This window comes from Tessaracoccus yangjingae, from assembly GCF_055326235.1.
This window is the reverse complement of sequence record NZ_JBUZNN010000008.1, coordinates 133,858-175,753: the sequence shown is the minus strand read 5'-3', so window position 1 is coordinate 175,753 and position 41,896 is coordinate 133,858. Positions and strand designations below refer to the sequence as shown.

Sequence of the window (41,896 nt, the reverse complement as noted above, 5' to 3'; positions counted from 1 at the left end):
TGGGGGTGTTCCGCGATGCGCTGCAGGACGGTGATCGCGGCTGCACGCAGCTCCGGGGGCGCGGTCTCGGTGAGCAGGATCTCGTGGATCCCCTTGAACACCCGCTCATCTGCGCTGTTGTTGCCGGTGCCTGATCTGAGTGCGGCATCCAGGGCGTCCGGGGCCGTGGGCAGGGATGTGATCGTTGATTGGTCTTGTCCGGTGAGCAACCAGAACTGCTGGTCACCGGTGCGCCGGCTCCACAGCCAGCCGTCACGGTCGATGTAGTCATCGAAGTAGGTGACGCCCGAGTCGACTGGCATCGGCTGCTGAGATGAGCCCTGGCCAGCGACGCTGTGTTGCTCCTCCACCCTGACCACGTGCAGGAACGCGTCGGGCTCTCCCACGGGCGCAGCGGCGGCCGCGACGGCCACCGGCCCCAGCATCGCTACGGCCGAAACGTATCGAGGTGACGGCAGGTTGCGGGGTGTGGCCAGCGTCGGTGAACTACTGCCAGTCACCCCAGCCACTGGCGGGTCGGCAACGGAGTGGCCATTGAGGGTCACCAGCGCCTGGAACGCAAGCCCCAGCACAGCCAGGCCCGCTACCGCGGCAGCGACCGCCGCCGGCCAGCGGCGGCTGCGGCGGATCGGCACCACACTGGCACGTGCCTGCACCTCGTGGAACACCGATTCCCGGCGCTGGGCATCGAACTCGGCATCGATGGCCTCATCGGTGGGCCGAATGGACTCAATGTCGCGCATGTCAGTCATACCTTTCCCCGGACAGGTCGCAGCACGGGTGCCGCGGCTGTGGATGGTTCCATCAGGTCGGTGAGCCGGTGGCGGGCCCGTGAGAGCCTCTTCGTGAATGCCGGCGTTGAACATCCCGCCACCGCGGCGGCACTGGTGTGGTCCAAACCGTCCCAGCCGACCAGGAGGAGGGCTTCGCGCTCCTCGTCGCTGAGGCGACGCAGAGCATCGAGGAGGAGCTGCCGGTTCACCACCAGGCTGGCCATCGACTCGTGGCGTCTGTCACGAGAACCCGCAAACAGTGCGTCGGCGAGCCGGTCGCGGCGCTGCCGCGCACGATGCTGGTCCACGAGCGCTCGCTTCGCCGTGACAATCAGCCAACCCATCGGATCGGCGTCAAGAGAGGCCAAGTGGCGCCACGCCTGGACGTAGACCTCAGCCAACACCGACTCGGCCACATCCGGATCGGCATGCCGCCGCAGATAGGCATAGACACGACGCGAGGTGCCGTCATACAACCGCCGGAAAACCTCGTCCCCTGGAGCATTCACATCCCGTATACGTTCCTCACCCAACCGACATGACTGTGCACACCAAAAATACTCAGCCGACGTTTCACGCGCCGACGGCAGCTGGGGGAAGAGGCTTCGGTGCGGGTCAAGCAGGCGACGTCACAGCATGAACTGAAGACCCGGACGCTCGTCGCCGCACTGGGAACAGTGGAATCGGCCAGTCACCGGAGCCTGAGACGCGTTCAATCCGGCAGGATCGACCGCGCTGGCCGCGGTGGATGCGTGTGTTGTTCACGGTCGTAGGTTGGTACTCATGACGAGGGTCGTGTTCATGTGTGGGCCAGCCGGTTCGGGGAAGTCGACGGTGGCCCGGTCGCTCGAGGACACCGGCATGATTCGCCTATCGTTCGACCAAGAGGCGTGGAACCGGGGTCTACGGCACATGCCCCTGACCCAGGCGGAGCACGCGGTCATCGACGCCCACTTGCGTGAGCAACTGATCGAACTCGTCGGCCAAGGAGGCGACGTCGTCCTGGACTTCTCCTTCTGGTCGCGCCGAATGCGCGACGACTGGCGAGCTCTGCTGAGGCCACTCGGGGTAACCCCAGAAACGATCTACCTGGCCACCGATCGCATCACGTGCCTCGCCCGCGTCGCAGACCGCCGCCGCGAGCACGGCGACGACTTCACCATCGCCCCAGACGTGGCGGCTGCGTACTTCGATCACTTTGAAGCCCCCTCAGAGGAAGAGGGTCCGCTGCTCACCATCAACCCGGCGAGCTAGGGCCGACGTTAGCCCTAGGCTTAACGCGTGCCCGATTCCTTGAGCGTTCGCGAGCTACGGTCCGACGATCGGTCCCTGCTCTTGGCTGCGACATTAGGCAACCTCAACTGGCAGGCGGCAAAATTCACCGAGCAGGAGATTCTCGAACGGAGCGAATTTCGCCACTACATCGACGTGCAGTTCGACCGGGGGGACTTTGGTTGGGTTGTCGAGGACGACGGGGTTCCTGTGGGGGTGGCATGGGCCGTATTCCTCCCCCGCGACGATGCCGGCTACGGGTTCATCGACGAGCAGACTCCGGAAATCAGTGTGTGGGTGAGCGCAGGTCACCGTCGCATGGGGATCGGCCGAAGCCTGCTACAACGCCTTCGAGCGACAGCCTCGTCTCGGCACATCGCCACGCTCAGCCTGTCGGTCGAACCCGACAACTACGCCCGACAGTTGTACCTCTCGGAAGGCTACCTCCCGGTGGCAGGGCGCGAGGACGACGGCGTCATGGCCTGCCCAACGCTTCCTGCAACCGGAGCCTGAGACGCGTTCGATCCGGCAGGATCGAACGCGCTCGCCGCGACCCGTCAGCGGGCCAAGCCGAGCAGCCGATCCAGGTCGGCGTGGCCCTCCAACGCGTCCGCGACCGTCTCGATCATCGACTCCCGCCGCGCGGCGAAACCGGGGGCCCGCGTCGGCGTCCACAACACCCCCGCCGCGGCCGCGACCTCAGCCAGCCAGGCGCGCCGGAACCCGTCGGACTCCAGCGACCCGTGCCACATCGTGCCCCACACGGCACCCGAGCGCACGCCCTCAAGGAAGGGCTCGTGCCCGTCGTCGACCCGCACGCGGCCGTGGTGGATGACGTAGCCCTCGACGTCGTGCCCTCGCCAGCTGCCCGACGGCCGGCCCAGCACCTTGTCCGGATGGAACACCGTGTCGCCGGGCAGCAGCCCCAGGCCGGGAACCGCGCCGGGGTGGCCGGTCTCGACGGGGTCCGTGATGGTACGCGTCAGCATCTGGAATCCCCCGCAGATCCCCAGCACCGGCCGCCCGTCCCCGGCCCGGGCGGCGATCGCCGCCGCGATCCCGGTGTCCCGCAGCCACGCCAGGTCCGTCAACGTGGACCGCGACCCCGGCAGCACCGCCAGGTCCGCCGCGGCCACCACGCCGGGATCCGTCGTCACCACGACGTCGACCCCCGGCTCCTGCGCCAGCGCGTCCACGTCGGTGGCGTTGGAGATGCGCGGCAGACGGACGACGGCGACCCGCAGCGTCGCGCTCGCGGCAGAAGCCGCGGCCCGGGCATCGCCGCGCCACCGGCCCACCTCGAGCGCGTCCTCGCCGTCGAGCCACACGCCGGGCAGCCATGGGAGGATGCCGAACGACGGCAGCCCGCAGCGCCGGGTCAGCTCGGTGAGTCCGGGGTCGAGGATGGCCTGGTCGCCGCGGAACTTGTTGATCAGGTATCCGGTCAGCAGGGCGCGGTCCTCGGCGTCGAGGAGGCCCCAGGTGCCGTAGATGGAGGCCAGCACCCCGCCCCGGTCGATGTCGCCGACGAGCACCACCGGCAGGTCGAAGGCCCTGGCCAGGCCCATGTTGGTGTAGTCGCCGTCGCGGAGGTTGATCTCGGCCGGGGAGCCGGCGCCTTCGCAGATCACCAGTTCGTGGGCGGCGGCCAGCTCGCGGTAGGCCTGGTGGGCGGCCTCGGCCAGCAGCCGCCGGCCGGTGGCGTACTCCCCCGCCTCGAGGGCCCCGGCCGGCTCCCCGCGGAGGACGACGAAGGAGCGACGGTCGCTGCCGGGCTTGAGCAGCACGGGGTTCATCGCCGACGTCGGCGTCTTGCCCGCCGCGATCGCCTGCAGGTACTGCGCCCGGCCGATCTCGGCGCCGTCGGCGCACACCATGGAGTTGTTGCTCATGTTCTGCGCCTTGAACGGCACCACATCGATCCCGCGACGGCGGGCGGCGCGGCAGAGGCCGGTCACCACCAGCGACTTGCCCGCGTCCGACGACGTCCCGGCGATGAGGATTCCGGTCATCGCTGCCGCCTTGCTGCCGCGAGGGCGGCGAGGCCCGTCGCCATCGCCGTCACCACGCCCACCAGGCGGGCGGCCTTGCGCACCTCGGCGGCGCGTGGGCGCGGGCCGTCGCCGAGGAGGCCACGCTCCTCGACCCGGGAGAAGTACACGTTGCGGCCGCCGAGCTGAACGCCGAGAGCGCCGGCCCAGGCCGCCTCGCACCAGCCGCCGTTGGGCGAGGGGTGGTTGCGGGCGTCGCGGCGCAGCACCCGCCACGCCTCCGCCGTCGACCCGCCGACGACGGGCGCGGCCACGCACGCCAGCGCGCCGGTGATGCGGGCCGGGACGTAGTCGAGGGCGTCGTCGAGCCGCGCCGAGGCCGCCCCGAAGCGGGCGTAGCGCTGGTTGCGGTGGCCCACCATGGCGTCGAGCGTGTTGACCGCCCGGTGGGCGAGGAGGCCGGGGATCCCGGCGACGGCACCCCAGAACAGCGACGCGACCACGGCGTCGGCCGTGTTCTCCGCCATGGACTCGACGGTGGCGCGGGCTAGCTCGGGCTCGTCGAGGCCGGCGGGGTCGCGGCCGCAGAGGCTGCCGAGGCGGCCGCGGGCTGCGTCGAGGTCGCCGTCGTCGAGCCGGTCGGCCATCAGCCTGCCCTCCCGGGCGAGGCTGCGGGCGCCGAGGACGGCCCAGGTGGCGAGCGCGGTCGCGGCGATGTGGGCGACGGGGTGCCGGCGCGTGGCTCGCTCTATGGCGACCCCGCCGGCGAGGACGGGCGCCACCGTCGCGGCGGTGAACGCGGCACCGTGTGCGTGTCCGTCGGCGTAGAGGGACCGCTCGACTCGCCCCGCGTAGGTCCCGAACCACGCGACGGGGTGGTGCCGGGCCGGATCCCCGAGCACGGCGTCGGCCGCCACCCCGAGGACGATGCCGAGCGCGCGCGTGATCACGGCGCCGACGCTAGCAGTAGCCAGATGCCCGTCGGTCGGGCGCCTCGACAAAGGCGCCCACTTCTGCCGCTACTCCAGGAACTCCAGGAAGGCGTCCATCGCGCGCGGGCCGTAGACCGTCGCCGGGCCCCCACGCATGAGGATGGCCACCCCGAGCGCCTCGGCCACCTCGTCGGCGGTGGCCCCCGCGCGGGCCGCACCTCGGGCGTGGCTCGCAATGCAGCCGTCGCACTTGTCCACCACACCGATCGCGAGCGCGATGAGTTCCTTGGTCTTGGTGTCGAGCGCGCCGGGCCCGAGGACCGCCTTGTGCATCGCCGAGTAGCCGGCGTAGACCTCCGGGATGCGGGCGCGAAGTTCCTTCGCGGGCCCCTGGAGATCCTGCAGCACCTTCTTGCCGTGTTCGTGGGTGGTCATGTCTCTCCTGACTGCCGTAGTGCATGGACGACCTTGGGCAATTATCTGCCGCCGGGGGGATCGACGCCGGCGACGGGCGACTTTCGCCCGAGGTCAGCAAGAATGGGGCCATGACAACGCTCGCCCCCTTGATCCCCCTGACCGGCGGAACCACCATCCCCGCGATCGGCGCAGGCACCTGGCCTCTGGACGACGACGAGGTCCGCGCCATGTGCCTGACTGCCTTCGAGATCGGCTACCGGCTCGTCGACACCGCGGAGAACTACCGCAACGAGGCCGGCGTCGGACGGGCGGTGCGAGAGTCGGGGCTGGCGCGGGAGGACGTGTTCGTCACCACCAAGTTCAACAAGAGGTGGCACGGCGACGCCGTCGCAGGCGTGGAGGGTAGCCTCGGCCGGCTCGGCCTCGAGTACGCCGACCTTGTCCTCATCCACTGGCCCAACCCAGACCAAGACCTCTACGTCCGCGCCTGGGAGGGGCTGATCCTGGCCCGCGAGCGCGGGCTGACAAGGGCGATCGGCACGTCGAACTTCAAGCCGGAGCATCTGCAGCGGCTGATCGACGCGACGGGGGTCGCGCCGGAGGTCAACCAGATCCAGTGCAACCCGTTCACCGAGCGCACGGCCGAGCGGGCGTTCCATGACAGGCACGGGATCGTGACGGAGTCGTGGGCCCCGCTGGCAGCGGGCACCGGGCTGATCGGGCATCCGGCGGTATGGGAGGTCGCCGACGCGCACGACGCGACCCCCGCCCAGGCCGTCCTCGCGTGGCACATCCAGCAGGGGCTGCTGCCGATCCCCAAGTCGTCGAACAGGGAGCGGCTGGCCGAGAACTTCGCGGCGCTCCATCTGCGCCTGACCGACGACGAGGTGCGGACCCTGACCGCGCTGAGGAGCTCGGACTACCACCTCATGGACTCCGACCACTTCGGGCACTGATCCGCGAGGCTGCCGGAGAGAGGCCTCTACGCGTCAGTAGGCCGGCCGTCGGCCCCGGGGTGGCGCCTGCGGTAAGTCTTGACGCCTGCCCTATAGAGCAGGCGACTGAACCCAAGACAGGCGACGGCGAGACGCCTGCGCTAGAGGGCAGGCGTCCAGACACAACGCAGGCGTCCGAACATAGGGCAGGCGTCTGCACAGAAGACAGGTGGCGACGCACAACGCAGGCGAGGGGAGAGCGGGCCAGCGGCGGCGTCAGATACGGGTGAGGAGGTCCTGGACCGCCGCCCTGGCCTCCATCGCGTTCTGGCCGCTGATCTCGCGGAACGCCTCGGTGATCTCCTCGGTGAGGTCGAAGTCGCGACGGATCAGCCAACTCTGCTGCAGCCCGTCCCACACGGCGACGAACTGGCGCGCCATCCGCACCGGGTCCCGGTCCGGATGCGCCAGGCCCACCTCCTGCCTGGACTTCATGAGGTCCACCATCTCCGCCATCACGCGCTCGTAGTGGCGCTCGAAGAACGCATGGGCGGGGTGAGCCGGATCCTGCGCGGCCGACGCGAGCGCCACCTGCAGTTGGAGGCGCTTGTCCTCGCCGGGTGACCTGTGGGCGAGGTTGTCGATGATGTCGCGGAACTCCTCCGGAGGGGCCAGCGGGACCTCTCCCTCACGCACCTCGCCTGCGTGGATGAATCCCTCGAAGTACTCGATGGCCGCCACCAGCAGGTGGTCACGCGTCGGGAAGTGGTAGAGCATGGTGCGCTCGAGCATCCCCGCCCTGGCCGCGACCGCCGCCGTCGTCAGCTGCGGGTGCCCCACCTCCATCACCACCTCGTAGGCGGCCTTGGCGATGGCGGCGCGCTTCTCCGCGGACTTCGCATACGGTCCGCGCTTGGATTGGGTCGACGCCATCGCCACCTCCCTCAAATCTTTCCCTACCCCAAACCTTGAGCCGTTCACCCCACTCATGTCAAGCCTTGACCAAACTTGAACTATGCTGTTCACTACGAATTGAGAACGTCGACGTCGACCCGAAGGATCCCCATGACCACCAGCCCCGCCTACCGCGACCCTGCCCTCCCCGTCGAGGAGCGCGTCGAGGACCTCCTCGGCCGCCTGACCCTCGAGGAGAAGGCCGGGCAGCTGACGCAGTACTTCTACTTCGGCACGCTCGAGGCGGCGGAGCCCACGGACGAGGACACGTCGTCGCTCCCGATGGAGCAGCGCCAGTTCGTCGACTTCCCCAAGCTGGTGGACAAGGAGATCGACGCCGGGCGCGTGGGCTCGCTGCTGTTCGTCCGCAACGCGGCGCTGGCCAACCACCTGCAGCGCAAGGCCATCGCCGGCAACCGCCACGGCATCCCGGTGCTCTTCGGCTTCGACGTCATCCACGGGCTGCGGACCACCTTCCCCGTGCCGATCGCGGTCGCGGCCAGCTGGGACCCCGAGGTGGCCGAGAAGGGCCAGAGGGTCGCGGCCCGCGAGGCCCGCGCCGCCGGCATCCACTGGACGTTCGCGCCCATGGTGGACATCGCCCGCGATCCCCGCTGGGGCCGCATCATCGAGGGCGCCGGTGAGGACCCCTGCCTCGGCGGGGCCATCGCCGCCGCGCAGGTGCGCGGGTTCCAGGGCGACGGCGGCGCCGAGTCCGTCATCGCCGGACCTAAGCACTTCGCCGGGTACGGCGCGGCCCGCGGCGGGCGCGACTACGAGGATTCCGACATCTCCGATGCGGAGCTGCACAACATCTACTTCCCGCCGTTCAAGGCGGCCATCGACGCCGGCGCCAGGAACATCATGAGCGCCTACATGGACCTCAACGGCGTGCCGGCCAGCGGCAACCGCTGGCTGCTCACCGACATGCTGCGCGATGAGCTGGGCTTCGACGGCTTCGTCGTCTCCGACGCCAACGCCGTACGGTCGCTGGAGACCCAGCACTTCGCCAAGGACCTCACCGACGCCGGCGCCCGCGCCGTCTACGCCGGCCTCGACATGGAGATGGCCATGTACGACGCCGCCTACACCCGCCTGCCGCAGGCGGTGGCCGACGGGCTGGTCGACGAGGCCACCATCGACCTGGCAGTGCGCCGTGTCCTTACCGCCAAGTTCGCGGCGGGCCTGTTCGAGCAGCCCTTCGTCGACGAGGCCACCAGCGCCGCCATCCTCGGCGACCCCACCCACCGCGACGCCGCCCAGTCGGCCGCCGAGCGCACAGCCGTCCTGCTCAAGAACGACGGCGCCCTCCCGCTGGCCGCCCCCGCCTCCATCGCGGTCCTCGGCGACCTCGCCGACTCCCAGCGCGACATCCTCGGCCCCTGGATCTTCGACTTCGACGAGTCCGAGTCGGTCACCATCCTCGACGGCATCCGCCGCCGCGCCGGCGAGGCGACCCGTGTCGAGTACGCGCCCGCCACCGCCGTCGCCACCCGGGTGTTCCCTTCGATGTTCGACGCCCACGAGGCGGGCGAGCTGCCCAGCACCCCCGAGGGCTTCGACGAGGACGCCGAGCTGGAGCGCGCCGTCGCCTTGGCCGCGGAGTCGGAGGTGGCCGTCGTGGTGGTGGGCCAGCCGCAGAACATGATCGGCGAGAAGGCCTCGGTCTCCACGCTCGACCTCCCCGGCCGCCAGCTCGAACTGCTCCAGCGCGTCCACGCCACAGGCACGCCGATGGTGGTGCTCGTGATGTCCGGCCGCCCGCTGGACCTCCGCTGGGCCGATGCCAACGCCGACGCCATCGTCGAGGTCTGGTACCCCGGCGTGCGCGGCGGTGACGCGGTGGCTCGGGTGCTGTTCGGCGACGTCTCCCCCGCCGGCCGCCTCCCCTTCACCTGGCCGCGACACGTGGGCCAGGTGCCGATGGTGCACTCGCACTACCGCACCTTCCAGCCCGAGGAGGCGGACAAGCGCTACTGGGACGAGGAGAGCACCCCGCTCTACCCGTTCGGCCACGGCCTCACCTACGCGACGGTGGAGTACTCGGGCCTGCGGGCGCCGTCGAGTGTCGCGGCGGGTGAGACTGCCACCGTCTCGGTGACGCTCACCAACACCTCCGAGGTGGACTCCGACGAGGTGGCTCAGCTCTACATCCACCAGCGCTACGGCACCTCTACCCGCCCGGTCCGCGAGCTCAAGGGCTTCAAGCGGGTGCACGTGCCGGCCGGCACCTCGGTGGAGGTGGAGTTCGAGCTCGGCCCGGACCAGCTGCGCTACTGGAGCGCCGCCACCCGCACCTGGGTGCAGGACGCGACGGTGATCGATCTGTTCGCGGGTGGAACCTCCGCGTGCGACCTGACCGCGTCGATCGAGGTCACCGCCTGACCTCCCCCGACCCGCTGGGTGAGGTGCCCACACCCGCTGGCTGAGGTGCGAGGAGCGCAGCGACGAGCCTCGAAGCCTAAGAAACGTGCCTTGTCAGCTCGCGTTTCCTAGGCTTCGAGGCCGCTACGCGGCACCTCAGCCAGCGGAATGGCGTCACCTCAGCCAACCGAAGGCCAAGCAGCGCAGCTCCGCTCCCTTCCCCGCTGGCTCAGATGCGAGGAGCGCAGCGACGAGCCTCGAAGCCTAAGAAACGTGCCTTGTCAGCTCGCGTTTCCTAGGCTTCGAGGCCGCTACGCGGCACCTCAGCCAGCGGAATGGCGTCACCTCAGCCAGCGGAATGGCGTCACCCCAGCCAGCGGGATCGGGACCCCGGCTCGGCCGGATCGGGACCCCCGGTCGGCCGGATCGGGACCCCCGGTCGGCGGGATGGGGCATCCCGGGTCGGCGGGAGGGCGGCTGCCTAGCCCCGCGACACCGTCGCGGCGTCCTTGACCTCACCGATCAGGCGCTCGACGACGTCCTCGAGCATGGCCGCGCCGACGGTGTCGTCGCCGTCGATCACCAGCGCGAAGTGGGTGCCGCCCGCCTGCATCGCCGCGAGCGTTGCCTCCAGGGTGGCGTCCTTGGCGATGGTGGCCAGCGGGCGGATGACCCGCTCGTCGAGAGCTGTGCCCATCTCGTCGTCCGTCAGCCCGAGGAAGTCCTTGAGGTGGACGTACCCGTCGATCTGGCCGTCCTCCTCCGCGACGGGGAACCTCGAGTAACCGGTGCGGACGAAGGCCGCCTCCACGTCCGCGGGGGTGGAACCGCGGCGCACCGTCGCCAGCTGCCCCAGGGGCACCATGACCGCCTCCACCGTCTCGGTGCCGATGCTCACCGAGCCGCTGAGCAGCTGGTGCTCTCGGTCCTCCAGCAGCCCCTCCTCGCGGGACTCGGCGATGAAGGCGGCCACCTCGTCGGCCGTGAACGCCGAGGCCACCTCCTCCTTGGGCTCCACCTTGAGCAGCCTCAGGACCGCGTTGGCGATCCAGTTGAGCAGCCAGATCACCGGCCGGAGCACGAACACGATGCCGTACAGGACGGGGCCCAGGATCATCGCGGAACGTTCGGGACCGGAGATGGCGATGTTCTTCGGCACCATCTCGCCCAGCACCATGTGCAGGAACACGACCACGGCCAAGGCGATGATGAACGCCACGGTGTGCAGGGCGGCACCCGTGATGCCGACTGCCGCCAACGGGATCTCGAGGGCATGGGCGACGGCCGGCTCGCCGATCGCGCCCAGGCCCAGCGAGCAGATGGTGATGCCCAGCTGCGCGCCGGCCATCATGAGCGACACCCGTTCCATGGCCCGCAGCGTGATCCGGGCGGAACGGGAGCCGGCGGCCGCGCGCGGCTCGATCTGGGTGCGGCGGGCCGCGATGAGCGCGAACTCGGCACCGACGAAGAAGGCGTTGCCGATCAGCAGCGCTACGGCGATGAGGATGGCGGTGGTATCAAGCATTCTTCTCACCCTCCTCGACGTCGGCGAGGTCCTCGATGGTCAGCACCAGCCTGTCCACGCGCCAGCCGTCGAGCCGCGTGACGTGCAGGCGTGCGACGGCCGGGGACGCGAGGCCGTCGTCGTCGGGTCTGGACTCGTCGCGGACGGCAAGCAGCACCTCGTCGCCCACCCGCGGGAATCGGCCGAGCTGCTCGGTGATGAGGCCTCCGAGGGTGTCCGACTCGCGCCCCTCGGGCAGCTCGATGTGCAGGGTCTCGCCGGCCTCGTCGGGGCGAAGCAGCCCTGACAAGGACCATCGCCGCTCCCCCAGCTGGCGGTGGGCGCGCGTGGGGTTGTCCTGCTCGTCGTCGATCTCGCCGACGATCTCCTCCACCACGTCCTCCAGCGTCACGATGCCGTCCGTGCCGCCGTACTCGTCGACCACCACGGCCATCTGCACGCCCTGGCGCAGCGCCTCGAGGACGGAGCCGAGCGGCATCGTCGAGGGGACGGCCCGGATGGGGCGGATGAGGCCCTCGACGCTCGTGCCGGAACGCTCGCCGGCCGGCACCGCGAGCGCGTCCTTGAAGTGGACGACGCCGCGGACGTCGTCGACGCTGTCACCCAGGACGGGGAAGCGGGCGTGGCCGGTGGCGCGGACGGCGTCGAGGACGTCGGCGGCGCTCTGGTCGAGCTCGAGGAACCGGACCCGGGGGCGCGGGGTCATCGCGTCTGACGCGGTGCGCTCACCGAGCGCGACGGAGTGCTCGAGCCTGCGGGCGAGGTCCTCGCCGAGGAGGCCCTGCTGCGCCGAGCGGGCCGCGAGCGAGCCCAGCTCCTGCGCGGAGCGCGCTGAGGCGAGCTCCTCCCGGGGCTCCATGCCCAGCGCGCGCACGATCGCGTTCGCGCTGCCGTTCAGGAACCACAGCAGCGGGCGGCTCACCCAGGTGAACCCGCGCTGGAACCCCACCACCGCGCGGCCCACCTTCAGCGGCTCGGCGATGGCCCAGTTCTTCGGCACGAGCTCCCCGAACACCATCTGCACGCCTGTGGCGACGACGAACGCCGCGGCGAACGCCACCACTGACGCAGTCTCCTCCGGCAGGCCGACGGCGCGGATGGGTACCTCCAGCAGCGCGGCGATAGACGGCTCGGCGATGAAGCCCACAACCAGGCTGGTCACGGTGATGCCCAGCTGGGCGCCCGAGAGCTGGGTGGACATCGTGCGCAGCGCCTCGCGCAGCGACCTGGCCTTCGGATCGGTCTCGGCGAGCCGCGCGACGGTGGGCCGGTCCACCGTGACCAGCGAGAACTCGGCGGCCACGAACATGGCGTTCGCGGCGATCAGTGCCACCACTGCCAGCAGCAGCAACCACTCGACGATCATCGTCCCCTCACCCCCGTCGCGGGGATCGAGGCATGCAGGGCGGCCCCGGAGGGCCTGGGACTATGACAATCGCTCACGCGTCGATGATAGACGCGCCCCGCGGGAGCGCAGGCGTGATGCGCCGACCTCCGCCCATGCGCGACGCGCCCACAGCAGCCCCACCATCACGATGACAAGGAGCAACACCGCGACACCGGGCATTCCGATCTCTGCGCCGAGAACGCCGGCCAGCGGATAGGTGAACAGGAAGCAGGCGTGCGACAGCGAGAACTGGGCGGCGAACACCGAGGGGGCGGTCTCGGGCGTGGAGTTCCTGCGGAGCAGACGGGCCGACGGCGTCAGCACCGCCGAGGTGGCGGCGCCGATCACGCACCAGATCCCGAGGAGGAGCGGCCACACGAGGTCCCCGTTCACGGCCAGGACGAGGGCCGCCGCCGCCAGCCCCACGGGCAGCATCGACGCCCCCGCCAGCATCACCCGGCGGTCGGGCAGCCGGTCCAGCAGGCCAGGCAGCGCCAGCGCGACCAGCATCGACCCGGCTCCGTAGGCAGCGAGCAGTAGGGCCATGTCGCTCTGGCCGCCCCCGAGCTGCCCGCGCACGATCACGACGGTGTTGACGATGACCATCGCCGTCGAGGCGGCCACCACCAGGTTGAGGCCCAGGAGTCCGCGCAGCTCGGGCGCGTCCCAGAACCACCGCGTCCCGCGGGTGAGCCGGTCCAGGAAGGGCGAGGACGGCGGCGCCGCTACGCGGGGAAGCCCGGTCACGGCGACCAGGATTGCCGAGCCCGCAAACCCGAGGACCGTGCCCAGGAACAGATCCTGGTAGCCCACCACCGTGAGCAGGACCGCCGCGAGCATCGGGCTGACGAGTGCCTCCATATCGTAGGCAAGCCGCGACAGCGACAGCGCGCGGGTGTACTGCCGCTCGTCCGGAAGCACCGAGGGGATGAGCGCCTGGAACGCCGGCGTGAAGGTGGCCGACGCGGCCTGGAGGACGAAGATCAGCACGTAGATCTGCCACGCCTGGCTCACGAACGGCAGGCACAGCGCGACGGCGGCCCGGGCGAGATCGGCCGAGATCAGCAACGGCTTCCGTGGCACGCGCGCCACGAGCGCGGACACCACGGGCGCGACGCCCACGTAGGCCACCATCTTGATCGTCATCGCGAGGCCCAGGACTGCGCCGGCGCCCTCGGGGGCGACCTCGAAGGCCAGCAGCCCCAGCGCGACAGTGAGCAACCCTGTCCCCAGGAGTGCGATCACCTGGGCGGAGAAGAGGTTCCGGTACGTGCGGTTGCCCAGAACGGTCAGCATGGTGTCCCCCTCGCTCAGGCGTCGCCGGACCTGCGGCGCGGGCTCTGCTCCGGGGACCCGAAGCGCGGCGCGGCGTCGTCGCCGACGGTGTGGTGCAGCGGGGTCTGCCCGGCGGCCGCGACGGAGTGCTCAGCCTGCCTGACGGCCTCGAGGATGACCCCGAGCGCGTGCTCGTCGGCCAGCTTGTACAGGACCTTGGTGCCGTCCTGGCGGGTGGTGACCATGCGCGCCATCCGCAGCCGGGCCAGGTGCTGCGACACCCCGGAGGGGTTCTTGCCCACCACGTCGGCCAGCTCCCCGACGGAAAGCTCGTCGGCGGCGTGGAGCGCGAGGATGAGCCGGATGCGCGTGGGCTCCGCGAGGAGCGCGAGCACCTCCGCCGCTAGGTCGACGAACTCGGAGGACACGTCTAGGGTCTCGTTATCCGCGTGCATACGCAGATACTAATCGATTCGAGGTGGGCGCTCAGACGTAGCGCATGGTGGTCATCATCCCCACCTCCGCGTGGTAGATGTTGTGGCAGTGCAGCATCCACTCGCCGGGATTGTCGGTGATCAGGTCCGCCTCGATGCTCTGCATCGGCGCGATCAGGACGGTGTCCTTGCGCAGCCCACCGCTGGCCGGCAGTCCCCAGGTGTGGCCGTGGATGTGCATGGGGTGGGCCATCATCGTCATGTTGGTCATCCGCATGCGGATGCGCCGATCCGGGCCGACCTCGAAGGGCTCGTGGTCGCCGAACTTCCGCCCGTTGATCCCCCAGCCGAACGGGTCCATCTGGCCGTTCAACTCGACGTCGAGGGTGGTGTCGACGTCTCGGTCCGGCAGCCGCGACGCCGCGGCTGCCCGCAGCTCGGTGCCCAGCAGAGCGCCACCCTCGAGCTCGCGCACGGGGGTATTCGGGGTGGGCGCCTCCCCGGACGCCGTCCGGACCACCGCCAGCGCCAGCCCCTGCTTGCCCTCCGGGCGTGCCACCAGCGGGAACACCCCGGCCCCCAGGGTGACCGTCACGTCGTACCGCTCCCCCATCGCCAGGTACAGAGCACGCGTCTCCTGAGGCTCCACCGCGTACCCGTCTGAATGGGTCACGGTGAGCGTGTGCTCCCCCAGCGCCAGCCGGAAGATGGTGTCCGAGGCGGCATTGATGAGGCGCAGCCGGATCCGCTGCCCCGGCCGACCGTCGAGCGTGGCGGGGGACTCGGGCACGCGAGAGTTGATCAGGTAGTGCGGGTACTCGATGTCGCCCGCGTCACCCAGCGGGGATCCGGCGCCGGGCATCCCGCCCATGTCGTGCCCGCCGTGCCCCATCCCCCCGGACACCGCGCCGTTCTGGGCCCTGAACTCCTCGACGATGTCGTCGGGGCTTCGGCCGACGCCGTCGGTCCAGTCGTCGAGGACCACGACCCACTCGTCGTCGTAGTCACCCGGCTCGGCCGGGTCGTCGACGATGAACGGCGCGTAGAGGGCCCGGTCCAGCTGCACCCCGGAGTGCGGATGGAAGAAGTACGTCCCGGGGTCGGGCGCGACGAACTCGTACGCGAAGCCGGTCCCCGGCTCGATCGGGTGCTGGGTGACTCCGGGCACGCCGTCGGCTGCGTGGTGGAGGCGGATGCCGTGCCAGTGGACGCTGGTGGACGCGGGCAGTTCGTTGTCGACGGTGACCCGGAACAGGTCCCCGGCGGTGCCGCGCAGCAGGGTGGCCCCCGCGTCGTCGTACCCCCAAGTCCGGGCGGTGACACCGCCCAGATCGAGCGTGACCGGCCTGGGGCGCAGCGTTGCCTCCACGGTGGTGCGACCGGGCGCGGCCGTCAGCGCAGGCGTCGGGTAGACCGCCGGTGTGCCGCCGTGGGCCGATGGCGATCCGGGCAGCGGCGCGCCGCACGAGGACAGGAGTCCCGCACCGGCGACGCCGACGCCGCCGAGCAGGACATGCCGTCGGGTGAGGTGCCTCATACATCGAGCGTGCACCCTCGGAGGGCCCAAACCCAAGCCGGGACGGTGAAGATCCGGTCAAGATCAGCGCGACCCTTGATTGATACCCCCTGGGGGTATATAACGGAGACATGGAGCATTCCGGGCACCACGATCATCACGTTTCGGCCCCTCCCTCGGCCACCCCGGACGGGAGGCAGGTCCACACGCAGGGCCAGCACGCCGGGCATTCGACGGCGATGTTCAGGAACCGGTTCTGGGTGTCGCTGATGCTGACCGTCCCCGTGGTGGCCTTCAGCCCGATGGTCGCGCACCTGCTCGGGTACCACCTGCCGGTGTTCCCCGGGTCGACGTGGATCCCACCGGTCCTCGGCACGGCGATCTTCGCCTACGGCGGGGTCCCATTCCTCAGGGGTGGATGGCACGAGCTGAGAACGCAGCGGCCCGGGATGATGCTCCTGATCTCGCTGGCCATCAGCGTCGCATTCCTTGCCTCCTGGGTCACCACCCTCGGCCTGGGCGGCTTCGAACTCGACTTCTGGTGGGAGCTGGCGCTGCTGGTGACCATCATGCTGCTGGGCCACTGGCTGGAGATGCGGGCGCTCGGCGCGGCGTCGTCCGCGCTGGAGGCGCTGGCCGAGCTGCTGCCCAGCGAGGCGGAGCGGGTGACCCACGACGGGACGGTCGTCGTCCCGATCGGGGACCTGGCGGTCGACGACGTGGTGCTGGTCCGGGCCGGCGCCCGGGTGCCCGCCGACGGCACCATCGTCGTCGGGGCGGCCGAGTTCGACGAGTCGATGATCACCGGGGAGTCACAGCCGGTGGCGCGCGGCGAGGGCGAGCTCGTCGTCGCCGGCACCGTCGCGACCGACAACACCGTTCGCGTGCGCGTCCAGGCCACCGGCGACGACACCGCCCTCGCGGGCATCCAGAGGATGGTGGCCGATGCGCAGGCGTCGTCGTCCAGGGCGCAGGCATTGGCGGACCGCGCCGCGGCCCTGCTCTTCTGGTTCGCCCTCGGCGCCGGCATCCTCACGGCGATCGCCTGGACGCTGCTGGGCAGCCCGGACGAGGCGGTGGTGCGGACGGTCACCGTTCTCGTGATCGCCTGCCCCCACGCGCTCGGCCTGGCAATTCCGCTTGTCATCGCCATCTCCACCGAGCGTGCGGCCAGGAGCGGCGTCCTCATCAAGGACCGGATGGCGCTGGAGCGGATGCGCACGATCGACGTCGTGCTCTTCGACAAGACCGGCACGCTGACCGAGGGCGCCCACGCGGTGACGGGTGTCGCGGCAGCGCCTGGTACCTCCGAGGGGGAGCTGTTGGCGTTCGCCGCAGCTGCCGAGGCGGACAGCGAGCACCCCGTCGCGCGGGCGATCGTCGTCGCGGCGGCGGAGCATCCGGAGGCGGCCGGCGCGCGGCGGCGCGCGACAGAGTTCTCCGCCTCGACCGGCCGCGGCGTCAGGGCGATGGTCGACGGCGCAGTGATCCGGGTCGGGGGCCCGGCACTGCTGCGCGAACTGTCGCTGGAGGCGCCGGCGGCCGTCGCCGAGCAGACGCGATCGTGGTCGCGGCGGGGGGCCGGTGTCCTGCATGTCATCCGCGACGGCGAGATCATCGGCGCGGTCGCCGTCGAGGATCGGGTCCGGCCGGAGTCGCGCGCAGCGGTCAAGGCTCTGCAGGATCGCGGCGTGCGGGTGGCCATGGTCACCGGCGACGCGCGCCAGGTGGCCGAGGCCGTCGGCGCGGAGCTGGGCATCGATGAGGTGTTCGCCGAGGTGCTGTCTCAGGACAAGGACACGAAGGTGACCGGGCTGCAGGGTCGCGGGCTGACCGTGGCCATGGTGGGCGACGGCGTCAACGACGCGCCCGCCCTGGCGCGCGCCGAGGTGGGCATCGCGATCGGGGCGGGGACGGATGTCGCGATGGAGTCCGCTGGGGTGGTGCTGGCCGGCAACGATCCGAGGGCTGTGCTGTCGATGATCGACCTCTCGCGGGCGAGCTACCGCAAGATGCTCCAGAACCTGGTGTGGGCGGCGGGGTACAACGTGGTCGCGGTGCCACTGGCCGCGGGGGTGCTGGCGCCCGTCGGGGTCGTCCTGTCGCCTGCAGTTGGGGCCCTGCTGATGTCGCTGTCGACCATCATCGTCGCGTTGAACGCGCAGCTGCTGCGTCGAGTCGATCTCGACCCCGCCCGTCTCGCTGGCTGAGGTGGCGCTCCCCCTGGCTGAGGTGCCGCGAAGCGGCCTCGAAGCCTCCGAAACGTAGGCTGACAAGGAACGTTTCTCAGGCTTCGAGGCTCGTCGCTTCGCTCCTCACACCTCAGCCAGCGGTGAAGGACGGCACCTCGGAGTGCGGCGGGCGGGTCAGGCCAGCCGCAAGGCCCGGCCTTCCCGCACCACGGCGATCGGGTCGAGGATCTCGCCCTGGAACACCCCGCCCACCTTGTCGGAGAAGCCGACGATGACCCAGTCACCCGGCGTCCGCTCGATCAGGCGGGCCGCGTAGAGGCTCGGATGGTCGAACGTGCCCGCGGCGTCGAAGTCCCAGGGACCGAGCGACGACTCCCCCGGCACGAACCACATGCCGCCCGTGGCCTGCTCCCGTCGCCGGTCGTCCTCGAGGTCGGTCCAGCAGCAGAAGATGAGGAACGGCTGCCCGTCGACGACGACCGCCTGCGGCACCTCCATCTGCCCCCAGCCGGCGGGCGCCGACAGAGGTGGCCGCACCTCCCACGAGTCCAGGTCGGAGCTGACGGCATGACCGATCACGGACCGGGTGGCAGGATCACCCGACGCGGCGCGGGCCGTGACCAGCATGTGCCAGAGCCCGTCGTCGCCCCGGAACACCCACGGATCGCGCCAGGCCTCGTCGAACCACGCCCCGGACGAGAGCTTCTCGTACCAGCGCGGGTCCGCCTCGCAGACCGGGCCGTCGAGGCGGCGCCGCCACGTGACGAGGTCGTCGGACTCCGCCACCCCGACCCGCTGCACCAGCCAGCCCTCCGCCCGCGACACCCCGGTGTAGAACATCCGCCAGGTGCCGTCGTCGGCCTTGACCACCGAGCCCGTCCAGGTGGAGCCGTCGTCCCAGGCGGGCTCGTCGGAGGTCACCAGCGCGTCGGGGAGCAGCTCCCAGGTCGCCAGGTCCGACGACCGGGCGTGCCCGACGGAGGCCCGACGGTGCCGCCGGTCCGGGTCGAGCAGCGCCCGCGATGCCCGCAGGAAGAACAGGTGGTGCTCCCCGTCGTCGCCCCGCACGGGCCAGCTGTCCCACACCCAGTGGTCAGCGAGTCTCAGCACGCGATCACCCCTTCACGCCGCTGGAGGCGATCGAGCTGACGAAGGCCCGCTGGAACACCAGGAACACGAGCAGCACCGGCAGCGTGATGAGCGACGTGTACGCCATCACCTCACCCCAGGCCGTGTTGAGCTGGAAGAAGTACTGCATGCCCACCATGACGGGCCGCAGCGACTCCTGCTGCACCACCATCAGCGGCCACAGGTACGAGTTCCACGCCGGGAGGAACGTGAGGATCGCGACGGTGGCGAACGCCGGGCCCGACAGGGGGACGATGATGCGCCAGTAGATCCCGAACCAGCCCGCGCCGTCGATGCGCGCCGCCTCGTCAATGGAGGCCGGGATGGTGGAGAAGTACTGCGTGAACAGGAAGATCGAGAACGCGTTGGCGATGAACGGCACGATCATCACCTCGTAGGTGTTGAGCCAGCCGAAGTCGTACTTGAGCAGCCCGTCCTCGAACACCAGCGTGGGCAGCTTGCTGACCCAGTAGACCATCGGGACCGCGATGGTCTCGAACGGCACGATGAGCGTGGCGATGACCACGGTGAGCAGCAGCTTGCGGCCCTTCCACTCCATCCGGGACAGCGCGAACCCCGCCAGCGAGTTGACCACCAGGCCGAGGCCGACGATGAGCACCGTGACGACGATCGAGTTGAACAGGAACTGCCAGAACGGCACCCGCTCGAACACGTCGGCGTAGTTGTTGAAGGAGATGTCGCCCACCGGGAGGAATGCGCGGATGTTGTCCACGTCGGCCAGGATCTGGGCGTCGGGCTTGAGGCTGGAGACGAACATGAAGATCAGCGGGAACATGAAGATCACCGCGAGGATCGCCATGGGGATGTAGATCAGGATCTTGCGGCGGCGCTTCTCCGCCGCCATGCCGGCAGTCTTGGCCATGTCAGTCCTTGTCTCGGGTCAGGAAGCGCTGGATCATCGCGATGATCAGCACCAGCACGAAGAAGATCAGCGAGATCGCGGCGCCGTAGCCGGTCTGCTGCTCGCGGTATCCGCGCCGCACGGCGTGGAAGACCAGCGTGGTGGTGGAGTCCACCGGGCCGCCCTGCGTCATCACGTCGATCTGCACGAAGAGGCCCAGGGCCGCGATGGTGATGGTGACCAGGATGAAGATCATCGTGGGCCTGAGGCCTGGCCAGGTGACGTTCTTGAACTGCTGCCAGGCGTCGGCGCCGTCCATGCGGGCCGCCTCGTAGAGCTCCTCGGGAATGGTCTGCAGCCCGGAGAGCCAGATGATCATGTGGAATCCGACCGCCTGCCAGATGGACATGATGATGATGGCCGGCAGCGCGGTGCTGGGGTTGTTGAGCCAGGCGATGTTCTCCCACGCGCCGAAGGTGATCATGTCGATGAAGGAGTTGACGATGCCGTCGGGCTGGTACATGAACCGCCAGAGGATGGACACCACGACGATGGAGGTGACCACCGGGATGAAGAACACGATGCGGAAGAACGTGGTGCCGCGCAGCTTCTGATTGACCAGGATGGCCAGCAGCAGCCCCAGGCCCGCCTGCACCGGGACGACCACCACCGCAAAGAGGAACGTGTTGATCAGCGACCGGACGAACGTGGGGTCCGCCGTGAAGGCGCGGATGAAGTTGTCCAGGCCCACGAAGCGGGGCGGGTTGGGAGAGATGAGGCGGGCGTTGGTGAACGAGAGACCGAACGCGAGCCCGACGGGGACGACGAGGAAGAGGAGCAGCAGCAGTGCCGCGGGGGCGACCATGGCGTAGGCCGCGCCGTGGCCCTGGCCCTTACGTCGCTTCTTCATGGGTGCGGCCGTGGTGGCGACCGGGACGGCCGCGGCGGGCGCGGCGGAGCGTGGAGTTGTCATGGGTGTGTGTCCTCCGGATGATGGGGGCCGGGGCCCGGAGGCCCCGGCCGGGGTGCATCAGAAGCCGTAGCCGTCGTTGTTGGCGATGTCAGCGTCGATGTCCTTGACCGCCTGGTCGAGGACGACCTTCACGTCCGCGCCGTTCATGATGTCCATGGCGGCGGTCTCGAAGGTGGTGGAGATCACCGCGTAGGCCGGGGTCTCGGGGCGCAGCACCGCGAACTGGGTGAGCTCGGTGAACGGCCGAAGCACGCCCTCCTCGCCGAAGTACTCGCTGAGCGCCGTGCCCTCCTCGGTGGCGGGGATGACGATCTGCTTGTCGGCGAACGCCGCAACGTACTCGGGGGCGAAGGAGAACTCGAGGTAGGCGCGGGCGCCGTCGAGGGCCGCGCCGGAGCACTCGGACGAGATGCCCCACTGCCACGAGCCGCCGCCGATCTTCGGGCCCTGGCCCAGGTCCGGCGGGGGCAGGATGACAAGGTCGTCGCCGACCGCCTCGATCGAGCCGAGCGCGTTCCACACGCCGGTGTAGCTCAGGCCCACCTCGTCGCGGTTGAACTCCTCGTTGCCGATGGTGCCGGTGTTGGAGGCAAGGCCCTCGGTGAACAGGCCCTGGAACCACTCGCCCCAGGCCACGGCCTCGGGCCCGTTGAGGGCGCCCTCGGCGGTGAGGAAGGTGGAGCGGTCGATCAGGTCGCCGCCGAAGCTCTGCAGCATCGGGGAGTACGCGTAGGGCCACCACTCGCCGGCGTCCTCGGCGCCGATGTCGAGCGGGGTGTCGTAGCCGGCGGCCTTGAGGGTGCGCAGGGCGCCGTCGAACTCGTCCTGGGTCCACGGCTGATCGATGGTGGCCACGCGGATGCCGTTGGCCTCCAGCACCGACTTGCGGGCGAAGATGGCCAGGGCCGCGTCCCAGTAGCCGGCGGAGTAGACCTCGTCGTCCCACATGCCGACGGCGGTGGGCAGCAGGGAGTCGGTGATCTCGGAGGAGATGCCGAGCGGCTGGATGTAGCCGGCCCACGCCCAGTTGGGGACGATGGGGCCGTCCATGTCGAGGAGGCAGGGGAGGTCGCCGGAGGTGGCGGCCGCGACGATCGCGTCGTTGTAGGCGCCCTGCGGGAACGACTCGGAGACCACCTCGTAGTCGTCCTGGGACTCGTTGAAGTCCGCCATGATCTGGTTGTAGACCTCGAGCTCGGCGGGGTTGCCGGCGGAGTGGGTCCAGAGGGTGACCTGCGTGGGGCCGTCGCCGTCGGTCCCGCCGTCGGTGCCGCCCTCGCCTGCCCGCCCGCAGGCCGAGAGTGCGAGTCCGGAGACGATGGCCATGACGGCGAGTGCTCGTCCTGTGCGCTTCATTGCGTGTCCTTCCAGTGCTGGCCGCCTGCTCTGGCGGGCCGTGATCCTGAGGTTTCCTAAATCGAATTAGGTGACTACACTATGCAAAGAGTTGGCGCCCCGTGTCAACCCCGCCGCAGCTTCCGTGATCATTTCGTGACCTTCGGCCGGGGATCGTGAGTTAGGGGCGTCGTCGAACTAAACCGAGTTACTACCCGTGAGGATGAACCGTGACCACTGGAGCTCACACCGACTACCACCTGCGGCCCGCCTCGGGCGGGTGGCTCAACGACCCCAACGGCATGACCAGGGTGGGTGACGTGTGGCACGTCTTCTACCAGCACAACCCTGCCGGGCCCTGGCACGAGGCGATCGCGTGGGGCCACGCCACCTCGCGCGACCTCGCCACCTGGACGCACCACCCCATCGCCTTCTCGCCCACGCCCGGGGGGCCTGATGAGTTCGGCTGCTGGTCCGGCTGCTTCGTGCCCGGCGGGGAGCACCCGACGGTGGCGTACTCCGCGATCGCCGACGCGTCGCACCGCAGCACCGTGTGCCTGCGGTACGGCTCAGACGACCTCCTCACCTGGGGAGACCCCGTCGTGGTGGCCGGCACGCCCGAGGCCGACGACATCGCGGTAATGCGCGACCCATTCGTCTTCGACGTGGGCGGCCGGCGCTGGGCCATCCTCGGCGCGGGGCTCCGCGACGGCTCGCCGGCCGTGCTGCTGTTCAACCGCGACCACGAGACGGCCTGGACCTACGAGGGGCTCTTCGCCACCTCGGCTGACCCGGCGTTCGCCGCCGCCGATCCGGCGGACATCTGGGAGTGCCCGCAGCTGGTCCGCGTCGACGGCCGCTGGGTGCTCATCCTGTCGCTGCAGCACCGGGGCGTGCTCGGTCGCGTCGTCGCGGTGGTGGGCGATGTCGAGCTGGTCGACGGCCTGCCCCGGTTCACCGGGGAGCGGCTGAACGTGCTCGACAACGGCAACGACTTCTACGCCCCCCAGGTCACCGAGGCGGACGGTCGCCCCCTGCTGCTCGGCTGGGTCAGGCAGGCCGACCAGGACCCCGCCGTCGCCGACCACGCGGGGTGCATGACGCTCCCCCGCCGGCTCTCCCTACGCGACGGGGTGGTCACGTCCGCCGTCGACCCGTGCGCCGCGGGGGCGTTGCTGCACGGTTCGCGGCCGTTCACCGGCACCTCGCTGGAGGGGCTGCACGCCTGGCTCGTCGTCGACGGACAGGGCGCAAACCTGGTCAACGACCGGTTCGGCACGGTTGCCGTCGGCTCGGGCGCGGAGATCTGGGTGGACGGGCCGGTGCTGGAGCTCTACCCGCGGGGCGGGGTGCCGTCGGTGTGGCGCGGCGACGCGGGCTGGCGCCTGGACGCGACCGACGGCGCGCGGGTGTCGATCAGCGAGGTGGCGCCGTCGACTCCCTGACCAGCAGCTCGCAGGGAAGGGCGCGTCGCGGCTCCTCCACCGGCCGGCCGACAGCGGCCGCCAGGGCCATCGACACCGCCTCGTCGCCCATCCGGGCGTGCGGCAGGGCGACGGTGGTCAACGGCGGGACCGTGAACTCGGCCATCTTCTCCTGATCGTCGAAGCCGACCAGGGACAGGTCGTCAGGCACCGAAAGCCCGAGCCGCGCGGCGGCCAGCAGTGCGCCGACGGCGGCGCGGTCGGTGATGGCGAACAGGGCCGTGGGCCGCTGGTCCGCGGGCCGGTCCAGGGCGGTCATCGCGGCGCGGTAGCCGTCGTCGATCTCCCAGCCGGACTCGACGGCGGTCGCGTCCACGCCCCGTCGACGGGCCGCCGCCAGGAAGGCGTCTCGCCGGAGGGGGCCGGAGATGTTGCCCTGATCGTCTCGGGGCCCGAGCGGGTCCCAGTTGCCGCTGAGCATCGAGACGCGGCGGTGGCCGAGGTCCGCGAGGTGCTCAAGTGCGTGGGTGGCCCCGGAGGCGTCGTCGGGGAAGATGCTGAGGGTCTCGTCGCGCTCGGTGGTGCAGTTGGCCAGCACCAGGGGCAGGTGCGTCTTCGGGGGCGCGGTCATGATGCGGAATCCCATGCTGGCATAGATGAGCGCGTCCACCTGGCGTCGCTCGAGCTCGTGGATGGCCGTGGTCTCACGGTCGTCCCTGGAGTGCAGATCCATCACCAGCATGACGTGCCCGTGTGCCTCGGCGCGCTCCGCCGCCGCGGCGAGGAGACGCCCACCGAACGGGGACGAGGCCACCGCGTCGGTGACGAGCCCAAGCGAGTGCGTGGTGTTGCTGCGCAGGGACCTGGCAGTGTGGTGCGGCTCGTATCCGAGCCGCTTGGCGGTCTCGAGGATGCGCTTGGTGGTCTCCGCGGAGATGTTGCCGCCCTCGCGCCCGTTGAGGACGAAGGAGACCGCCGTCGGGGACACCCCGGCCGCGGCCGCCACGTCGGCGGCGCGCACCCGTCGTCGCGGCTGACTTGCCATGCAGCCATTGGGCCAGCCGGGTCGCTGGGGTGTCAAGCGGCGGTCGCGTCAGGTGAGGGTGAGCGCCGCCACCGGCGCGCCGCGGAGGTGATCGGGGACCACTGCCACGCCGCGGTCCACGACCGCGGTCGACCCGTCTGCCCACACCGCCGTCGCAGGATCCGCCAGCTCCGGAGGCAGCTCGACGGCCCCGGCCGCCGGGTCCAGGACGTGCAGGTGGACCGCCCCCGCCGACGCCGTATAGACCCTGGGCACCCCGGCCTCCTCGCGGCAGCGGATCCACGGCCGGGTGCCGTAGACCGCATCACCGTTGACGCGCAGCCACGCGCCCAGCTCCTGCATCGCCGCACGCTGGAGGTCCGGAATGGAGCCGTCAGCCCGCGGACCGACGTTGATGAGCAGGTTGCCGTTCTTCGCCACGACGTCGACGAACATCCGGATCAGCGCGGCCCCGGACAGGCTGTGCCCCGCGTCCTCGGCCTGGTTGTAGCCGAAGGAGAAGCCGAGGCCCCGCGTCGACTCCCACACCTGGTCCTGGATGTCGGCGATGTAGCTGTACTCGCGGGTGAGGAAGCCGTGGTACGGCACACCCCAGCGGTCGTTGACGACGCCGTCGGGCACGGCCGCCAGGTAGCGGCCGAGCAGGGCCGCGACGGCGTGGTCCTGGCGGCCCTTGCCGCCGTCGGGCCACTCGATGTCGTTCCACAGGACCTCAGGCGCGAACCGCGCGATGAGTTCCTCCAGCTGGGCGGCGGAGTACCGGGAGAACAGCTCGTCGTTGCGGCGGAAGCGAAAGAGGTCGGTGTCGGACTCGATGGGCGGGAAGTCGCTGACGTGCCAGTCCAGGGCCCCGGAGAAGTAGACGCCGAAGCGGGCGCCGGCGCGGCGGGTGGCGTCATGGATCTCCGCGATGAGGTCTCGGCGCGGGCCGCGACGGACCGAGTTGAACCCGGTCGTCTGCGTGTCCCACAGGCAGAAACCCTCGTGGTGCTTGGTCGTGGGGATGATGTACCGGGCTCCGGCGTCCACGAGCTCGCTCACGAGCGTCTCCGCGTCGAACGCCTCGGCCCGCCACAGGTCCGCCAGATCCTCGTAGCTGGTGCCGGTGCCGTAGACCTCCTGGTGCCGCACCCATGTGGGGCTCCCGGGGATGCGGACCGTGTTGCCGTACCACTCGGCGTACTGATGGTGCGTGTAGGCGTCCTCGACGGGGATGGCCCGCTCGCCGTGCGCCGTGGCCCATGCGGGGACCGAGTAGAGGCCCCAGTGGATGAAGAACCCGAGCTTGGCGTCGCGGTACCAGTCAGGGACCCCGGCCACCGGGTAGACGGGGGCGTCGGCGCCGAGGTCAGGGCCGGTGCGTTTCTCGAAGTTCAGCATGGTCAGGGTCCTTGTCAGCGTCGGGTGACGACGGGGGTGAGGTCAGGATCGGGCACGGAGGTGTCGAAGGGGTAGACGCCGGGCGCGAGGCTCCGGTGGCCGAGGCGCAGCAGGTCCTGGTCGACCCCGCCCGGGGTGAGCGCCAGGGTCCAGCGGGCCGCCAGCTCGTGCAGTTCGGGCTCGAGGTAGCCGATCTTCACCACCACCACGTCCGCCTCCGTGGGCTCCAGCCCGAGCATGCGGAAGTCCGCCAGGTGATGGAACGGCTTGCGGCGTTCCGTGATGATCGCGTGGACGCTGCCGGCCCGGATCACCACCTGGGTGCCCGCGGTGGGATCACCGTCGGTGACGGAGAGCACTTCGCCCGTGAGCGCGACCGGGCCCCGCGGGCCTGGGTCGACGCGCCCGCCCACCTCGAGGGTCACCGTCGCGCCGGTGCCCGCCGCGACCGCCCGGGCGACAGCCTCGGCGTCGAAGATGGACGCGTGGATCACCACCCGTCCGGGCCCCTGCAGCTCGGGCCTTGCCAGCAACTCCCCGAGGGACCATGAGACGTCCCCGGCGCCGCCGGCGGTGGGGTTGTCGCCCGAGTCCGAGATGACGGCGGGGTGGCTGGCGCCGTCGGCCAGCGCCGCGTCGAGGGCCTCGGCGAAGGTCGCCGTCGGGCCGACGAAGGCGAAGTCGTCGCGGGCGTCCCAATAGCGTTGGGCCAGCCGCTGCGCCTCCGAGGCGATGAGACCCGGGTCGTCCCCCGTGACGACGACGGCCGCCTGGCAGCGCGGCTCGTCGGCCCAGGCATATCCCACCCAGAGCGCGGCGTCGACCACGCCCGGCAGCGCAGCCACGTCGGCCACGTCCGCGTAGATCCCGCGGGCCGGCTCGAGCCTCGTGCTCGTCTTCTCGCCGGGCAGCAGCAGCGGCACCTGCAGCCAGGCCTTCCATGGCCGGCGGGCGACGGGATCCGCGCCCGTCGAGGAGCGCAGCCGGGTGAGGAGCGTGTGCACCGCCCGCTCCTTGGTGTTGAGCCAGTCCTCGTGGGGCGCCATCCGGTAGCACGTGATCAGGTCGACGGCGTCGAGAAGTTGCCGCGACACGTTGCCGTGCAGGTCCATCGACGTCGCCACGAGGGTGTCGTCGCCCAGTGCCGCACGGACCGCGGTGGCGAGGTCGCCCTCCGCATCGCGCATGCCCACGACGCTCATGGCGCCGTGGATGTCGAGGAAGAAGGCGTCGAAAGGACCGTCTTCGGCGATACCGCTGAGGATCTCCTCCTTCATCCGGCGGTAGGTCTCGGGGCGCACTGCGCCGCCAGGGAGTGAGCGCCCATGGTGGAGCGGCACCCAGTCCGCGGCCTCTCGCAGGTCGCGCCCCGGGTCGAGGAACGGGTAGTAGGCAAGCAGGGCGGCGCCCGCGCGGAGGGTGAACGCCTCGTCGCCCGAGAGGTGCGGCGAGAACGTGCTGGACTCGATGGAGATGCCGGCTATGCCGATGCGAGGCCGGGCCAGGCCGCCCGGCCGCAGCGCGGGCAGGGGGCCCATCCAGATCTCGTGGGCCTCGGGCCTGGTCATGATGCGATCCTCGCCGCCGATGGGAGGTGGAGACGGGCGGCCGCGACGGCGCCCAGCGCCACGGCGTCGCCCCCGAGCATCGCCGGCCGGATGTGCAGGGCGATGCCTGAGACGGGTGAGTCCGTGGCGAGTGCCTCGGTGATCGCCGGCTCCAGGAGGTCCCAGGCAAGCGCCACTCCCCCGCCGACGATGACGGTGGTGAGGTCGAGGAGGCCGGCGGCGGTGGCTCCGGCGAGGGCGACCGCACGCCCTGCGTCGGCGTAGACGCAACGGGCGTCGTCGTCACCGGCCCGCGCCAGTTCGGCCACCGCTTGCGCGTCCAGGCCTGCTGTACCGGTGCGTTGCGCATAGCGCAGCCCGATGGAGCGACCGGAGGCCACCGTCTCGAGGTGCCCCGTCTGGCCGCACGTGCACACGTCGGTGCTGTAGCCGGGCGTGTGGCCGATCTCGCCGGCCGCGCCGTGGGGACCGTGCCTCAGCTCGCCGTCGAGCACCACGGCGCCGCCGACGCCCGTGCCCAGCATCAGGCCCAGCACGTCACGGCCGCCGGCGCCCCAGGACACCTCGCCCTGGAGGAAGGCGTTGACGTCGTTCTCGATCCTGACCGGGACCGCCAGCCTCGCAGCGAGTTCGTCGGCGAGGGGGAACCCGGCCCAGCCGGCGAAGAGCCCGGAGGCGGCCCGGACGACACCGCGCTCCGAGTCGATCACCCCGGCCGCACCCACTCCCGCGGCTACGAGCGGTTCGCCCGCCCCAGAAGCGAGGCCCAGGACCAGCCCGGCGGCCGCGTCGGCCATCGCCGGTCCGCCATCGAGGGCCGGTGCGGCCACCACCCCCCGGGCGCGGATCCGGCCGTCGTCGTCGACGAGGAGGGCGGAGATCTTCGTCCCCCCGATGTCGATTCCTGCGATCAGCCCCATGTCAGCGCCCCCCGAGACCGGCCATGGCGATGCCCTTGACCAGGTGCTTCTGCAGGATGACGACCAGCAGCGTCGTCGGGATCATCGAGATGATGGCGGCAGCCATCTGCAGGTCCCACCTGGTGCCGGTGAGGCCCGAGAAGCTCGCCAACCCGATCGGCAGCGTGCCCTTGGCCTGATAGTCGACGGTGACGATGAGCGGCCAGAGGTACGCGTTCCAGAAGCTGAGGAAGGTGAAGACGCTGAGCACCGCGATCGCCGACTTGGACAGCGGCAGAAGGATCAGCACGAAGGTGCGGATGGGGCCGGCGCCGTCGACGCGGGCCGCCTCCTCCAGCTCGTAGGGGATCCCGCGGAAGAACTGGCGCATCAGGAACGTGCCGAACGCGCCGAACGCGAACGGGAAGATCAGGGCCTTGAAGGTGTCGACCCACGAGAACCACTGCATGACCTGGAACATGGGGATGACCAGGACCTCCGCGGGCACCATGAGGGTGGCGAGGAACGCGATGAAGACCAGGTCGCGGCCCCTCCAGCGGAGCCGCCCGAACGCATACCCCGCGGTGGTGGAGACGATGAGGACCACCAGGGTGCCCGCGACGGCCACGAAGAGCGAGTTGCGGATGTAGGTCCAGAAGGGGCCGAAGGCGAACACCTCTGCGAAGTTGCTCCACCGCACCTCGGAGCCGATCAGCCGCGGGGGCATGGCGAGCATCTCGCCGTTGGGCTTGAGCGCGGAGAAGAACGCGTAGATGAGCGGCAGCATGAACAGCAGCGCGGCGACGTAGACGGTGACGTGGGCCAGCACGAGCCGGACGCGCTCTCCGCGGCCCATGAGGGCACGGCCGGCGACCCGGTCCTCGGGTGGGGTGTGGGACTCAGTGCTCATAGTGCACCCATCGGTTCTGGGCCTTGAACTGGATGGCGGTGATGCCGATGATCAGCGCGAACAGGATCCACGCCCCCGCCGCAGCGAGCCCGAGGTCCTGGAACTTGAAGCCCTGGTTGTAGATCCACATCACCAGCGGCATGGTGGCATTGCCCGGGCCACCCCCCGTCAGGAGCTGGGGCTGCACGAACACCTGGAGTGCCGTGATCATGGTCATGATCGTGGCGAAGAAGATGGCTGGGGAGATCATCGGCAGGACGACGCCCCACGTGAGCCGCCACCCCTGGGCGCCATCGATCAGGGCCGCCTCGATGGCCGAGTCGGGCAGCTGTTCGAGGGCGGCCGAGAATATCAGCATGTTGTAGCCCAGTCCCTGCCAGACGCTCATGACGACGACCATGATCATCGCCCAGCTCTTGTCGGCGAGGAAGTTGGGCAGTTCGACGCCGAACCAGCTGACCGCGATGCCGTTGAAGAGCCCCTGCGGCTGGAGCAGCATCTTCCACACCAGGACGTTGGCCACCATCGGCGTCACCACGGGGATGAAGAACAGCACCCGGAGCGCGCCACGTCCGCGGATCCTCGGGCCCAGTCCAAGAGCCAGCGCGAGGGACAGGATGATGTTGGTCGGAACGTAGAGCAGCGTGAACACCAGCGAGTTCCGAAGCGCCGGCAGGAAGTTCGGGTCCTCGAACAGGCGCGGGAAGTTGGCGCCGCCGTTGAACGTCCGCTCGCCGAAGGTCGGCCAGTCGAAGAAACTCATCACCACGGACAGTGTCACCGGGACGACGGTGAACAGGGCCAGGCCCACCAGGGCCGGGGTTGCGAACCCCAGCGCCTGGCGGGCCTCCATCCTGGCGAGAGCACTACGTCGACGTTGTGTCGCGTGGGTGGTCATCGCTGTCTTTCTCGTTCGATGCTCGTGGGCCGTCAGTTCTCGAACTGCTGCTGAGCGGTCTCGAGGACGGTCTTCATGTCCTGCTGACCGTTGTAGATCGCGACGAGTTCCGGGGTGACGTAGCTGCTGACCTTGGCCCAGTTGTCGCTGACGTACTGCCCCTCGACCTGGGAGAAGGCGGCCTCGAAGACGGCCTTGACCTGGTCACGGTAGGCCTCGTCGAGGGACTCGAAGTAGAGCGGTTGGCTCTCGGCGCGGGCCGGGTAGCTGCGACCGGAGGAGGCGATGCCGTCCTGGGCATCCTTGCTCAGCAGGGAGCCGAGGACCTTGAGAGCCGCCTCCTTGTTCTCGCAGGTCTCGGCAATGCCATAGCCGGAGCCCAGGATGAGGCTCAGGTTGCCGTTGTCACCCTTGGGCAGCGGCACGAGGCCGGCCTTGAAGCCCGCGTCATTGGTCAGGTAGCCGACGGCGTTCCAGGTACCGTCCACGGCCATCGCGGCGTTCTCGCCGGTGAACTGGTTCTCGCCCCAGCCGATGTCGGAGGCCGAGCCGGCGGGCGCCGCGACCTTGAGGTCGGTGACCAGGCCCGCGTACCACTCCGCCGCCTCGACGAATGCCGGGTCCGAGATGCGCAGCTCGCCCTCCTGGGAGACCGGCTGCTGGCCGGCGCGGGCGATCGGAAGAGCCTGCCACTGGAAGTCGCCCATGCCGATGCCGAAGCCGTACTTGCCGCCCGTCGTGGCAGCCTTGGCGATGGCCTCGAAGTCCTCGAAGGTCCAGTCGACCTGCGGGATGTCGGCGCCCGCGGCCGTGAGCATGTCCTCGTTGTAGTAGGCCAGCATCGTGGCCACGTCGAACGGCAGCCCGTAGAGCTCACCCTTGTTCTTGAGGATCTCGGTGGCGCCGGGTGCGAAGTCGTCCTCGGAGAGGCCCGCGGTGGCGAGGTCCTCGTCGGTGAGGGAGACGAAGCCCTCGGTGTAGCTGGCGAGCTGGCCGCTGTTCATGCCGGTGACGCAGGCCATGTTGCCGGAGGCCATGTTGGTGGTGAGCTTGGTGAAGAAGTCGCCCCACGGTGCGGTGCGCAGCTCGATGTCGATGTCCGGGTTCGCCGCCTTGGCGACGTCGATCTGGGCGTCGAGCGCGGCGATGTCGTCCTCACTGCCGGCCCACATGTCCACGACGATGCTGGCCCTCTCGTCGCCGGTCCCCGTGTTGGAACTGCCGGAGGGAGTAGAGGCGCTGCTGCCGCCGCACGCGGTCAGGATGAGAGCGGTGCTGGCGGCGAGGGCCAGGGCACTCAGGCGAACTTTCTTCATTGAGGTCCTCCATCTGGGATAGTTATTGCGCGGATCGCAGTAACTTACTAAGCTTTGATGCGCCTCATCCTGGCACATCCTGCGTTACTTGACCAGCACGCTGCGGATCGTGACCAATCTGTGACCTTCGGCGGCGCCGGTCACCGGAGGCCATAAGCTGCGCTTACTTCGAGATCGAAGGAACACCATGGAGACCAGACACGACGACGACCCCTATGCGAGGCGCATTCTCGAGCTGATCGCGCGCGGGGATGCGACGTCGCGCAGCCAACTCGCCGAAGTGCTCGGCATCGCCGCGTCCACCGTCGGCGTCAAGGTCCAACGGCTGATCGACGCCGGCCTCCTCAGCGAGGACGGGACGGCCACGTCACGCGGGGGCCGCCCGGCCCGCGGCCTCCGCGTCAACGATGACGGCGGTGACATCCTCACCGTCGACCTGGGCGGGGGGCACGCGCGGATCGGTCGGCACGCCGTCAGCGGGGCCCTGCTCGCGACGCTCTCGATCGCCGTCGACCTCACTGACGGCCCGCGGGCCACCATGGACGCGGTATCGGCGGCCCTGGCCAAGATCGCGGACGGCGGCGCAGTCCGCGCCGTGGGGGTGAGTCTGCCGGGGCCTGTGGACCTCGCCACGGGCTCGGTCGAACTGCCTTCGCGGATGCCTGGGTGGCCGGGGTTCCGGGTCGGGGAGGCGCTGGCCGAGCAGTTCGGGGTTCCGGTGGCCGTCGACAACGACGCCAACCTCGCCGCACTCGGGGAGCACTCCGTCCGCTTCGGCTCCACCCACCACAGCATCACCGTGAAGGCGGGCACGGCGATCGGCAGCGGGATCGTCGTGGACGGGCGTCTCCACAGGGGCGCGACCTTCGCCGCCGGGGACATCTCGCACACCCGGATCGACCGGGCCAACGACGTGCCGTGCAGCTGCGGCAACATCGGCTGCCTCGAGACGGTCGCCAGCGGCGCGGGGCTGGTGCGCCAACTCCGCGAGCAGGGCGTAGACGTCTCCACCACCGCCGACGTGCTGGCATTGGCCAGGGATGCCGACCCGGCGGCCTCGAGAGTGGTGCGGAGGGCCGGTCACCGGCTGGGCGAGGTGCTTTCCGGGGTGGTGAACTTCTTCAACCCGCACGCTGTGTTCCTGACCGGGTCACTGAGTTCCTCGGAGCCGTTCATCGCGGCGGTGCGCAGCCGCGTCTATGAGGGCTGCCACCCGCTGGTGACGCGGGACCTGCGGATCGAGGCGGCGCAGACCGGCGCGGACGCCATTCTCTTCGGCGCCGCACGAATGGTCCTGGACACGCTGCCTTTCACCACGCCGACGGCGCGCTGAGGGCTCCCCTCCAGGGGGCGCGCGGTCAGGCGGCCGCGACCCTGTCCAGCGCGGCCTTGAGCGCCTCACGTACCTCCTGGGCCACGGGTTCCATCTCGGGGTTCTCGGTGAGGGTCACCATGGTCTCCGGGTCGATGGTCTCCACGACGGTGACGCCGGCCTGGTGCCGCACCACCACGTTGCACGGCAGCAGCAGGCCGAGCGAGGGCTCCACCTGCAGCCCCCGGTAGGCGAAGCGGGGGTTGCAGGCCCCGAGGATGATCTGGTCCTCGATGTCGACGTCGATCTTGTTCTTCAGCGTGGCCTTGAGGTTGATCTCGGTGAGGATCCCGAAGCCGCTCTCGGCGAGCGACTCCTTGATCATGGCCAGCGCCTCGTCGAAGGGGCGCTCCAGGTCGATGCGCAGTGCATAGTTCATGTCTGACCTCCTGGCTCGATCATGCCCGCCGCGGGCCGGCCTGGGGCGCTAACCGGGCAAAGGCGTTCACTCGGCGGGGGGCCGCAGGGCCGCGGCGACGGCAACCGCCGCTCCCACCACGGCCAGCGCCCCCGTCACCACCCACCACAGGCCCAGGGTGGCCGGCGGCAGGCCGGTCACCGCGAGGACGGCCGCCCCCGCCGCGACACTCACCGCGGCGAACCCCACCACCGCCCGCGACATCTGCGCCCCGGCGCGCCCCGTGATCACCGCGTACGACGGCGCCGCGGCGGCGAAGGCCGAGGTGAGGTGGAAGACGGCCACCAGCGCGGCCACCGCTAGCCACTGCCACCACTGGCCGGCTGCTCCCCCGGCCAGCCACCACACGGCGACGACGACGGCGTGGAACAGGCCCGCGGAGGAGTCCGGCCGCACGGTCGAGGCTGCCGCCAGGAGCACGGCGGTGACCAGCAGCGCCGTCGAGATCACCACCGGGAACCACGCCTCGCACAGCGCGGCCGCGCCGACCCCGGAGCCGAGGACGACGAGCCGCAGCAACCACTGCTGCCCACTGGTGATCCGCAGGGTGTAGATCCACCCGGCGACCAGTTCCGCGAGATCCCTCATCTGCCCAGCACCCGCCTCGGGGCCGAGCGCGCGGCCTCCATCGAGAGCAGCACGCTGGCCAGGCTGCCCGTCCCCCGCCACGGGGTGACGGGGATGCCGATGCTGCGGAGCCGGGCGACGGCGTCGTCGCGCTCCATCCGGCGGATCATCCAGGCCTCGCCGAGGAAGGTGTCTCGCCGGAAGGACGCGATGTCCTCGAACCGGCCGACGCCGTCGGGCAGGGTGTCCACGCCGATCACCTCGGCGCCCAGCCGTCGGAGCCGCACCAGCTCGTCCTGGGCCTCGCGCTCCAGCAGCGGCGAGCAGAAGAACACCAGCATGCCGCTGGTCACCGTCGCGACGGGGCGGAGCATGTCCCAGTCGGGCACGCTGCGGTTGGCCCGCGACAGCACCTGAAGGACGACGCGCGCCTGTCGCGGCCCGGTGCCGGAGCGCACGTGGCCGATGCGGCGCCCCAGGTCGTGGATGGCGACGCGGTCCCCGAAGCCCACGTAGTGCCGGGAGATGGCGGCGATGGCCCGCACCGTCGCGTCCAGGCTGGTGGGCGCCGTCGGGTCAGCGGGCGCGATGTCCAGCAGCGTGTCGGCGACGATGAGGACGTCGGTGTCGCGCTCGGTCAGCGTGGAGTTGACGTGCAGCTGCCCCAACCGCGACGTGACCCGCCAGTTGATGCGGCGCAGCCGGTCCCCCGGGCGGAACTCGCGGACGTCGGCCAGGTCGCCGCCGTCGCCTCGGTGCCGCGAGCGGTGCATGCCCACCAGGCCGATCGGGTGCGAGACGCCGCTGCCGCCCTCGAGGGTGGTCGACGCGGGCCGCACGGTCACCGTGACGCGGGGCGTCCTCGACGACGCCTGCCAGCTGCCGCTGGGGTCGCGCACGGCCGCCACCCCAGGGCCCACGTCATAGCGCCCCCATCGCTCAGGCTGCACCGCCACCCGCACGCCGTCGGGGGCGGCGATGTCCAGCACCGTGCCGGTGTCCGGCTCCAGCGCGATGCCCGGCCGCACCGGCCACTGGGCTGCGACAAGGCCTGATGGCCACCCGTCGGCGACACTGACCACCAGCGGCACCGACTCCCCCTCGGGGATCACCACTGCCTTCGGCCGTGCCTCCACCCGGGGCGCGACCCGCAGTCGGCCCGCGAACGCCCACGCGAGGTGGACGGCGAACGGCGCCATCAGCACCGCCAGGTCGCCGCGCTGCGCGACGACCGCCAGCACCCCCAGCGCGGCGGCGGCCAGCACGGACCGCAGCAGCGCCGGGGTGTGGGTGAGGTCCATCACGCGGCCTCCGCGTCGGGCACCGGGACGTGCTCGAGGACCGCCTCGACGATGGTCTCCGGCGCCACGTTGTTGAGCCACAGCTCCGGCCGGATCACGATCCGGTGGGCCAGCGCCGGGATGGCCAGGCGCTTGACGTCCTCGGGGATGACGAAGTCGCGGCCCTCGATCAGCGCCAGGGCCCGCGAGCACAGCAGCAGCGCCAGCGAGCCACGCGGCGACGCCCCCACGAGGGTGTCCTGGTGCTCGCGGGTGGCCCGCACCAGGTCGATGGCGTAGCGGCCCACCGATTCGGCCACGTGGATGCCCTCCACGCACTCCTGGACGGCCAGGAGCCCGTCGGGGTCGAGGACCGCCCCGATGCTGGTCTCCTCGCGACGCCGGTCCATGCGCCGGGTCAACACGTCCCACTCCTCGTCGAGCGACGGGTACCCGAAGGCCAGCCGCAGCAGGAACCGGTCCAGCTGCGCCTCGGGCAGCGGGTAGGTGCCCTCGTGCTCGATGGGGTTGGCGGTGGCCAGCACATGGAAGGGCCGGGGCAGCACGAAGGTGTGCCCCTCGACGGTGACCTGCCGCTCCTGCATGGCCTCCAGCAGCGCGGACTGCGTCTTGGGCGGGGTGCGGTTGATCTCGTCGGCCAGCAGGAGACCGGTGAAGATGGGGCCCTCGCGGAAGCTGAACTCGGCCTTGTTCTGGTCGAAGATGTAGGACCCGGTGAGGTCCGCGGGCAGCAGGTCCGGGGTGAACTGGGCCCGGGTGAACTCCAGGCCCAGCGCCTGGGCGAGCGAGCGCGCGGCGAGCGTCTTGCCCAGCCCGGGGAGGTCCTCCAGCAGCACGTGGCCGCCCGCCAGCACGCCGGCCAGCACCAGCGTCATCTGGTCCCGCTTGCCCACGAGGGCGGTGTCGACGGCGTCCAGCACCCGCTGGACGAGGGCGGTGGCCTGGGGCTGGGTGAGCGCGGTGCTCATAGCGAATCGATCTCCTTGAGGTGGGCGTGGAGGGTGCGGCGGTTGAGGGGCTGCGGGCGGTCGCCGTCGGCGCTGCGCAGGTAGGCGAGCAGCGCGGCCGAGAGGTGCGGCTGGGCGTCGGCCAGCGGGTCCGCGCCCGGCCCGGGGGCCGGGATCCGGCCCGAGTCGACGAGTCGGCGGACGGCCAGGCCGGACAGCTGGCGGGCGACCCGTCGGGCGTCGAACGCCTGCCCGGGCTGGGAGTGGACCAGCGTGGAGGCCAGCCGGCGGGTGCGCACGTCCGCCTGGAAGTGCGGGGAGCGGGTGTGCCAGGAGGGCTGCTGCCACTCCGGCCCCGCGTCGGGGCTGGTCAGGTGCGTGAAGACCCACGAGCCGCCCGCCAGCACCACGGCGGCCAGGAACGCGAGAAGGGGATCGACGCGGAGGCTCAGCACGTCGTCGAACGCCACGAGGAGCACCGCCGCGCCGATGAAGACCGTGAGGCGGACCGCCAGCCCCCACCAGGGCGTCACGACGGTGTCTTCCGCAGTTGGGCGGTGACCGCGTCGAGGGCGGCGATGGCGCGGTCGCGGTGGGCGTCGGTGAGGCGGTGGGTGGAGAACATGGCCTGGCGGTACAGCTCGGCGAGCTCGGAGATGGCGTCGGCATCCACCACGGCGTGGCCCAGCACCTCGGCGGTGAACTCGTGCGAGGTCTGGGTGGGCTTGCGCCAGATCCCGCTGGAGGCCGCCACCCGCTCCAGGCGCCGCCAGCACTCGACGATGGCGCCGCTGACCGGCACCCCCTGGCGCAGGGACTCGACGGTCTCGGTGAGGGCCTCAGCCAGCTCCTCGTCGTCGATCTCGGGGATCTCGGCCTCGCGGCCGGTCGGATCGGCGGCGTGGCGGCGGTCCGTGCGCACCAGCTCCGCGTTGAGGCGCACGAGGAACGCGACGATCAACGCGAGGACGGCGGCCGCGGCCAGGAGCTGCACCACGTCGTCGGCCCACTCGGGGAGCACCAGCGGCTCGGCGTCCGGCATCGGGAAGAGCGGGGACGGTGGGGGCCCCAGGGTGAAGGGCGGGGGCGAGGCGGGCGGTGGTGCCGCGGTGGGGGCGGGCCGGGGGATGATCTCGACCGCCGCCGGCCGTGGGCTGACCGCGCCCAGCGCGACGAGCACCAGCACCACGAGCGCGCCGGCCACGGCCAGCAGGAGTGTCCTGCCCGGCCGGGGCGTCGTCGGTGCGTCCACAAGCCTGGAGTCTACGTTTCCGTCCATTCCGGCACCGGGCGCCACGAGGGTCCCGGCCGGGCTCAACCCGTGGGCAGGGCCCGGGTGACCACCTTGCCGTTGCCGAACTCGACCCACTCGACGTCGCGGTGGCTGCGACCCTCCAGCACCGCGAGCAGGATCCGCAGCGTGTCGCCGTGGGAGACGACGGCGAGCTGGGCGTCGGGGGCGTGGGTGTCGCGGAGGTGGCCGAGGAAGGTGGTCAGGCGGGCGTGGACGTCCTGGACCGACTCTCCCCCGCCCCACCGCACCTCGCTGATGTGGAGGCCGTCGGGGACCGGCTCCTCCGTGAGGTCGTCGTAGGTGAGGCCCTCGAGGGAGCCCAGGGCCTGCTCCCGGAGGAGGGGCGTGGGGAGCACGGGGGCCTCCACGAGGGCCGCGATCGCCTCGGCCGTCTGCACCGCGCGGAGCTGGTCCGAGGTGACAACGGCGGTCAGTGCCGCGGCGGCGAGGGCGCGGGCGGCGCCGTCGGCCTGGGCGCGCCCGAGCTCGGTCAGCGGCACGTCCATCCGCTGGCCCTGGAGCCGCCGCTCCAGGTTCCACGTGGACTGCCCGTGCCGGACCAGGTGCAGGATCACGGGCCGAGTCTAGGGAGTGCCCATCGTCGTTTCTGGCCGGGTCTGACCGGCGAGAACCGACACTGGGGATCTACCAGCCGCGGCCCGTGGGCCCCGGCGACGGCTCGCTGGCGCCGTCGACGAAGGGCTGCGCGCCGCCGGGCCACGCCCTGGCGTCGCGGCCGGTGATCCAGCGGTAGCCGACGGTCAGGCGCGCGGACGCCCGCTCGATCCCCGCGACGTCCGGGCGCGCGTCGCTGCCCACCATCACCAGGTTGCCGAAGCGTTTTCCCTTGTGGACCACCGGTTCCATGCCGACGAGCAGGTGCGGCCAGCGCTCGGCCAGCCCGCCGGCGAGCCGCTTGCCCCACGCGAAGGGCGAGCGGTCCGTGACGTTGTAGACCACCACCGCCTCGTTGCGGGCCACGCGACGGAGCTCGTCGAGGCATCCGACGGTGGCGAGCTCCCCGGGCACCTGGGCGCCGTCGAAGGCGTCGACGATGATCACGTCCGCCCAGCCGTCGGGCATCTCGCGCAGGCCCGAGCGGCCGTCGGTGTCGCGGACCTTGATGCCGGAACGGGGAGGCAGGGGGATCTTGCGGCGCACCTCCTCGGTGAGGAGGGAGTCCGGCTCGCACACCACCTGCGCCGTGCCGGGGCGCCGCCACGCCAGCCAGCGCGGGATGGACATGCCGGCGCCGCCGAGGTGGACCACGCGGAGGCGCCGATCCTCCGGGGCGTCGAGGACGGTGTGGTCCAGCACCATGGCGATGTGCTGGACGTACTCGAAGGCCAGGAAGTCCGGCCGCGTCGGGTCCACCCAGGACTGCGACGTGGGCCCGAACCGCACCCAGAACGCGCCAGGGGTGTCGCGGTCAGGGATGAGGCGGTCCATCCGGCGAGCCTAGCGGCCGGTACCCCCGGCGCTGCCGCGGGAACGGTCCCCCAGTGCCGGTCACCGCGCGTGGAGCCGAACGGGGTGACCGGCACTGGCGGCTCGTTGCCGCGTAGACTCCCGCTCGCCATGAGCATCTCCCGCCGCATCCTCGCCCTTGCCGTCCCCGCGTTCGCGGCGCTGGTGGCGCAGCCGCTGATGATGCTCGCCGACACCTGGATCGTCGGCACGCTCGGCACCTTCCCCCTGGCAGGGCTGGGCATCGGCAGCGGGCTCCTCACCACGGTCACGGGCCTGATGATCTTCCTGGCCTACGGGTCGACGGCGGTGGTGGCCCGGCAGATCGGAGCGGGTCGTCGCTCCCACGGCATCGGTCTCGGGGTGCAGGCGATGTGGCTCGCGGGCCTCCTCGGCCTGGTCGTCGGGCTCCTGGTCTGGCTGGGCGCACCCTGGCTGGCCACCGCGCTCGGCGCCTCCGGCGACATCCACGCCCAGGCGGTTGCCTACCTGCGCTGGTCCATCCCCGGGCTCCCGGGCATGCTCGTCATGCTCGCCGCGACAGGCACGTTCCGCGGCCTCGCCGACGCCCGCACCCCGCTGGCGCTGTCCATCGGGAGCGCGGCGCTCAACCTCGGGCTCAACGTGGCCCTGGTGTTCGGCGCCGGCATGGAGATCGCGGGGGCGGCTCTCGGCACGGCGTTGGCCGAGGTGGCCCTCGGGACGACGGCCGCCGCGCTCGTCGCCGTGCACGCACGGCGTGCGGGGGCACGTCTCCGGCCCTCCTGGACGCAGATGATGGGCAGCCTCGCCGTCGGGGTGCCCCTGCTGCTGCGCACGGTGACGCTCAGGGTGGCGCTGCTCGTCACCACCTTCGTCGCGGCGGCGCAGGGGGCTGCCGGCCTGGCCGCGCACCACGTCGTCATGCAGGTCTGGGGCCTGATGGCCTACGCGCTGGACGCCCTGGCCATCGCCGGGCAGACGATCATCGGCACAGCACTGGGTGCCGGAGACGCCCGCGAGGCCCGCTCGTCGACCCGGCTCATGACGTGGTGGTCCGTGCTGGGAGGGGCGGCGATCGGCCTTGTGGCGGTGCTGCTGCGCCACCCCGTGGCCTCCTTCTTCGCCCCGGACGACGAGGTGCGCGCGCTGGTGGCGTGGCTGCTCGTGATCGTCGCGGCCACCCTGCCGCTCGCCGGCTACGTCTACCTGCTCGACGGGGTGCTGATCGGGGCGGGAGACGGACGCTACCTCGCGATCGCCGGCGTGGTCACCGTCGTGGTGTACGCGCCGGTGGCGCTCATCGCCCTGACCATGCCCGTGGGACAGCCGGGGCTGACGTGGCTGTGGGTGTCGTTCAGCGTGGTCTTCATGGGGGCGCGGGCCGTGACGCTGGGGCTCCGCGCCCGCGGCGACCGGTGGATGCGCCTCGGCGGCTGACGGCTCAGGCGCCGGCCCGGTCGGGCATCGCGACGGCCGTGGCCGCCCAGCTGGCCAGCAGCTGGAGCGCGTGCCCGGAGGGCGAGCCGGGCTCGGCGGCGTACACCGTCATCGACACACCGCCGGCGGCGCGCAGGTCCACCGTCTCGCAGGCCAGGTGGAGGCCGGTAACCCGACCCGTCCCTTGCGAAGGGTGCCCTGCTGGTACACGTCACAACAGGCCCTTTCCCAGCGCACTCGGACCCGGTTTCATGGGTGATGGGTGAGTGCGGGCATCGGTCCGCACCCCAGATCCATAGAGGAGAACACCATGCATGGAGTTGTGATGTACGGGCCGGGCGACGTCCGGGTCGAGGACCGCGAGCGCCCCGCCATCGTCAAGCCCACCGATGCCATCCTGCGCGTCACCGCATCCTGCATCTGCGGGTCGGACCTGTGGCCGTACCGCGGCATCGAGCACCAGGACGGCCCCACGCCGATGGGCCACGAGTACGTCGGCGTCGTCGAGGAGGTGGGCGCGGACGTCACCACCGTGAAGCCGGGCGACTTCGTCGTCGGCTCCTTCTTCGCCTCCGACAACACCTGCGAGATCTGCGCCTCCGGCTACCACACGCACTGCGTGCAGCGCGAGGCCGCAGCGTCGACCGGCGCCCAGTCCGAGTACCTGCGGGTGCCCCTGGCCGACGGCACCCTCGTGGCCACCCCCGGCATGCCCGACGCAGACCTCGTCCCCTCCCTCCTCGCCGCCTCCGACGTGCTGGGGACCGGATGGTTCGCTGCTGTCGCGGCCGAGGCCGGACCGGGCAAGACGGTCGCGGTGGTGGGCGACGGCGGCGTGGGGCTCCTGGGCATCCTCGCCGCCAGGCAGCTGGGCGCCGAGCGGATCATCGCCATGAGCCGCCACGCGGACCGGCAGGCGCTGGCCCGCGAGTTCGGCGCCACGGACATCGTCGAGGAGCGCGGCGACGAGGGCGTGGCCCGGATCAAGGAGTTGACCGGCGGGCTGGGCGCGCACTCCACCATCGAGGCGGTGGGCACGCAAGAGTCGATGATGCAGGCCATCCACGCCACCCGCGCCGGCGGGCACGTCGGATACGTGGGAGTCACGCACGAGGTGACGTTGCCCGGCCTGGAGCTGTTCTTCTCCGGCGTCCACCTGCACGGCGGCCCCGCCCCCGTGCGCCGCTTCCTGCCTGAGCTGATCGACCTGATCTGGCGGCGTGAGATCGATCCGGGCAAGGTGTTCGACCTGACGCTTCCGCTCGACCGCGCGGCCGAGGGCTACACCGCCATGGACGAGCGGACGGCCATCAAGGTGCTGCTGACCCCGCCCACCGCGGGCTGAGCATGGCGGCGGGAGACGGGCAAAGGAGTTGCGCCCCTGCAGCAGAATCCCCAAGGACGGT

Annotated in this window: 40 protein-coding genes; 9 read left to right on the top strand and 31 right to left on the bottom strand. The window is 71.0% G+C overall.

What is annotated here, in order from left to right; all coding sequences use genetic code 11:
* Together ACZK5D_RS12565 and ACZK5D_RS12560 are read right to left on the bottom strand one after the other, a co-directional pair.
* The coding region (locus ACZK5D_RS12565) for a hypothetical protein (protein WP_463665525.1) at positions 1 to 743 on the bottom strand (743 nt) is incomplete at its 3' end.
* A 5-nt stretch (positions 744 to 748) separates the two neighbouring features.
* Positions 749 to 1,249 (bottom strand): RNA polymerase sigma factor, encoded by a 501-nt coding sequence (locus tag ACZK5D_RS12560; RefSeq protein ID WP_463665524.1) that lies wholly within the window; start codon positions 1,247 to 1,249, stop codon positions 749 to 751.
* 307 nt (positions 1,250 to 1,556) lie between these two features.
* Here ACZK5D_RS12560 and ACZK5D_RS12555 point away from each other — a divergent pair, with 307 nt between their 5' ends.
* A complete protein-coding gene (locus tag ACZK5D_RS12555; protein ID WP_463665523.1) occupies positions 1,557 to 2,027 on the top strand; it encodes a P-loop nucleotide/nucleoside kinase family protein in 471 nt (156 codons plus the stop codon).
* Positions 2,028 to 2,054: 27 nt separating this feature from the next.
* Positions 2,055 to 2,558, top strand: a complete 504-nt coding sequence (locus tag ACZK5D_RS12550; RefSeq protein ID WP_463665522.1) for a GNAT family N-acetyltransferase — start codon at positions 2,055 to 2,057, stop codon at positions 2,556 to 2,558.
* Positions 2,559 to 2,602: 44 nt separating this feature from the next.
* On the opposite strand, the gene ACZK5D_RS12545 is transcribed toward ACZK5D_RS12550, so the two are convergent.
* The 3 genes from ACZK5D_RS12545 to ACZK5D_RS12535 all read right to left on the bottom strand — a co-directional run bounded on the left by ACZK5D_RS12545 (position 2,603) and on the right by ACZK5D_RS12535 (position 5,403).
* A complete protein-coding gene (locus ACZK5D_RS12545; protein WP_463665521.1) occupies positions 2,603 to 4,057 on the bottom strand; it encodes a cobyric acid synthase in 1,455 nt (484 codons plus the stop codon).
* Positions 4,054 to 4,986, bottom strand: a complete 933-nt coding sequence (locus ACZK5D_RS12540; protein WP_463665520.1) for a cobalamin biosynthesis protein — start codon at positions 4,984 to 4,986, stop codon at positions 4,054 to 4,056. The genes ACZK5D_RS12545 and ACZK5D_RS12540 overlap by 4 nt, the downstream gene beginning before the upstream one ends.
* Positions 4,987 to 5,055: 69 nt before the next feature.
* Complete coding sequence (locus tag ACZK5D_RS12535) at positions 5,056 to 5,403, bottom strand: carboxymuconolactone decarboxylase family protein (protein ID WP_463665519.1); 348 nt, start codon at positions 5,401 to 5,403, stop codon at positions 5,056 to 5,058.
* Between the two features lie 110 nt (positions 5,404 to 5,513).
* Between ACZK5D_RS12535 and ACZK5D_RS12530 the strand changes: the two genes are divergently transcribed.
* Complete coding sequence (locus ACZK5D_RS12530) at positions 5,514 to 6,341, top strand: aldo/keto reductase (protein ID WP_463665518.1); 828 nt, start codon at positions 5,514 to 5,516, stop codon at positions 6,339 to 6,341.
* A gap of 255 nt (positions 6,342 to 6,596) precedes the next feature.
* On the opposite strand, the gene ACZK5D_RS12525 is transcribed toward ACZK5D_RS12530, so the two are convergent.
* Positions 6,597 to 7,253 carry a TetR/AcrR family transcriptional regulator gene (locus ACZK5D_RS12525; protein WP_463665517.1) on the bottom strand — a complete coding sequence of 219 codons (657 nt, stop codon included), beginning with the start codon at positions 7,251 to 7,253 and terminating at the stop codon, positions 6,597 to 6,599.
* Between the two features lie 132 nt (positions 7,254 to 7,385).
* On the opposite strand from ACZK5D_RS12525, the gene ACZK5D_RS12520 reads away from it, so the two are divergent.
* Positions 7,386 to 9,659, top strand: a complete 2,274-nt coding sequence (locus tag ACZK5D_RS12520) for a glycoside hydrolase family 3 N-terminal domain-containing protein (protein WP_463665516.1) — start codon at positions 7,386 to 7,388, stop codon at positions 9,657 to 9,659.
* 460 nt (positions 9,660 to 10,119) lie between these two features.
* Here the strand turns inward: ACZK5D_RS12520 and ACZK5D_RS12515 are convergent, their stop codons facing one another.
* Genes ACZK5D_RS12515 through ACZK5D_RS12495 form a run of 5 tightly spaced genes read right to left on the bottom strand, consistent with a single transcriptional unit; the run spans position 10,120 to position 15,796 of the window.
* Positions 10,120 to 11,163: a hemolysin family protein gene (locus tag ACZK5D_RS12515; RefSeq protein ID WP_463665515.1), complete on the bottom strand. Its 1,044-nt coding sequence runs from the start codon at positions 11,161 to 11,163 to the stop codon at positions 10,120 to 10,122.
* Positions 11,156 to 12,529, bottom strand: a complete 1,374-nt coding sequence (locus tag ACZK5D_RS12510) for a hemolysin family protein (RefSeq protein WP_463665514.1) — start codon at positions 12,527 to 12,529, stop codon at positions 11,156 to 11,158. Before ACZK5D_RS12510 ends, ACZK5D_RS12515 begins: the two co-directional genes overlap by 8 nt.
* Before the next feature lie 60 nt (positions 12,530 to 12,589).
* The gene (locus ACZK5D_RS12505) at positions 12,590 to 13,846 is read right to left on the bottom strand and encodes an MFS transporter (RefSeq protein WP_458996029.1); all 1,257 of its coding nucleotides are present in this window, start codon (positions 13,844 to 13,846) and stop codon (positions 12,590 to 12,592) included.
* 14 nt (positions 13,847 to 13,860) lie between these two features.
* A complete protein-coding gene (locus ACZK5D_RS12500) occupies positions 13,861 to 14,280 on the bottom strand; it encodes an ArsR/SmtB family transcription factor (RefSeq protein WP_458996028.1) in 420 nt (139 codons plus the stop codon).
* Between the two features lie 31 nt (positions 14,281 to 14,311).
* Positions 14,312 to 15,796 (bottom strand): multicopper oxidase family protein, encoded by a 1,485-nt coding sequence (locus ACZK5D_RS12495; protein WP_458996027.1) that lies wholly within the window; start codon positions 15,794 to 15,796, stop codon positions 14,312 to 14,314.
* Between the two features lie 110 nt (positions 15,797 to 15,906).
* Here ACZK5D_RS12495 and ACZK5D_RS12490 point away from each other — a divergent pair, with 110 nt between their 5' ends.
* Entirely contained in the window at positions 15,907 to 17,985 is a 2,079-nt protein-coding gene (locus ACZK5D_RS12490) for a copper-translocating P-type ATPase (RefSeq protein WP_463665513.1), read from the top strand.
* 156 nt (positions 17,986 to 18,141) lie between these two features.
* On the opposite strand, the gene ACZK5D_RS12485 is transcribed toward ACZK5D_RS12490, so the two are convergent.
* Genes ACZK5D_RS12485 through ACZK5D_RS12470 form a run of 4 tightly spaced genes read right to left on the bottom strand, consistent with a single transcriptional unit; the run spans position 18,142 to position 22,286 of the window.
* Positions 18,142 to 19,077: a glycoside hydrolase family protein gene (locus ACZK5D_RS12485; protein WP_458996025.1), complete on the bottom strand. Its 936-nt coding sequence runs from the start codon at positions 19,075 to 19,077 to the stop codon at positions 18,142 to 18,144.
* 4 nt (positions 19,078 to 19,081) lie between these two features.
* Positions 19,082 to 19,978, bottom strand: coding sequence for a carbohydrate ABC transporter permease (locus ACZK5D_RS12480; RefSeq protein WP_463665512.1), 897 nt, complete (start codon positions 19,976 to 19,978; stop codon positions 19,082 to 19,084).
* A gap of 1 nt (position 19,979) precedes the next feature.
* Positions 19,980 to 20,930 (bottom strand): carbohydrate ABC transporter permease, encoded by a 951-nt coding sequence (locus ACZK5D_RS12475; RefSeq protein WP_458996023.1) that lies wholly within the window; start codon positions 20,928 to 20,930, stop codon positions 19,980 to 19,982.
* A gap of 57 nt (positions 20,931 to 20,987) precedes the next feature.
* Positions 20,988 to 22,286: a sugar ABC transporter substrate-binding protein gene (locus ACZK5D_RS12470; RefSeq protein WP_458996022.1), complete on the bottom strand. Its 1,299-nt coding sequence runs from the start codon at positions 22,284 to 22,286 to the stop codon at positions 20,988 to 20,990.
* Between the two features lie 209 nt (positions 22,287 to 22,495).
* Here ACZK5D_RS12470 and ACZK5D_RS12465 point away from each other — a divergent pair, with 209 nt between their 5' ends.
* Positions 22,496 to 23,710, top strand: a complete 1,215-nt coding sequence (locus ACZK5D_RS12465; protein ID WP_458996021.1) for a glycoside hydrolase family 32 protein — start codon at positions 22,496 to 22,498, stop codon at positions 23,708 to 23,710.
* On the opposite strand, the gene ACZK5D_RS12460 is transcribed toward ACZK5D_RS12465, so the two are convergent.
* From ACZK5D_RS12460 to ACZK5D_RS12430, 7 genes are read right to left on the bottom strand one after another with little or no spacing between them, the layout of a single operon-like run.
* Entirely contained in the window at positions 23,682 to 24,734 is a 1,053-nt protein-coding gene (locus ACZK5D_RS12460; RefSeq protein WP_458996020.1) for a LacI family DNA-binding transcriptional regulator, read from the bottom strand. The genes ACZK5D_RS12465 and ACZK5D_RS12460 overlap by 29 nt on opposite strands.
* Positions 24,735 to 24,782: 48 nt before the next feature.
* The gene (locus tag ACZK5D_RS12455) at positions 24,783 to 26,114 is read right to left on the bottom strand and encodes an alpha-L-fucosidase (protein ID WP_458996019.1); all 1,332 of its coding nucleotides are present in this window, start codon (positions 26,112 to 26,114) and stop codon (positions 24,783 to 24,785) included.
* Positions 26,115 to 26,128: 14 nt separating this feature from the next.
* Complete coding sequence (locus ACZK5D_RS12450; RefSeq protein WP_458996018.1) at positions 26,129 to 27,682, bottom strand: M81 family metallopeptidase; 1,554 nt, start codon at positions 27,680 to 27,682, stop codon at positions 26,129 to 26,131.
* Positions 27,679 to 28,602 carry an ROK family protein gene (locus ACZK5D_RS12445; RefSeq protein WP_458996017.1) on the bottom strand — a complete coding sequence of 308 codons (924 nt, stop codon included), beginning with the start codon at positions 28,600 to 28,602 and terminating at the stop codon, positions 27,679 to 27,681. The genes ACZK5D_RS12450 and ACZK5D_RS12445 overlap by 4 nt, the downstream gene beginning before the upstream one ends.
* 1 nt (position 28,603) lies before the next feature.
* Positions 28,604 to 29,491 carry a carbohydrate ABC transporter permease gene (locus tag ACZK5D_RS12440; RefSeq protein WP_463665511.1) on the bottom strand — a complete coding sequence of 296 codons (888 nt, stop codon included), beginning with the start codon at positions 29,489 to 29,491 and terminating at the stop codon, positions 28,604 to 28,606.
* On the bottom strand, positions 29,481 to 30,389 hold the full coding sequence (locus ACZK5D_RS12435) for a carbohydrate ABC transporter permease (protein ID WP_458996015.1): 909 nt from the start codon (positions 30,387 to 30,389) through the stop codon (positions 29,481 to 29,483). Before ACZK5D_RS12435 ends, ACZK5D_RS12440 begins: the two co-directional genes overlap by 11 nt.
* A 32-nt stretch (positions 30,390 to 30,421) precedes the next feature.
* The gene (locus tag ACZK5D_RS12430; protein WP_458996014.1) at positions 30,422 to 31,705 is read right to left on the bottom strand and encodes an ABC transporter substrate-binding protein; all 1,284 of its coding nucleotides are present in this window, start codon (positions 31,703 to 31,705) and stop codon (positions 30,422 to 30,424) included.
* Positions 31,706 to 31,892: 187 nt separating this feature from the next.
* Between ACZK5D_RS12430 and ACZK5D_RS12425 the strand changes: the two genes are divergently transcribed.
* Positions 31,893 to 33,038 carry an ROK family transcriptional regulator gene (locus tag ACZK5D_RS12425; RefSeq protein WP_463665510.1) on the top strand — a complete coding sequence of 382 codons (1,146 nt, stop codon included), beginning with the start codon at positions 31,893 to 31,895 and terminating at the stop codon, positions 33,036 to 33,038.
* A gap of 25 nt (positions 33,039 to 33,063) precedes the next feature.
* Here the strand turns inward: ACZK5D_RS12425 and ACZK5D_RS12420 are convergent, their stop codons facing one another.
* From ACZK5D_RS12420 to ACZK5D_RS12385, 8 genes are all read right to left on the bottom strand, one after another.
* The gene (locus tag ACZK5D_RS12420) at positions 33,064 to 33,456 is read right to left on the bottom strand and encodes a DUF302 domain-containing protein (RefSeq protein ID WP_458996012.1); all 393 of its coding nucleotides are present in this window, start codon (positions 33,454 to 33,456) and stop codon (positions 33,064 to 33,066) included.
* Between the two features lie 66 nt (positions 33,457 to 33,522).
* Entirely contained in the window at positions 33,523 to 34,083 is a 561-nt protein-coding gene (locus ACZK5D_RS12415; RefSeq protein ID WP_463665509.1) for a hypothetical protein, read from the bottom strand.
* Positions 34,080 to 35,363 carry a DUF58 domain-containing protein gene (locus ACZK5D_RS12410; protein WP_458996010.1) on the bottom strand — a complete coding sequence of 428 codons (1,284 nt, stop codon included), beginning with the start codon at positions 35,361 to 35,363 and terminating at the stop codon, positions 34,080 to 34,082. The genes ACZK5D_RS12415 and ACZK5D_RS12410 overlap by 4 nt, the downstream gene beginning before the upstream one ends.
* Positions 35,363 to 36,331 (bottom strand): AAA family ATPase, encoded by a 969-nt coding sequence (locus tag ACZK5D_RS12405; RefSeq protein ID WP_463665508.1) that lies wholly within the window; start codon positions 36,329 to 36,331, stop codon positions 35,363 to 35,365. The genes ACZK5D_RS12410 and ACZK5D_RS12405 overlap by 1 nt, the downstream gene beginning before the upstream one ends.
* Positions 36,328 to 36,843, bottom strand: a complete 516-nt coding sequence (locus tag ACZK5D_RS12400; protein WP_463665507.1) for a hypothetical protein — start codon at positions 36,841 to 36,843, stop codon at positions 36,328 to 36,330. Before ACZK5D_RS12400 ends, ACZK5D_RS12405 begins: the two co-directional genes overlap by 4 nt.
* A complete protein-coding gene (locus ACZK5D_RS12395) occupies positions 36,840 to 37,562 on the bottom strand; it encodes a DUF4129 domain-containing protein (RefSeq protein WP_463665506.1) in 723 nt (240 codons plus the stop codon). Before ACZK5D_RS12395 ends, ACZK5D_RS12400 begins: the two co-directional genes overlap by 4 nt.
* Positions 37,563 to 37,624: 62 nt before the next feature.
* Positions 37,625 to 38,179, bottom strand: a complete 555-nt coding sequence (locus ACZK5D_RS12390) for a histidine phosphatase family protein (RefSeq protein ID WP_463665505.1) — start codon at positions 38,177 to 38,179, stop codon at positions 37,625 to 37,627.
* A gap of 70 nt (positions 38,180 to 38,249) precedes the next feature.
* Complete coding sequence (locus tag ACZK5D_RS12385; RefSeq protein ID WP_463665504.1) at positions 38,250 to 39,053, bottom strand: spermidine synthase; 804 nt, start codon at positions 39,051 to 39,053, stop codon at positions 38,250 to 38,252.
* Positions 39,054 to 39,182: 129 nt separating this feature from the next.
* Here ACZK5D_RS12385 and ACZK5D_RS12380 point away from each other — a divergent pair, with 129 nt between their 5' ends.
* Positions 39,183 to 40,490 carry an MATE family efflux transporter gene (locus tag ACZK5D_RS12380; protein WP_463665503.1) on the top strand — a complete coding sequence of 436 codons (1,308 nt, stop codon included), beginning with the start codon at positions 39,183 to 39,185 and terminating at the stop codon, positions 40,488 to 40,490.
* Positions 40,491 to 40,494: 4 nt separating this feature from the next.
* Here ACZK5D_RS12380 and ACZK5D_RS12375 read toward each other — a convergent pair whose 3' ends face one another.
* Positions 40,495 to 40,632, bottom strand: a complete 138-nt coding sequence (locus tag ACZK5D_RS12375) for a hypothetical protein (protein ID WP_463665502.1) — start codon at positions 40,630 to 40,632, stop codon at positions 40,495 to 40,497.
* A gap of 168 nt (positions 40,633 to 40,800) precedes the next feature.
* Between ACZK5D_RS12375 and ACZK5D_RS12370 the strand changes: the two genes are divergently transcribed.
* Positions 40,801 to 41,835 carry a zinc-dependent alcohol dehydrogenase family protein gene (locus ACZK5D_RS12370; protein WP_463665501.1) on the top strand — a complete coding sequence of 345 codons (1,035 nt, stop codon included), beginning with the start codon at positions 40,801 to 40,803 and terminating at the stop codon, positions 41,833 to 41,835.
* Positions 41,836 to 41,896: the final 61 nt, after the last annotated feature.

Excerpts from the sequence above, each read along its gene's own strand:
- ACZK5D_RS12420 (WP_458996012.1), bottom strand. The coding sequence starts at position 33,456 with ATGAACTATGCACTGCGCATCGACCTGGAGCGCCCCTTCGACGAGGCG.
- ACZK5D_RS12380 (WP_463665503.1), top strand. The coding sequence starts at position 39,183 with ATGAGCATCTCCCGCCGCATCCTCGCCCTTGCCGTCCCCGCGTTCGCG.
- ACZK5D_RS12470 (WP_458996022.1), bottom strand. The coding sequence starts at position 22,286 with ATGAAGCGCACAGGACGAGCACTCGCCGTCATGGCCATCGTCTCCGGA.
- ACZK5D_RS12410 (WP_458996010.1), bottom strand. The coding sequence starts at position 35,363 with ATGGACCTCACCCACACCCCGGCGCTGCTGCGGTCCGTGCTGGCCGCC.
- ACZK5D_RS12510 (WP_463665514.1), bottom strand. The coding sequence starts at position 12,529 with ATGATCGTCGAGTGGTTGCTGCTGCTGGCAGTGGTGGCACTGATCGCC.
- ACZK5D_RS12520 (WP_463665516.1), top strand. The coding sequence starts at position 7,386 with ATGACCACCAGCCCCGCCTACCGCGACCCTGCCCTCCCCGTCGAGGAG.
- ACZK5D_RS12450 (WP_458996018.1), bottom strand. The coding sequence starts at position 27,682 with ATGACCAGGCCCGAGGCCCACGAGATCTGGATGGGCCCCCTGCCCGCG.
- ACZK5D_RS12445 (WP_458996017.1), bottom strand. The coding sequence starts at position 28,602 with ATGGGGCTGATCGCAGGAATCGACATCGGGGGGACGAAGATCTCCGCC.
- ACZK5D_RS12515 (WP_463665515.1), bottom strand. The coding sequence starts at position 11,163 with ATGCTTGATACCACCGCCATCCTCATCGCCGTAGCGCTGCTGATCGGC.
- ACZK5D_RS12475 (WP_458996023.1), bottom strand. The coding sequence starts at position 20,930 with ATGACAACTCCACGCTCCGCCGCGCCCGCCGCGGCCGTCCCGGTCGCC.
- ACZK5D_RS12530 (WP_463665518.1), top strand. The coding sequence starts at position 5,514 with ATGACAACGCTCGCCCCCTTGATCCCCCTGACCGGCGGAACCACCATC.
- ACZK5D_RS12480 (WP_463665512.1), bottom strand. The coding sequence starts at position 19,978 with ATGGCCAAGACTGCCGGCATGGCGGCGGAGAAGCGCCGCCGCAAGATC.
- ACZK5D_RS12425 (WP_463665510.1), top strand. The coding sequence starts at position 31,893 with ATGGAGACCAGACACGACGACGACCCCTATGCGAGGCGCATTCTCGAG.
- ACZK5D_RS12555 (WP_463665523.1), top strand. The coding sequence starts at position 1,557 with ATGACGAGGGTCGTGTTCATGTGTGGGCCAGCCGGTTCGGGGAAGTCG.
- ACZK5D_RS12505 (WP_458996029.1), bottom strand. The coding sequence starts at position 13,846 with ATGCTGACCGTTCTGGGCAACCGCACGTACCGGAACCTCTTCTCCGCC.
- ACZK5D_RS12495 (WP_458996027.1), bottom strand. The coding sequence starts at position 15,796 with ATGAGGCACCTCACCCGACGGCATGTCCTGCTCGGCGGCGTCGGCGTC.
- ACZK5D_RS12545 (WP_463665521.1), bottom strand. The coding sequence starts at position 4,057 with ATGACCGGAATCCTCATCGCCGGGACGTCGTCGGACGCGGGCAAGTCG.
- ACZK5D_RS12405 (WP_463665508.1), bottom strand. The coding sequence starts at position 36,331 with ATGAGCACCGCGCTCACCCAGCCCCAGGCCACCGCCCTCGTCCAGCGG.
- ACZK5D_RS12535 (WP_463665519.1), bottom strand. The coding sequence starts at position 5,403 with ATGACCACCCACGAACACGGCAAGAAGGTGCTGCAGGATCTCCAGGGG.
- ACZK5D_RS12525 (WP_463665517.1), bottom strand. The coding sequence starts at position 7,253 with ATGGCGTCGACCCAATCCAAGCGCGGACCGTATGCGAAGTCCGCGGAG.
- ACZK5D_RS12460 (WP_458996020.1), bottom strand. The coding sequence starts at position 24,734 with ATGGCAAGTCAGCCGCGACGACGGGTGCGCGCCGCCGACGTGGCGGCC.
- ACZK5D_RS12435 (WP_458996015.1), bottom strand. The coding sequence starts at position 30,389 with ATGACCACCCACGCGACACAACGTCGACGTAGTGCTCTCGCCAGGATG.
- ACZK5D_RS12440 (WP_463665511.1), bottom strand. The coding sequence starts at position 29,491 with ATGAGCACTGAGTCCCACACCCCACCCGAGGACCGGGTCGCCGGCCGT.
- ACZK5D_RS12430 (WP_458996014.1), bottom strand. The coding sequence starts at position 31,705 with ATGAAGAAAGTTCGCCTGAGTGCCCTGGCCCTCGCCGCCAGCACCGCT.
- ACZK5D_RS12490 (WP_463665513.1), top strand. The coding sequence starts at position 15,907 with ATGGAGCATTCCGGGCACCACGATCATCACGTTTCGGCCCCTCCCTCG.
- ACZK5D_RS12500 (WP_458996028.1), bottom strand. The coding sequence starts at position 14,280 with ATGCACGCGGATAACGAGACCCTAGACGTGTCCTCCGAGTTCGTCGAC.
- ACZK5D_RS12385 (WP_463665504.1), bottom strand. The coding sequence starts at position 39,053 with ATGGACCGCCTCATCCCTGACCGCGACACCCCTGGCGCGTTCTGGGTG.
- ACZK5D_RS12415 (WP_463665509.1), bottom strand. The coding sequence starts at position 34,083 with ATGAGGGATCTCGCGGAACTGGTCGCCGGGTGGATCTACACCCTGCGG.
- ACZK5D_RS12455 (WP_458996019.1), bottom strand. The coding sequence starts at position 26,114 with ATGCTGAACTTCGAGAAACGCACCGGCCCTGACCTCGGCGCCGACGCC.
- ACZK5D_RS12370 (WP_463665501.1), top strand. The coding sequence starts at position 40,801 with ATGCATGGAGTTGTGATGTACGGGCCGGGCGACGTCCGGGTCGAGGAC.